This is a genomic window from Pontiella sulfatireligans (genome assembly GCF_900890705.1).
In the GTDB taxonomy this organism is placed as follows: domain Bacteria; phylum Verrucomicrobiota; class Kiritimatiellia; order Kiritimatiellales; family Pontiellaceae; genus Pontiella; species Pontiella sulfatireligans.
The window spans coordinates 978977-1036647 of record NZ_CAAHFH010000002.1 but is presented as its reverse complement, the minus strand read 5'-3'; the positions used below and the strand labels follow the sequence as shown (position 1 = coordinate 1036647).

Genomic DNA, 57671 nt, shown 5'->3' with positions numbered 1-57671 from the left:
GCCGACGAGGCCCCATTGGCCGTCCACCAACATCTGCTTATTGTGCATCCGTCGGTTGAGCTTCTTGAAAAACAGGCCCATCTGAAGCGTGCGCCGGATCGCCCCTTTGCGCACCCGTCCGGGGTTGAACCGCCGCAGCTGGATGTTGTCTTGGCGGGCCACCAGCGCCGTGCCCATGTCCGACCAGTCCTTGGGCAGGTCGTCCACCAGCAGGCGGATCTGCACGCCGCGTTTGGCGGCCGCGAGCAGGTGGCTGAGCATCAGGCGGCCGCTTTCGTCGTTCGACCAAATGAACACCTGCAGGTCGATGCTGGTTTTTGCATGGTCGATCAGCGCGAGCCTCCAGCGCAGCGCCTCGGAGTTTTGGGGGATCATCATGAAGGCCGACTCGCCATCCGCAGCCTTCGCCATAACCGTCTGGCTATGCTCGATGAGCATTCCCGCCTTGGCCGGCTGAAGGCTGTGGCTGACAGGCTTGTGCGGGTTCTTCGGAATGGTCGAACAGGCGGTAAGCCCCATAGCAATCGACGATAATAATGCGATGCGCATTCCCTGCGCGCTGCGGATCAATCCAGCCATACCCTTCTCCTTGCTAAAACCTGATTTCGTACAGTCAAAAAGATAAAGACTGAAGTTTAGCGCCTGTTCTGCGCATTGTCGAACCTCATTCCCCGCAGGTTGGCGTTGCGGAAATCCCACGCTGCCGATTAGGGGTCAATACATTCGCCAAATGCTTTGCTGTTGCGTTGTAGAACGTGCTTCTCCAGAAGAGAGCGCGTTAAGAGGCCAAACCGAAAGCGCGTTTATTTGCATAAAGAACTAAGCCGTCCCGCGGCCTTTTAAAAAATGCAGGGAGGGGGCCAAAACCTCGCCTTGGCGCAAGACGAGCCCGGCAGCAGATTCCGCGATCGCAGCTGTACCTCCAGCGTTTGGAAATGATGAAAAAAGCGTCTTGATCCCTTTTTTTTTGAACTGGAATGAGCGCATTTTAATTGAGGGCCTTTTAAAGGCAGGCATGAGTGAATCCAATATCGCGAAGGAGCTGGGGAGGGATCGACGCACCATCAACCGGGAAGTCGAACGCGGACTCGTTGAGCATCTCAACAGCGACCGGCGGAGGTCGCTGATCGGCAACAGGCCGGGCACTGGGAGATCGATCCGGTGGTCGGCGGGAAAGGAACAGGAAGCGCCGCCCTGCTCACGCTCGTCGAGCGTAAGAGCCGGAAGCTGATCATCCGCAAGATCAAAGACAAGACCCAGGCTGCGGTGAGTCGGGCCATCAATGGCATAGAACGCTCCATGGGCAAGGAGGCGTTCAATGTCGTGTTCAAGTCCATTACGGCAGACAACGGCAGCGAGTTCCTTGATTACGCGGCATTGGAGGCATCTGTATTCGGGAGTTCGGCCAGAACCCATCTCTATTATGCGCATCCCTATTCGTCTTGGGAGCGGGGCAGCAACGAGAATGCCAACCGGATGATTCGCCGATTCATCCCCAAGGGAAGCGATATAACCAAATACACCCGCACCGCCATTCAGGAAATCGAGAACTGAATCAATCGATATCCCCGAAAGATACTGAATTTTAAAACCGCAGAAGAGTTGTTCATTCAGGAGATCGCGGCATGAGACGCCCCCGGCTCGGGAAAGTTGGGCATTTTAATTTACAGTCTACTTCCAAAGGGTTGGGCTTGCGGAATGCCTGTTTGGCTCGTATCGTTTCATTCTATCTACACTTATACCGTATATATGGCTAGCTTGCTGTTGTTTTTGAGTGTGAAAAAGGAGTCTCTATGAAATGGATTTGGCTTGTTTTGCTGATGGTTGTGTTGCAGTTCTCCGTGGCCTGCCAAACTTCCGATCAGCGAATCTGTGATCAATACAGCAGTTCTTATGAAAACCAGACCCTTGACGGGTCTTTGTTCCCGTTGCCTATGCCGTTCAACCGCTGGGTGGATCCTGCGGGCGAGCAGCTCTATTACGGCGACCCGAAACGGGAAAACCATGCCCTTGACTGCGCCCTTTCCCCTGACGGAAAATGGCTTGCCGTCGAAGGGCGTTATGCGCTGGTGATTGTTTCGCCGGAGGAAAATAAAATTGTCTTTAATTTGCCGTTAAAGCACTCCATCGGGAAAGAAAATCCCATGGGCACCTTTTCGGGCATTCAGTGGCGGCAACAGGGTGACCGGTATGAGATGTACTGGAGCGTTGCGACGTCGTCAAGGAAGTCTTATGTGGTCCAGGCGGGCTGGAACGGCCGCAAGGCCTGGATTGAAAAGACCTTCGAATTTGCCGCAAAACCGCCGGCGAAGACTGCGCTGCCCAATGAGGTGTGGGTGGCGGAAGAGGGCGGAACGCCGGTGCTCTACGTGGTGTTGAACGGAAATAACACCGTGGAGAAACGCGATATTGCCAGCGGAAAAACCATCTGGTCCAGTCCGACGGGCGTGGCTCCATACGGCATTGCCGCCGCCAACGGAAAATTGTACGTGAGCAACTGGGCCGGATCGGTTCCCGATAAAAGCGACCCCAACGTCGCCGGCGTCCCGTGGGGCAGCGCCAAAGTGGATGCGGAAACCGGCGCTACCCGGGAGGGCACGGTGTCGGTGCTGGATCCGGAAACCGGGAATCTGCAAAAGGAAATCACGGTTGGGCTGCATCCCAACGACATCGTCGCGTCACCGGACGGACGTTTCGTTTACGTAGCCAATGCCAATAGTGATACGGTTTCCGTCATCGACACGAAAACGGACGCGGTTTCGGAAACCATTCCGATTCGGCTGGCCCTGGATAGAAATGCCTATTTCGGGGATTCGCCCAACGGGTTGGGCCTGTCCGGCAACGGCCAGACGCTCTATGTCGCCGCCGGTATGGACAATGCCGTAGCGGTTGTCCATCTGGGCGCGCAGGCCTGCTCCTCGTTGTCTTCCGGGCCAAGCCGAGTGGTCGGGTTCATACCGACCGGAGCTTATCCCGGAGGGGTTTGTGTCTACAAGGACCGTCGGCTGTTTGTCCCCAATATTGAGGCCGAGGGCGCCCGTATCCCGTCCGTATCGAAAGACGGGAAAACGGTATCCTACAACAGCCATCAGATGAAGGCTTCGATCTCCGCCATTCCTGTGCCGGACCAATCGCAACTGGCGGGTTATACCAAGCAGGTGGAGGAGCTCAACCAGATATTTCGTCTGGCCCTGGCCGAAAAGCTGCCGCGCACGGATGCCGCCCCGGTGCCGGTTCCCGCCCGCATTGGCGAGCCGTCCGTCTTCAAGCATGTGGTGTATGTCATCAAAGAAAATCGGACCTACGACCAGATCCTGGGCGATGTCGAGGCCGGCGACGGAGATCCCGACCTGTGTGTTTTCGGCAAAGCGGTAACGCCCAATTCCCATAAGCTCGTGGAGGAATTTGTTTTGCTGGACAACTTCTACGTGGCGGGAAAATGTTCGGCCGAGGGGCATCAGTGGACCGATTCGGCGATCGTGACCGATTATATCGAAAAAAACGTGCGCGCCTGGTTCCGGAGCTATCCGCATGTTCAGACCGATGCGCTGGTTTATGCGCCCACCGGCTTTATCTGGGATAACGCCCTGCGCCACGGAAAGAGTGTCCGGATTTATGGCGAGGCCTGCACGCCGAAGTTTGATAAAAAGTTGAAGTGGAAGCCGATCTATAACGCCTTCCAGCGTGGTGAAAAATTGGTATTTGAAAACCATTCAACCATTGCCACCGTGCGCGGGATTCTGAGCCCGAACTATCCGGGCTATGACAGCCACAACATTCCCGATGTCCTGCGCGCCAGTGCGTTCATTGATGAGTTAAACGGCTACGAAAAAATGGAAGGAGACCAATGGCCGCAACTGGTTATCCTGGCTCTGCCGAATGATCATACCGGCGGGACACGCCCGACGTTGCCCACCCCGCGGGCCATGGTGGCCGACAATGATCTTGCGCTGGGCCAAATCGTCGAGGCCATCAGCAAAAGCAAGTTCTGGGACAGCACCGCTATTTTTGTCACTGAAGACGATTCGCAAGCCGGTTGGGATCATGTTTCCGCCTATCGGACGGTCGGAATGGTTATCAGCCCGTATTCGCGCCTGAAGCAGACCAATCATGTCAACTGCAACCAACTCTCGATGATCTGCACCATGGAGCGCATGCTGGGGCTGCCGCCGATGAATATTCAGGATGCCACGGCGCGGCCGATGTTTGAGTGTTTTTCCAACACGGCCGATCGGACGCATTATGCTGCGGTTCCCAACGAGATTCCGCTGGACGAGATGAACAAGAATCTGGCTCAGCTGACCGGGAAGGCCCTGCATTACGCAAAAAAGAGTCTGGAGCCCCAGTTTGATGGAATTGATTCCGGCAATGATGAGCTATTCAACCGCATCCTCTGGTTCGCCCTTGCCGATAAAAAACCGTATCCGGCTCAATTCTGCGGCAAAGATGACGACGATTGAGGCGTGAGTGCTCTCTGAATGAGGCGATCGGGCCGTTTTCCCCGATAGATCAAACCCGCCTGATGCGCCATTATCTCGAACAATGAAGAGGCCGTCTAAATAGAACTCTGCGCAAACCTTGAGTTCCTTGTCAGATTGTTTCCCGAGGACAGCAAGGAGATGTTGCTTCATGTGCGCTCTCACTCGATCGGTGAACTCGGCAACGATATCTGGGGGAGTGCTGGGTGGAGAGGTTGCCGGTGCTGTCGCTGCTTGGCGGATCTCCTTGAACCTCCCAGGGGTCATTCCAGGGGTCCGATATTTTAATATTCCCGGGCTGAATCCATTTGCGTAATCTGCGGTTGTCTTCTATCCGTTCGCATTCTGTATGGCGGATTGTCCAGCGGAACCCGCATTGGATTTGCGGGCTGCATGGCCGCTCCCCGGAAACAGGGCGTAAACAAAAAAAGGCCCGATCCGAAGATCGGGCCTTACATTGGTGGAGGATAACGGGATCGAACCGATGACCTCGTGCATGCCATGCACGCGCTCTCCCAGCTGAGCTAATCCCCCGCAAAGGTCGGAATTTATAGTCGTTCGCTTGTCGGGATGTCAACCTCGACTTTTGAGTTTTTATCGTCTGTTGGAAGTCAGGGGTAGAGGCGGTAGAGGTTTCCTTCGTAGGAAACCTCGACGTAGGTGCCGGTGATTCTTTCGATCATGATGCCAGGATCGAGTTCGGCGCCCTCCGTGATGAAGATTCCGTTAATGATGGCGGCTTTTTGTTCCGAGCCTTGCCCAAAGCCTTCCAGCCGGTATTTCTTGGCGAGTTCGGCGAGGGTTGACGGGGGCTTTTCTGCCTCGCTGGGATTCACTTTTTGTTCGGCCAGGCGCTTTTTAAGATCGTCCAGCACGCTTTGCGGGCCGACATATTCCCGGCCTTTAAAGCTGTCGGAGAGAATTTCGCCGGCGGGGTTGAGCAGAACGAGGCGCGGAATGCCGTCGCCGCTGTAGGTGCTGGTTAGTTGTTTGGCGCCTCGGGAGCGGAAGCTCATGGCCGGCCAGGGCATTCCCGTTTCCTTTATATAGTCGAACATGGCCGCTTGGCTGCGGTCGTTGCTGACCAAAAGGGTTTGGAAGAGGCGTCCACCTCCGTTAGTCCTGTAGAAATCGACCAAGCGCGGGGTGAACGCCTGGCAGGGCGGACACCAGTGGGCGGAAAAGTAAAGCAGCAGGTAGTCGGTCTCGAGCAGGCGATCCGCCTTGACGGGGTTGCCCGCGGCGTCTACCGCGGCGTCGCGAAGCGTTTCTGCGAACGGGGCGGCCTTTTTGGATGCGTCGCAACCGCTGAGCAGCGCCAGCGCCGTCAAGCTAAGGATGGTTATGCCCGTTTTCATTAAGGCTGGCCTGCTTCCCGCGTGGTGTTTATTTCGCTTTGAATGTTTTCCGGACGGATCAGGTGTTCCGTCCCATCGGCCAGGATGGAGGCAAAGGTGGGTTCGATCCGCTTCACCACGGCGCCTCCGCTGAGCACGGCGCCGGGTCGCACCACCTCGTTGTTGATGATGGCTATGCGGTTGGTTCCGCGAGTGCCGATGCCCGTGATTGAATAGGTTTGCGCTTTCCGCGAGATTTTCAGTACGGAGGGCAGCTTTTTGGGGACTGCAGCTCCGTTCAGCGTTTGTATGGGCTGCGGGGAAGGTGGGGGGGCGGCTGGACGGACGGGGTCTTTGCCGCATCCACTGAGCATCATCAATGTTGCTGCGCACGGAATTGCCATCCAGTTTTTCATATGCAAACCTCCTATTCATCCGTTTCCTAAATGCCAGAAGCTTATACTAAGGCGGGGCGGAGTTGAACCCGAAAGCGGCGGGGGATTTGCGCATCTGCTTCCCCGGCGTGGAAACCGGTGCAGAAACGCGGTTTTTTTTAGAATTCTTTGGGGTTGACACTCTGGGGGCGATTCCGTAGTTTCCGCCTCTTGATTTTTTGAAGTGAAAGCCCTGTGGGGGCATAGAGGTAATTTATGGAAGCATATGCGGTAATAGAAACCGGTGGAAAGCAGTACCGCGTTCAGCAAGGCGACGTTCTTGATGTAGAACTGCTTATGAAAGACAGTGGCGACAACGTTGAGTTCACTGCTCTGGCTGTTTCGAACGGCACCGAGTTGTCGATCGGCGCCCCGTTAGTGGACGGCGCCAAGGTAACGGCATCCGTCGTTGAAAACTTTCGTGGCGAGAAGATTTATTCCTTTAAGAAGAAGCGTCGCAAAGGATATCGTCGTAAAATCGGTCATCGCCAAGGCTTGACCAAAATCAAAGTAGAAGCAATTAGCGCATAATTTTGCGGGAGGTTCGTCATGGCTCATAAAAAAGGACAAGGTTCATCCAGCAACGGTCGCGACAGTAATGCACAACGTCGCGGCGTCAAGCGCTTCGGTGGCCAGAAAGTAACTGCCGGCAGCATTTTGGTTCGTCAAGTGGGAACGCGTTTCCACCCCGGCGTCAACGTGGGCTGCGGTCGCGACTACACATTGTTTGCCCTGAAAGACGGTGTCGTTGAATTCGACAAGCGTCAGCGCAAGGTTCACATTCGTGAAGAAGCTGCGGCATAACTTCGGTTAAGCCAAGCTTGCAAAGGCGGGTTTAAACCCGCCTTTTCTTTTGCCCGCACGTCTTCTTGCAACTTAACGCGTAAAACCCGACACTGCAGCCTATGAAACACGTCGTATTCAAAGACCGCATCAAACTCTATGCCCGCGCCGGCAACGGCGGCAACGGCTGCGTTTCGTTCCGCCGCGAAAAGTTTATCCCCCGGGGCGGGCCCGACGGCGGCGACGGCGGCCATGGCGGCTCCGTGATTCTGCGGTGCGACGTGAATGAAGATTCCCTGCTCCCGCTCTATTATCAGCCGCATCAGAAGGCCAAGAATGCGCAACAGGGGATGGGCGCGAACTGCCACGGCAGGAATTCCGACGATTGCATCGTCAAGGTTGCCCCCGGAACTGTGGTTACGGAGGTCGAGACGGGGGAGTTTGTCGGCGAATTGCTTACGGACGGCGAAGAGCTGGTTGTGTGCAAGGGCGGGCACGGCGGATTGGGCAACACGCGTTTCAAGAGCTCGACCAACCAGACGCCGCGCCAGTCCAGCGAAGGCACTTTGGGCGAAGACAAGGTTTTCTGGCTCGAACTCAAGCTGATGGCCGATGTTGGCTTGGTCGGCTATCCCAATGCGGGAAAATCGACGTTGCTCGGCTGTCTGACCCATGCGCACCCCAAAATTGCGCCCTATCCCTTTACGACCATCAACCCCATTGTGGGAACGATGGAATACGCCAATTTCAGCCGCCTCAAGATTGCCGATATTCCCGGCCTGATCGATGGCGCCCACGAAGGCGTCGGCCTCGGCCACCAGTTCCTGCGTCACATTGAACGCTCGCGCTTCATCATTTTTGTCCTCGATATGGCCGGAACCGACGAACGCAGCCCGACCGACGACTTTCTGCACCTGAAGGAAGAGCTCCGGCTGCATATGGAAGAGCTTTCCTGCACCCCCTATCTCGTGGTGGCCAACAAAATGGACTCGCCCGACGCGGCGGAAAACCTCCGAGAGTTCAAAAAGCGCACCGACGAGGCCATTTATGAAATCTCGGCCGAGCTCGGCGAAGGTCTTGAGCCGGTGAAAGAGCATCTCTACAAGCATTTCTTCGAAACCCGCAAGGTGGCCGAGGAAACCGCGTTGGAGAATGCGGGCGATTGATCTTGGTGCGGTTCGGCTTGTTGAACTTTATTCGGGCTGTAATTTACCGGTAGTCGTCGGACTGCAGCTTGTCGAGATAGTCGTTCGGTTTAATGTTTTCGGGCAGGGAATAGCCCGGCGCTTCGTTCGACATCACCTTCGAGAGCTTTTCGCGCTTCAACCAAAACTGCGGCTGCTGCTCGGCGAGGGCAATGTTCTTGATATGCTTGGCGATGCGCTGGAAGTTGGAGAAGTAGTCGTTGAAGATTAGCCCGGCGATCGGCGTGACGCCTTTCTCTTCCATCCTCTGGAAGTGCGCATTTCTTGCGGCAATCGAAGCCTCGTTGTATTCCTCGCGCAGCTGGATCACTTCTTTGGCGATTTCCTGAAAGTTGGCGGTTTCGGGATCGAGCGATTCCACTACTTTATCGAGCAGCTTGGCGACGGCGCGATGTACGGACAGCCAATTCTCGACGGCTTCGGAACCAAAGCGCGCGGCGGCAATGCCGCGCTGGCGCTTGGCGATCGAGTTCAGGTTGGCAATGTGGTCGCCGACGCGTTCGAGGTCGGACATGCACCGGTCGATGTGCTCAATCAGAATGGATTGCCGTTTCGAAAGATAGTGGCCGGTGAGCTGGGTTAGATAGCTGCGCATGGCCACCTTGATGACGTTGACGCTTTGCTCGTTCACCACAATGCGTTGCATGCGCTTATGATCGTGCTTAATGAATTCTTCGGCGGCGAGGTGCAGGCTGTGGGCGCAGATGCGGGTGGTGCGCTGCAACTCGCGCAGGCAGGCATAGATTGCTTGTTCGGGGCGGTCGAGCAACCGGTCGTTCAGGAAGGTGGGTTCGGGCTGTTCCGTGCGCGACGGGAGCAGTTTTTCTACGAGTCTTCCAAGCAACGGAACAAAGGGGAGCAGCAGGAGGGCGCTGATGGTCATTTTGATGGTGTCGGCATTGGCTGCCTGCCGGATCAGATCGCCGGAGGTGAGCGGCGCATATTTGTAGAACAGCGGTGCGGCGGCAATGGCCAGCGAGGTGCTGACGAGGTTGAAGACCAAGTGCAGCAGGGCGGCGCGCCGGGCATCGACCGTCGTCCCAATGCTGCCGAGCAGGCCGGTCACGCAGGTGCCGACGTTTGCGCCGATAATGATGGGGTAGATGCCTTCAAATTCAGTAATGGCGCCGGCGGAAATCATCGCGAAGCCCATGCCGATGACGGCGCCGCTGCTTTGGATCACGCCGGTGATCAGCGCCGCCGCCACGGTTCCTGTAATCAGTCCGGTCGTGGTGCTTCCGTTAATGTGCGCCAGCCAAGGTTCGAACACCTCGCGGTGCGGTTTGATGGAATCGCCCATGATGACCATCCCGAGAAAGAGCAGACCGAAGCCGAGCACGGCCTGGCCGCCATACTTAAACTTCCGGTTTTTGGAAACCATGTGCAGCATGAGGCCGACGAAGATGGCCGGCAGGCAATACTCGCTTAGCTTGAACGAAATCAACTGCACCGAAAGCGTGGTGCCGATGTTTGCGCCGAGTGTGGGGGCAATGGACTGCATAAATGTCATGAGTCCGGCATTGATGAAGCCGATGAAAAGCACGATCGATGCACTGCTTTGAATGAGCCCCCCGATCACTGTGCCCAGCCCGAGTCCGGCCAGCCGGTTGCGCGTTGCTTTGCCCAGCAGCGTCCGCATGCCGTCGCCCATGGCGGCCGAAAGCCCGGCGCTCATGGTGCGCATGCCGAAGATAAACAAGGCGAGCCCGCCCAGCAGGCCGAAGACTAGTTTCATAATGCTTGATTCATCCATAACGGAATCATAGACGGGCACTGGGATAAGTCAATGATGCGGAAAAAATGGACACCGGGGGCGGGGTCGGATAAAACATACGCAATTATGACTTTTTTTGGAGATGATGTGATGGAAGAAGTGAAGCTAACCCAATACAGCCACGGCGCCGGCTGCGGCTGCAAGATTTCGCCAGAGCTGTTGGAATCGATTTTGGAAACGTCGCGCCCGGCGCTGCCGCACCCGAACCTGCTCGTCGGCAACAGCAGCAAGGACGATGCGGCGGCGTTCGATCTGGGCAATGGAACCTCCGTGCTCAGCACGACGGATTTCTTTATGCCGATCGTCGATGACCCTTTCACCTTCGGGCGCATCGCGGCAACGAATGCATTGAGCGATATCTACGCCATGGGAGGCAAGCCGCTAATGGCCATCTCCATCTTTGGCTGGCCGATTAAAAAGCTCTCGGCCGAGGTGGGCCGGCAGGTGATCGACGGCGGGCGCGCGGCGTGCGACGACGCGGGCATTCCGCTGGCCGGCGGCCATTCAATCGATTCGCCCGAGCCAATCTTTGGATTGGCCGTAACCGGCATCGTCGACAACGTGAATCTGAAGCAAAACAACACCGCTGAAGCCGGGTGCGAAATGTTTCTCACCAAGCCGCTCGGCATCGGCATTCTGAGTACGGCGCAGAAGAAGGGCGTGATCGAGCCGGGACACATTGACCCCGCGGTCGAAAGCATGTGCGCGCTCAATAAGATTGGCGCGGAGATCGCCCAGCTCGAAGGCGTGGTGGCCATGACTGACGTCACCGGCTTTGGCCTGCTCGGCCACCTCGGCGAAATCTGCGCCGGCAGCGGCATCTCGGCTACCGTGCAGTTCGACCGGGTGAAGCAGCTTCCAAACGTCAGTAAGTATTTGGCGCTTGGCTGCCTCCCCGGCGGTTCGTTCAATAATTTTAAGAGCTACGGTCACACGGTCGGCGACCTGACCGACGAGCAGCGCGGCATCCTGTGCGATCCGCAAACCTCCGGAGGTCTGCTCTGCATGGTGAAGCCCGCAGGTGTCGATGCATTCCTGAAGTTAACCGCGTCCGCCGGACTTGTACTCGAATCCATCGGCCAAACCCGCGAGCAGGGCGATAAGCTGATCGACGTCGTGTAGGCAAAATGATTATGAGCAGAATGATTAAAAACAATCAGCACCGTAATCATTTTGCTCTAAATCATTTTGCAAAACTGCAGAGAAAGGGAATTAGCTGATGGGCAAGACCACAAAAGATTTCCGTCGCATCGTCGTTGAGGATATTCCCTTGATCGACGTGCGCGCACCGGTCGAGTTTGCTGCGGGTGCGTTTCCCAATGCGGTCAACCTGCCGCTGATGAACGACGAGGAGCGCCGGCTCGTCGGCATATGCTACAAGCAAAAGGGGCAGGCTTCGGCGATTGAGCTGGGGCATGAACTGGTCTGCGGGCCAATCAAAGCATCGCGCATCGCCGCTTGGAAATCCTTTATGGAGGAACACCCCTCTGCACTGATTTATTGCTTCCGTGGCGGTATGCGTTCGCAGCTCAGTCAGCAGTGGGCGGAAGAAGCGGTTGGGGGGCGGGATATCCAAAGGTTGGAAGGCGGCTGCAAGGCGTTTCGAAATTACTTGATCGGCCATCTCGATCCCGCACACCTCAACAGCAAGCCGATCGTGCTGGGCGGCCGCACCGGTTCAGGAAAAACGCTGCTGCTCCAACAATTGGGAAACGTCGTCGATCTTGAAGCTATCGCGAATCACCGCGGCTCCTCGTTCGGTCGTTTCATCAACCCGCAACCGACGCAGATTGATTTTGAAAACGGGTTGGCCTGGGCGTTGATCCAGCACGAGGCGGCCGGCCATCGCCACATGGTGGTGGAGGACGAAGGCCGGCATGTCGGCCAATGCTATCTCCCGGATCCGCTGGTTGAGCATTTCAACGCGGCGGATGTCGTCTTGCTGGAAACGCCGCTGACGGAGCGCGTGCAGATTACCTTCGATGAATATGTAACGTCCGCACAAGCGCTCTTTTCGCAGGCCTATGGCGAAGATGGACTTTTGCAATGGCTGGAAGACATTCGCGGCAGCGTACAACGCATCCGGAAGCGTCTCGGCGGCGAACGGCTCAAGCGCGTCAACCAGTTGCTGCAGGATGCCTATGACCATCAACTCGCCACCGGCGAAGCCGACGCTCACAAGAACTGGGCTGAACTGTTGCTGGTCGAATACTACGACCCGATGTATGACTACCAACTTGAACAGAAACGAAAGAAAATTGTTTTCCAAGGCAACGCCGAAGAGGTGTTTCATTTCATCACCACCCTTGGCTGATGGGATTTTTACCACGGAGGCACGGAGACTCGGAGAACAGCAATTTTTAAACTCAGTGTCTCCGTGCCTCCGTGGTAAAGAATGTTTTACTGCAGTTGAGCCGTATATGAATTGGAGAGTACAAAATGAAAAAGACGATATTGATTACGAGCGAATTTTTGGGGCAGGGCGATGACGAGCTGGGTGCGGTGCTGATGGGCTCGTTCCTTCGCAAGCTCTGCACAGCGGAAACCCGGCCGAAGGAAATCATTTTCTACAATTCCGCCGTCAAGCTGCTGGCCGAAGGCTCGGCCGTCCTCGATGCGATTGAAATGCTCACGAAAAAAGGCGTCGGCATCACGGCGTGCGGCACCTGCGTGAACCACTTTGGCTTGGCCGACAAGATGGAGCCGGTCAACATGGGCGACATGGCCGGCATCATCAATGAGCTTATGTCCTCCAAGCACGTTGTTACGGTTTAAAAGTTTGTAGTTCCGCTGGTGTGTTGAAAGTTGGAAATAACGAAATAATAGGACCGACACCGGCAATGAAAATGTCGACGGGAATCCAAGGATTGGAAATAGTTTGAAGGATGAAAGGGATCAGTTTCGGGTGTTCATTAAACAGGGGGTTCTTCAGGTCAACCCCTTTGCTGCTTGGCTGCATCGATACAAAACCCTATTCGAACCCTCTATGGGCAGTCTGGTGGTGATAATGTCCGGCGAGAGCGACATTAGATACGCACACCAGTCCTCCTTGCTCCGCTTAACGCCATCGATGGGGAAAACACAGCACGGGACAACGGCGAAATCTTTGCCGTGTTCGAGCGCTTCACGAACAACATGTTCGGTTGCTTCGTCAGGGTGAAGACCCACGATAAGGTCGAAAGGGCGCAGATCCACTTCCTGCACCCTCTTCACGATTCTCGGGATCTCGATGAGCCGGCCTTGTTTCACCGACTCCTTCCGCAGCTCCCGATGCATCCAAGTCGGCAGACGCGCCTTCCGGTCGTCAATAACCGTGGCGTCGTATCCAAGATCTCGGAGGTGGTACGACACATTCCCGCTACCCCCCGCGACATCTGCCACGGTGCGGACATGCGGATACATCTTGTGGATGAAGCATGCAAATGCTCGGAAGCGCCTTCTGTCATTTACGCCCATGGTTTGTTGCCCCTAAATCGCGAAGAGTCACCGACCGCTGCATTCGTTGGGTATGCTCGGCTACTCGTTATTTAATTAGTCAATACCGTTAGAAAGATAGCTGAAGCGCAGGTTGAAATCAACGCAGCGTTTCGGGACGAAATATTCCTAGTGCTCTGAAAATATTAAATATTTGGATGGTCGACCCTTGGTTTGGTGTAGCTTCGCTTTACCGCCCGAAGGGTGGAAAGCGGAACCCCGCCACCGAGGCACGTGTTGCCGCTTCGCGCCAGCCTCACTACGTGTCCTTCGCTCGTTCAGGTGAGGCGCGGCTACACCCCAACCGCTTTGCCGACAATATAGACGCGAGCTTGTTTCTGTTTGGCGCAACCACTAGCCGCGTTGCGTTCGGACAGCGAGGTCGCTGTCCCTCCTCCAGAAGACCAGTCCTGTTATGCTCGATGGATTCACGAAGAAAGCACAACCAGGTGTGGGTATAAGCGCGCACGGAATGGCTCCGACGAAGCGTCGCCCTCCACTAAAAAAACAAGAAGTCCCACAAAAGAAGAGGTTTGTAGTCCCGCCTTTAGGCGGGACTACAAACGTTTTTCCTGCAACCAGCAATAGAGAACCGGCACCACGAGCATGGTGACGACCTCGATGAGCATGCCGCCAAAGCTGGGGATCGCCATAGGGACCATGATGTCGGAGCCACGTCCGGTGGAGGTGAGCACCGGAATGAGGGCGAGGATGGTGGTGGCGGTGGTCATGAGGCAGGGGCGCACACGGCGCGTGCCGGCTTCAATGACGAGGGCGTGGACTTCGGCTTTGGTCTTCGGGGTTTTGTTGCGGAAGAGCTGGGTGAGGTAGGTGCCCATCACGACGCCGTCGTCGGTGGCGATGCCGAACAGGGCGAGGAACCCGACCCAGACCGCGACGCTCATGTTGATGGTGTGCACTTGGAAGAGGCCCCGCATCTCAACGCCGAACAGGCTGAAGTCGAGGAACCACGGCTGGCCGTAGAGCCAGATCAAGATGAAGCCTCCCGACCACGCAATGAAGACGCCGGTGAAAATCAGCAACGTGGTGGTCGTGGATTTAAACTCGAAGTAGATCAGCATGAAGATGGCAAAGAGCGCAATCGGCATCACCATCGAGAGCGTCTTGGTGGCGCGCTGCTGGTTTTCGTAGCTGCCGGCAAAACGGTAGCTGACGCCGCGTGGCAGGCTGAACTCGCCGCTGTCGATTTTGGATTGCAGATAGGTCTGCGCCTGCTCAACCACATCGACCTCGGCAAAGCCGTCTTTTTTATCGAACACGACATAGCCCACGAGGAAGGTGTCTTCGCTTTTAATGTTTTGCGGTCCGCGGACATAGTTGATTTCGGCCAGTTCGGTGATGGGAATCTGCTGTCCGCCTGCACCGGGAATCAGGATGTGGCCGAGCGCCTCAATGTTGTCGCGCAGCTCGCGCTGATAACGTACGCGGACGGGGAAGCGTTCGCGGCCTTCGACGGTGCCGGTAACCTTCCGGCCGCCGATGGCGATTTCCACAACGTCCTGGAACTTGCGGATGGGAATGCCGTAGCGGGCGAGCGCTTCGCGGTCGGGCACAATTTCGAGGTAGGGTTTGCCGACGATGCGGTCGGCAATCACGGCGGACGGTTCAACTGAAGGCACCTCTTTGAGGTATTGTTCGATCTGCAGACCAACGCGTTCGATGGTGTCGAGGTCGGGGCCCTGCACCTTGACGCCCATGGGGGCGCGCATGCCGCTTTGCAGCATTACGATGCGCGCGGCGATCGGCTGAAGTTTCGGCGCAGAGGTGGTGCCTGGGATTTTTGCGGCGGCGGTAATTTCTTTCCAGATGTCGTCGGGCGACTGGATGTGGTCGCGCCACTGGCGGTAGGGGCGGCCTCGCTTGTCTTCAATCAGGAAGTCGTCTTCATCCCGCACAAACTCACCCTTTTTGTGTTGGTAGTTTATGCGCCGTCCGTCTTTGTCCGATTTGTATTCAGGGATGTAGTTGATGACGGTTTCGATCATAGAGATCGGTGCAGGGTCGAGCGGCGTTTCGGCGCGGCCGAGCTTACCGACCACCGATTCGATTTCGGGAATGGACTGGATGGCCATATCCTGTTTTTCCAGAATGTCGATGGCCTCGCCGATCGAGGCGTGCGTCATGGTGGTCGGCATGAACAGGAACGACCCTTCGTCGAGCGCGGGCATGAATTCCTTGCCGAAGCCGGGGAAGGTGTGGGCGATTTTCTGGACGGGCGCGGTCTGCTTAATTATATCCGGCAGCCAGCCGAAGGTTTTATTGAACCCGAGCCAGCTGGTCATTCCAAGAATCAGCAGCGTGAGCGGAATTGTGAGGAAGGCGGCTTTGTGCTTGAGGCACCACGCGAGCAGCCGTGGATAGAAATGCTGGAAGACCTTGAAGAAGCCGAGCAGGCCGCCGATGAGCAGCGCCACAAAGAGCAGGTTGCGGATGACGCCTCTTTCCGGGCCGAGCGGTTCCCATTCGATGGTCAGCCAATAGCCCACCAGGAGAACCGTGAGGATGATGGGCAGATATTTTTTTAGGGTAGGGACGGCTCGCCGAGCTGTCCGCGGCGCTTTCGTCGAAAGCGCCCTACCTTTGCCAAAGAACGCATGCGCGAGGACGGGCAGCACGGTAAGGGCGAGGATGATCGAGGCGAGCAGCGCAAAGGTTTTCGTGAAGGCGAGCGGTTTGAACAGCTTGCCTTCCGCACCGATCATGGTGAAGACCGGCAGGAAGCTGACGATGGTGGTCAGTACGGCCGTGAGCACGGCGCTGCCGACTTCCGATGCGGCGCGGTGTACGACTTCGAGCCGGGGTTCGTCCGGGTCGGCCGAATCGAGGTGCTTGAGTATGTTTTCGCAGATGACGATGCCCATATCGACAATGGTGCCGATGGCGATCACGATGCCGGAGAGGGCGACGATGTTGGCCTGCACGTTGAACAGCTTCATGCCCACAAAGCAGAGCAGCACGGCAAGCGGCAGCATGGAGCTGATGACCAGCCCGCTGCGCAGGTGCATCACCATGATCAGCACGACGATGATCGTGATCAGGATTTCCTGGCCGATGGCTTCGTTGAGCGTCCCGAGCGTTTCGTAGATCAACCCGGTGCGGTCGTAGAACGGGACGACCGTAACCTGGCTGACGGTGCCGTCGGCCAACGTTTTTTTGGGGAGCGCATCCGCCGTTTCGGCAATCTTGTCTTTAACGTTGGAGATGACGCGGAGCGGGTTGTCGCCGTAGCGGGCCACGACCACGCCACCGACCGCGGGGGCGCCGCCTTTGTCGAGCGCGCCGCGCCGCGTGGCCGGGCCGAGGGTGACGCCGGCGACGTGTCTGACGAGCACCGGCACGTTGTCGGCACCGATTTTGATTACGCTGTTTTCGATATCGGCAATCGATTCAATGAACCCGATGCCGCGGATGAAATATTCAACCCGGTTGACCTCGATGCTCTTGGCGCCGACATCAATGTTGGCGCCCTTTACCGCGCCATAGACTTCGTCGACATTCACGCCGAAGGCGCGCATGGCATCGGGGTCGACGTCGATCTGGTATTCACGGACATAGCCGCCAATGGAGGCAACTTCAGAGACGCCGTCGGCGGAGAGCAACCAGTAGCGGGCATACCAGTCCTGCACGGTGCGCAGCTCTTCGAGATCCCATCCGCCGGTGGGATTGCCGTCGGGGTCGAGGCCTTCGAGCGTGTACCAATACACCTGGCCGAGCGCGGTGGCGTCGGGGCCGAGCGTGGGTTGCACCCCTTCCGGCAGCGTGCCGGCTGAAAGGCTGTTGAGTTTTTCCAGTACGCGGGTGCGCGACCAGTAGAACTCGACGTCCTCCTTAAAGATGATGTAGATGGAGGAGAAGCCGAACATCGAGTAGGAGCGGATCGTTTTGACGCCGGGGATGCCGAGCAGCTGAACGGTGAGCGGATAGCCGATCTGGTCTTCGACATCCTGTGGCGAACGCCCCATCCATTCGGTAAAGACAATCTGCTGGTTTTCTCCAATGTCTGGAATCGCATCGACGGAAACCGGGTAGCGCTGGAGCTCGCCGACTTTCCAATCGAACGGGGCGACCAGAACGCCGGCGAAGATGACGGCCATGGTGAAGAGTACGACGACCAGCCGGTTTTCCAGGCAGAAGCGGATCAGCCGCCCGACGAGAGAACGCTGCTCTGGGGTTTGTTCGGGGATCATGATTGCTCCTCCGGAAGAATGGGCAGAATAATTTTGTGGCAGAATAATTTCCTTCCAACCTGCAATAAAAAATTATTCTGCCACAAAATTATTCTGCCTAAGCTATGTGGAAGAGGTTTCATTCAGATGGTTCCTCGAGTTTTTCTGGTTCGATGCCCTCGGCTTTCATTTGCATTAGATATTTTTCGGGGTCGGCTTTGAATTCGGAGTCGCACCCGGCGCAGCAGAAATAAATGCGCATGCCGTTGTGGTCGGCGAAGACTTCTTTATTGATTTCGCCGCCCATGACGGGGCAGTGGGTTTGTGGTTTGGGCTCGGTGCTGTCCGCTGCTTGCTCAGAGGGCATCGACATCATACTGGGCTTGGCGTGGATCTGCAGTTCGGCATCGAGCTTGAAGGCGCCACGGGTGACAACGCGCTCGCCTTCTTCGAGTCCGTCGGCGACCACATAAAAATTGCCGAGGCGGACGCCGAGTTCGACTTCCCGTCCCTCATAGGTCGGTTTTTCCTGATCAGGAATTTCAATATAGACGACGGCGCGTTTCCCGGTCTTCAATGCTGCCGTTGCCGGGATGACGAGTGGCGCATTTTGCGGGTTATCCGTCACGTAGCCAAGAGACTCAGCGGTAACCAGCGGCATGCCACAGACATCGCAGGGGCCGGGGCCGTCCTTGATCACTTCCGGGTGCATCGGGCTGATCCATTTCCCGGCCAGCCCAGGGTCCATGACGCGGCCGCCTTCGGCCACTTTCGGACGGGCGACGGCGCGGACAAACATGCCCGGCTTGAGCGCAAGGGTCGGGTTGTCGACGATCACGCGCACCTTGGCCGTGCGGGTGGCGGAGTTGATGACCGGATCGATGAAGGAAATCGTGCCTGCGAAGGATTGCCCCGGATAGGCTTCGGTGGTGAAGTCGACCTGCCCGCCGTAGCGGAGCCAGTTGAGGTCGCTTTCGTAGGCGTCGAGCTGGATCCAGATGGTGGAAAGATCCGCGATGGTGTAGATCTGGGTGCCGGTCTGGACATACTGGCCTTCCTTGGCGTTCTTGTGGATGACAATGCCGCCTGCGGGGGAATAGATCGTCATGTGGTCGGCGGGCGTTCCGCTTTGTTCAATCCCGGCAATCTGTTCGGCAGTGAGACCCCAGAGACGCAGTTTTTCGCGGGAGGCTTCAATGAGTGAGGGGTTATGTTTTACAGCCTGCAACAGTTCCTCCTGCGCAGTAAGGAGGTCCGGGCTGTAGAGCTCGGCGAGGTGGTCGCCTTTCTTTACGGGTATGCCGGTGTAGTCGACAAAGAGTCGGTCGATGCGGCCGGGCACCCAGGCGGAAATATAGGTTACGCGGGTCTCATCATAATCCACTTTGCCGACCATGCGGACTTCGGCCGACATAAACTGGCGGGCGACTTCAGACGTTTCGATCTCCAACAGTTTTGCGGCATAGGGGCTGACGCTGATCTCGCGCTCGCCGCCCTCGTCGCCGCCGGATTCAAGCGGGATGAGATCCATCAGGCAGACCGGGCATTTTCCTGCCTTTGGAAGTTTGATCTGCGGATGCATCGAGCAGGTCCATGTGGCGGTTTGGGGTTTGGGGTTTGTGGTTTGCTGTTTGGAGTTTGAGGTTTGAGGAGTGAAGCAGCCGCGCAGAACGAAGCCGATAACCAGGGTGGCGATGATGAGCAGGATGGATTTAATGCGTTTCATGGTTCATTCCTTTTTAACACTCGCTCGTAAACTCGCTTAAGACACGGGGGCCACGAAGTTTCTTATGGTGTGTCGCTCTTCGTGTTCTTTGTGTCTTGGTGTTTATTTTTTTCGGTGAGGAAATCGGTGCCGGTGAGCTGGCTGAGCTCGGCGCGGGCGATGAGGTGGTCGGCGAGGGCGCGTTCGTGGGCGAGGTCGAATTCGAGCAGCATGCGCTCGGCATCGATGAGGTTGATGAATTCCATCTGGCCGGCCTCATAGGCTTTGCGGTTTACTTCCAGCGACTGCTCGGCCTTGGGAATGAGGCTTTCCTTGTAGAGGTTGATCTTGCGGTCGGCGTCGCGCAGTTTGAAGAGGATTTGGCGGATGTCGGCGTCGAGGGTTTGCTCGCGGTTTTCGAGGCTGAACTGGGCGGCGGTTTTCTTGTAGGCGGCGGATGCGATGCGCGCCCGGTTTTTGCCGAACCAGATGGGTAGGTTGATGCCGATGGTGCCAATGACGGGATCTTTTCCGCTATCGGTTACGGCTGTGGAGGCGTTGCCTGTTTCAATAAACTGCACACCGAGGGTGAAGTCGGGCAGGCGTTCCCGCCTGGCAAGCCGGATCTGGTGTCCGCTTTGCTCGACGCTGTGCGCGAGTTCGGCGAGTTCCGGGCTGGTGCGGGCAAGTTCGCGGCGCAGCGTTTCGGGATCCGCCTCGACCGCCCGGTAGGGCAGCGAGGCAGGCCAGGACAGCGGGGCCGTGGCGGGGCGGTTGAGCGTGGCGTTGAGCTGCGCTTTCTGCGGTTGATGCAGGTCGTTGAGGGAGAGCAGGCGGTCTTCGAGCCGGCCGAGTTCGACTTGCGCCTGCAGGACGGGCGCCATGGGCGCGCCGGCCTTGTAGCGCGTACGGGCGACTTTTTCCAAATCCTGAATGAGGCGGATGCGGTCTTCGGTGATTTCCGTACTTCGCTTGAGGTAGTGCAGCTCGGCGTAGGATGTGGCGATGGAGAGATTGAGATTCAGCTTTGCGCGGCGGTAGCGGTCGCCAGCCCCGGCGGCGTGGGTGGATGCGACTGCTTTCTTCGATGAGAGCTTGCCAAAACCCGGAAAGGTTTGGCTGAGGCCGAAGCGTTGGTTTTGCGACCCCGTGCGGGTTTCGACCGATTCAAAATAGTGGCCGTAGGTCAGCGTTGGATCGGGCAGACCTTTCTGCACGGCAATGTTTTGCTCCGCGCCCTTCCACTGGTTAAAGACAGCCAGGAGTTGCGGGTTGTTTTCCGCGCCGTGGTCCAGCGCCGCCTGCAGGGTCAGGTTCGTGGCAAACGGATCGGAAAAAACTAGCGTAGAGAATAAAACACTAAGGCACAAAGAACACCAAGTTAATCCGGGCATTGGATTTACTGCCTTTGTGACCTTCGTGCCTTTGTGTTTAAAAATAGGTTTCATGTTTGGCTCCTGCGGAGGGGAGGCCTTGCGTCCTCCCGTTTCTGACTAGTGCTTGTGTCCTGCGTGCTCGTCCTTCTTCGGAGCCTTTTCGAATACCACCCCTTGGTCTTCGAGTCGTTTGATATACTTGTCTGGATTGGCTTTGACCTGATTGATGCAACCCGAGCAGCAGACGTAGACTCGCTTGCCCTTAACGTCGATATACTTGTCTTTGTCGATAGGCTGACTCCTCATCACGGGACAGATGGTCTGCTTTTTTGATTCGGATTTCTTTTCTTCTGCGATGGCGCCGAGACTGAGGGCCAGCGTGGCGGTGATGAGGGCTGCGGTTAGGTTTCTTCTGCTCATGGTTTTGTTCCTTTCTATTTTCCCATCCGTTTGATGACGGTCATGATTTCTTCGATCTTTTCGTCGATGCCGGCTTCGTTGTGCTCTTCGAGGGAAGCGGCGACGCAGTGCTTGAGGTGTTTTTCGAGAATAATCTTGCTGACGGATTGCAGCGCCGAGCGGGCGGCCTGGATCTGGGTGATGATGTCGATGCAGTATTCGCCGTCGCCGATCATGCGTTTCACGCCCTTGATCTGGCCCTCGATGCGGGAAAGCCGCGCGGTGTTTTCCGAGTGGGTGGCGGTGTGTCCTTTCATATTCAAGCTCCGTGATTCAATGGGGTAGATACCCCTCGGGGGTATATCGTTCAAACAAAACATGACAAAAACGGTCGTGATATAGGTGATAAAAATATGCGTAGTTCAGGAGATCCGTCTGGAATGGTTTTGCGAAAAGACCGCCTGAAGGCGGGATTACGAACCTTTTACAAATCTAATCCGGCCTTTTCCTTTTCATTAATGGATTTGTATCGGGAGGGGATAACGGGTAAAAAGGCGGATTCTGTTTATAGGCGGGGAATCCGCCAGTTTTCAGTTAATCGTTAATAGTTAATCGAAACATGCCCACTTTGCTGGATGCCTGTTAACGAATAACCATTAACCAATAACTAAATAACGGAGTTATTTAATGCGAATACTTACGGGCATACAGCCCTCGGGCAAGCTGCACATCGGCAACTATTTTGGCGCGATGAAGCCGGCGATCGAACTGCAGGAGCAGGGCGATGCATATATTTTTATCGCGAACTACCACGCCATGACCACGGTGCAGGACCCGGCCTCGCTGCGGACGATGACCACCGATGTGGCGCTGGACTTCCTCGCCTGCGGGCTTGATCCAGAAAAAACCGCGCTATACCGTCAGAGCGACATGCCGGAAGTGCACGAGCTGGCCTGGCTGCTTTCGACGATCTGCCCGATGGGGCTGCTGGAGCGCTGCCATTCCTACAAGGACAAGACGGCCAAGGGCATTGCCGCGATGCACGGCCTGTTTGCGTATCCGGTATTGATGGCGGCCGATATTCTGGCCGTGCAGTCGAACGTGGTGCCGGTCGGCAAGGATCAGAAGCAGCATGTGGAAGTGACGCGCGACTTGGCGATCCGTTTCAATAATGCTTTTGGCGAGGTGTTCACGGTTCCGGAGCCTTTCATCCGCGAAAACGTGGCGGTGGTGCCGGGCATCGACGGGCAGAAAATGTCGAAGTCGTACGACAACACGATTGAAATTTTCATGGAAGGAAAGCCGCTGAAAAAGCGGGTGATGAAGGTGGTGACCGACAGCAAGGAGCTGGAAGATCCGAAGGATCCGGAAACCTGCAACGTCTTCGCGCTCTGCAAGCTGCTTTCGACGGAAGAAGAGCAGGCCGCGCTGGCGGAGCGCTACCGCGCCGGAGGCATGGGCTATGGCCACGCCAAGACTGAGCTGCTCGAAAAGATTAATGAGCACTTTGCCCCGATGCGCGAAAAGCGCCGCGTACTGGTTGAAAACATGGATTATGTTGAGGGCGTATTGAAAAAGGGTGCCGAGAAAGCTTCGGTGCTCGCCCGGGAAACACTTCAGAAAGCGCGCCAAGCCGTAGGGCTTGAATAGGTATATTCCTGCTAACGGATTTAACAGGACTATGGATAACAAGACTATTTTGATTTGCCGGACGAGGAAATCGGCTTGTTATCAATGGTCTTGTGAACCTGAATTAAATATGAGGGAAAGTGTCTAGCCAAATGGAACTAATTAAAGACGACTACAAGGTCTCGCTCGAAGTGTTCGAGGGGCCGCTCGACCTGCTTTTGTATCTGATCAAAAAGGATGAAGTGGATATCTACGACATCCCGATCGGGCGCATTACCGACCAGTACATGGAATACCTCGGTCTCATGAAGGTGCTCGATCTGAACATTGCGGGCGACTTTATTGTGATGTCGGCCACGCTGATGTTGATCAAGAGCCGCATGCTGCTGCCGGTGGACGAACGCAAGGATCAGGAGGAAGAGGAAGAAGAGGATCCGCGCTGGGATTTGGTGCGCCAGCTGGTGGAGTACAAAAAATTCAAGGATGCCGCCGACCACCTCGAAGACCTCGAAGTCCACATGGAAAACGTGTTTAGCCGCGAAAGCGAGCACGTCGAGCTTGGGGCTGCGCCGGATATCGACATGCGCGATGCGAGCATCTTCGATCTCATTGCCTCGTTGAACGAGGCGCTGGGCCGCGTGCAGGAGGAAAGCCTTCAGGAAATCTTCGCGGAACAATATACCGTTGGCCAAAAGGTGACTTACATCGTTGAAAACCTGAAGATTGCGAAACGATTGAGCATCACCGATCTTTTCACCGGAATGCAGTCGCGCCAGGAAATCGTCTGCACGTTCCTTGCGGTGCTTGAACTCATCAAGCTCAACCGTATTGCAGCCGTGCAGGACGACCACTTCGGCGCCATTATGGTGGAGCCGCGCGAGCCGGAGGAGCCTCTGGCCGAGGAGCCCGAAGAGGATCTGGCGTTCGACGGGGAGCTGCTTTAAATGCGAATTTTCTACCACGGAGGCACTGAGACACTGAGGAAAAGGGGATGTGAAGCTCCGCGCCTCCGTGTCGGTTGGTCGCTCTTCGCTTCCAAATGTGGTGAAAACTTTAGTTGTTGAGTTACGGAGATAGGCATGAGCGAAAGCACGGTAGACGTACTCCCAGAATTGAAGCAGATTGTCGGCGCATTGCTGTTTGCGGCCAAGGAGCCGCTGACGATTAAGCGTATGCGAAAAGCGATGATCGAGACCGGAAACGGTTTCGGCGGCCCCTACGAGCAATATGCCAAGGCGACCGACCAGCAGATTGGAGGCGCCCTTGAGCAGTTGCAGGAAGATTTGGAGAAAGCAAAGGCGGGCTTGAGTGTTGCGCTGGTGGCCGGCGCATTCCGGCTGCAGAACGATGCCGCCTGCGGACCGTTTGTCCGCGCCTTGCTGGAAAAGAACCAGACGATGCGCCTCTCCAAACCGGCGCTCGAAACGCTGGCGATCGTGGCCTACCGACAGCCGTGCCTCCGTTCGGAAATTGAAGAGGTGCGCGGGGTTTCGGTGGATGCCGTCCTGCGCAAGCTGATCGATATGCAACTCGTGCGCGTGGTGCGCCGAAGCGAGCTTCCGGGGCGCCCTTGGCTCTTCGGGACCACCCAAAAGTTTTTGGAGCATTTCGGCATCAACACCATCGACGATCTGCCGGGCAGCCAGGAGCTCAAGCGCGCCATGCCGGTGGAGGAAAAGAAAAAGAAGGAAACCACCGATGATTTGCCAAACATGGAAGAGAAGCTTAAAGCTGAAGTTTCCGTCGTTGAAGAGGACCGTTCCGACGACTCCATGGCCGCGCTCGACGAAGAAATACAAAAGGAAGAAACCTGAAGCTTGAAACGGGAAACCTGAATCCCAATGCGGGGGTTATGGAAGTTTTCAGGTCTTAAGTTTCAAAGGGGAACACTATGAATCTCGACCATTTGAGAGTGCAAATCGATTCGCTCGACAGCGAAATCGTCCGGTTGCTGAACGAGCGCATCAACGTGGTGCTGGAAATCGGCGAGGAAAAGAAAAAAGCCGGGGCAGAAGTCTACGTTCCGTCCCGCGAACGCGCCGTCTTCGATAAGATTAGATCGCTGAACAGCGGGCCGCTTCCGGATGAAGCGGCACACGCGATCTACCGCGAAATCATGTCGGCGGCGCTCGCGCTCGAAACCGAAATGAAGATTGCCTATCTTGGCCCCGAAGCCACCTTTACGCACCAGGCGGCGCGCAACAAGTTTGGCGTGAGTGTGGATTATATTGCCACCAGCACCATCGGCGAAGTGTTCGACTGCGTGCAGAACCGCTCCGCCGACTATGGCGTGGTGCCCGTCGAAAACTCGACCGAGGGCGCCGTGACGCATACCTTCGACCAGTTCGCCACCACCCCGCTTAAGATCTGTGCCGAAGCCTATCTGCCGATTTCGCTGACGCTTCTTTCGGATCAGCCGAGCAATGAGGTCAATCTGATTTTCAGCAAGCAGGAAGTGTTCGGGCAATGCCGCAGCTGGCTGACGGCCAATATGCCCAACGTGAAGCTGTCTCCGGTGGAGAGCACCACCAAGGCGGTGAAGCTGGCGCTCGAAACACCAGGAGCCGCGGCGATTGCCAGCGTGATGGCGTCGGATATGTATGACGTCGATGTGCTTGCTGAAAATATTCAGGATATGCAGGGCAACACCACCCGCTTTCTGATTATCGGACAGGAGTACAGTGCACCTACGGGCTGCGACAAGACCTCCATCGTGTTTGGTGTAAAGCACAAGGTGGGCGCGCTCTACGATGCGCTCTCCGTTTTCAAGACCGACAACATCAACATGACCAAGATCGAGTCGCGCCCCAGCCGCAACAAGGCATGGGAATACTATTTCTTCGTCGATATCGACGGCCACGTCGAACAGCCCGAGGTCAAGCGCGCCCTCGACGAACTGCAGGAGCACTGCACCCTCATGACCATCCTCGGCTCCTACCCGAAGGCGGAAATATAAAAGGTTTGTAGTCCCGCCTTTAGGCGGTAATCGGTTGTTGTATAAGGATCAACTTCCCTTTTAGGGGAGGGTTTGGTAAACAGCGTCCAAGGATAACGGAGATAGTTTAATGAGTGTGTTGAAAGATTCTGTAGTCAACATGGTTAAAGATATGCCGGACGATTCCACGCTGGACGACATCATGGCTGAACTCTATTTCAAGACCCAGGTCGATGCCGGGCTAAAAGAGTTGGATGGGGGCAAGGGCATTCCGCACGAAGAGGTCGAAAAGCGGATGGGGAAATGGCTAACCGCATAATCTGGTCGCCCCGTGCGGCATCGCACCTCGAGAGCGTTTGCGAGTTTATTGCAGAAGACTCTCCGGTCTATGCCTGTATTTTTGCCCAGAAGGTTGTTGCCCTCGTCAAATCAATTCCAGCCTTCCCCCAGACGGGCAGGATGGTGCCCGAATACAATAATCCGCATTTAAGGGAGAGGATCTACGGCGACTATCGGATCATTTATCGCATTCAGGCAAAGCACATCGAAATCGTTGCCCTGTGCCACGGCGCCCGTCAGTTAGAACGAGTCTTGCCCAAATCTGGCGAATGACCATCTTCGGCTTCTGCCCGAAGGCAGAAATCTAGGCGCCGTTATTAGAATCGAATCTTATTAGGAGTTGACTCCGGCCAGCGGTTGGAATTATGTTCTGAACCGTTATGAAGAACGAACTCAACAATTTGTTGCTAGGCTTGCTACTCGCTGGGAATGATCCTGTGGAGGCGGTTTGCCTATAGTTTGTTGATTCAACAGATTTCGAAAAACCTCCGCAGGGCAGCCCGCGGAGGTTTTTTTGTGTTTAGCCACGGATCAACACGGAAGAACTCAGATTGAAATCCGTGTGAATCGGTGTTTGTCTGCGGCTAGAAATAATATGAATGGAATGGAACAGGAAGCCGGGGTTGTTTAGATTATACCCTATTTTAGGAGAGAAAAATGAGTGTGCCCAAATATGTAATTCCGAAGATGATCAATCTCCCCGACCGCCAATGGCCGTCGAAGAGCCTCACTGTATCGCCGCAATGGTGTTCGGTGGATATGCGCGACGGCAACCAAGCGCTGCCAGACCCGATGGATCCGGATCAGAAACTGGAATATTTTAAGATGCTCTGCGACATCGGTTTCAAGCACATTGAGGTTGGCTTCCCGTCGGCCAGCCAGGATGAGTTTGACTTTTTCCGCAAGCTGATCGAAGAAGACCTCATTCCCGACGATGTATTCATTATGGGGCTCACGCAGTCGCGCCCGCACCTCATCGCCCGCACGCTCGAAGCCTTCAAGGGCTGCAAGCGCGGCATTGTGCACGCCTACATCGCACCTTCCGATCTCCACATGAAGCAGGTCTTCGGCATGGAGCGCCCGCAGCTCATCGAAACCGCAGTGGCTTCCACGAAGCAGATCCGCGAGCTCGCTGACGCGATGCCGGAGTCGGACGTCCGCTACGAATTTTCGCCGGAAGAATTTACCGACACCGACGTCGATTTTTCGCTCGAGCTTTGCGAAGCGGTATTCGAAGCGTGGGGCAAGGGTACGCCCGAAAAGCCTGTGATCATGAATCTCCCGGCGACGGTTGAGCGCCGCCCGCCGAATCACTATGCAGATATGATTGAATATTTCTGCCGCAACTTTTCGAAGCGCGACTGCATTACGGTTTCGCTCCACTCGCACAACGACCAAGGCATGGCCGTGGCCGCCACCGAGCTTGCGCTTATGGCCGGCGCCGACCGCGTTGAAGGCACGCTGTTCGGGCATGGCGAGCGCACGGGCAATGTTGACCTCGTCACCTGCGTCAACAACCTCTTTTCGCGCGGCATCGATACGGGAATTGATTTTTCCGATCTTGCGCATGTGGCGCAGACGGTTGAGCGTTTGACCGGCATGCCGATCTACTATCGCCAGCCGTATTCGGGAAGCTATGCGTTCACGGCATTTTCCGGGTCGCACCAGGATGCCATCAACAAGGGCGTGCACAAGCTTTCCGAAGCGCCCGACCGCTTTGGCATGGGCTGGAAGGTGCCGTATCTTCATATTGATCCGGCCGACCTCGGGCGCAAGTTCGAGCGGCTCATCCGCATCAATTCGCAGTCCGGAAAGGGCGGGATTGCGTGGGTGCTCGAGCAGGACTTCGGGATCACCATTCCAAAAGCGATGCAGCCGGAGCTCAGCAAATATGTGCAGGGCTACAGCGAGTCGGTTGGCCGTGAAATCAGCGCCGATGAAGTGTATTCGGTTTTCCAGAACGAGTTTGTTGCGCCGAATGGGCCATACGAATTGGTGGGCTACTGGCCACGCCCGGACGATCAGGATCCGACGTTCATCCATGGTGAAGTGAAGGTGAAGATTAATGGCGAAGAAAAGACCGTCAAGGCCGATGGCAACGGCCCGATCTCCGCTTTTGTGAATGCCATGCGAAGCGTGGTTGATTTGGATTTTAAGGTTCATGACTATGATGAAGAAGCCATTGGTGAAGGTGCGGATGCAAAGGCTATGGCCTATGTGCCGTTGGAAGTTCAGGATACCGGAGTGATCTATGGCGTTGGTTCTGATTCCAATATCAACCAGGCTGCGGTTAAAGCGATCATTGCCGGCTTGAACCGCATTGCGAAGACCTAATCGTCCTCGCCCTTCGTTCTCGATGCTCGTCCTCGATCTGCACGCCGAGGACGAGGGACGAGGATTGTCGAGGACGAGTACGAGTAGAGATGGAGAAAGAACATGGCACAGTTCGATCACGAGAAACTCGACGTCTATCAGCTCGAAGTGGAGTTTGTGGCTTGGGCAACTGACCTCATGGTTGAAGTTAAAAAAGCGTCGAGTGTATCTGTGCGTGAGCCGTGCGGCCATTTGGATCGAGCGAGCCTATCGATTATGTTCAATACAGCCGAGGGCAATGGAAAGAGGCAGATGCGTGGCCGTGCAAAGTTTTTTGACGATGCCCGCGGTTCGGCCACCGAGTGAGCCGCCTGCCTCGATGCATTGGTTGCAAAAAAGGCCTGCTCGAAAGAGCGGATTGTTGAAGGAAAAGGCCTACTTGTCCGTATTGTTTCAATGCTGTCGAAGTTGGTTGAGCGATTTAATAAGGTTGGTCAGGTCCGCATAGACGGACCAGAATACATCGTGGATGGAGAATAACAAATCGTCCTCGCCCATCGTTCTCATGTGTCGTCCTCGATCTTTTGTTCCGAGGACGAGGAACGAGGGTTGTCGAGGACGAGGATGATTGATTGGAGACAGAGTTATGCAATTAAGTGGACATACAAAACCGTTTGCCGTGCTGGGGCACCCGATTGGGCATACGCTGTCGCCGGTGATGCATAATGCATCGATGCAGGAGCTGGAGTTTGATGGAATCTATCTGGCGCTGGATGTGCATCCGGACCGTCTGATGGAAGTGCTGCCGTCGATGGCGCTGATGGGCTTTGCGGGCGTGAACCTGACGGTGCCGCACAAGGAAGTCGCTTTCCGGGGATTGGAAAAGCTCGACGCGAGCGCCAAACTGTTCGGCGCGGCCAATACGATTGAATTCACGGACGGCGGCATGGTCGGCCATAACACCGACGGCTACGGATTCTTAAAAGCATTGGAAGAAGCATTTGGCAAAAGTGTTGAGGGCGATTCCATCTTTGTGCTGGGTTGCGGCGGAGCAGGGCGGGCTACCGCGCTGCAGGCGGCAACCGAGGGGGCGAAGTCGCTCGTTTTGGCCGATATTGATGCGGAACGGGTGCAAAAGCTAAATGATGAAATAATAGGACTGACCCCTAATGTGGAGATTGTTCAGGCCTTAGACAAAGCAACGCAGGTTGAGCTGTGCCGGGGATGCGATTTGGTTGTTCAGGCCTCGCCGGTGGGCATGAGGAAGGATGATCCTTCGCTGCTCCCTCCTGAAGCTTTTCGTGCAGGGCAGCGCGCCTTCGACCTGATTTACATGTATCCCGAAACTGCTTTCCTGACCACTGCGCGCGAAGCTGGCACAGATATTGCAAATGGTCTAGGCATGCTTTTGCATCAGGGTGCCCGCGCCTTCGGAATCTGGACCGGCGCCGAGCCGTCAGTTCCGGCGATGCGGAAAGCGTTGGAAGATGCGGTATATGGGGAGTGAAACGTGACGATTGAGACGTGATTTCCTTTGTTCACGGTGTTGTGTTGCGGAAAACTCACGGCTCACGGCTCACGGCTCACGGCTCACGAATAAGGATTGGATAGCATGACATTTATAGATTGGTACTTCACATTTGTGGTGTTCTTGTTCGGGGCTTGCTGGGGCAGTTTTCTGAACGTTTGCATCTATCGCATTCCGGCTGAACTCTCTGTCGTGAAGCCGCGGTCGCGCTGTCCGAAGTGCATGACCAATCTTGCGTGGAAGGACAATATTCCAATCTTTGGATGGATTTTCCTGGGCGGGAAGTGCCGTTATTGCAAAGCGCCCATTTCCGCGCGCTACCCCTCCATTGAGTTGCTTACGGCCATTCTGTTTGCGCTGATATGGTTGCGCTTCCCTTACGATTTGGTGCTCGTGCCCTACCTGTTGCTAACGTTTGGGCTGATCTTGGGAAGCATGGTGGATGTTGATGAAATGTGGCTTCCCGACCGCGTTACGATTGGAGGCATGATTGTCGGACCTATCTTTAGCTTCCTGCTTCCCGCCATGCACGGCGTGGAGGGGCATGTTGCCGGATTGGTCGAATCGTTGATCGGTTTGGCCGTCGGATTTGGTTCGCTTTGGTCGGTGGCTCTGATTGGTCGCCTTGTGCTGAAAAAAGATGCAATGGGTTTTGGCGACGTCAAGCTGATGGGTGCACTCGGCGCCTTTCTCGGCTGGGAGTCGATCATCTTCATCGTTTTCGTTTCATCGCTGGTCGGCGCCATTGTCGGCGTTTCCTTCATTGCTTTCGGCAAGAAGGAATGGCAGAGCAAAATTCCTTTCGGTCCCTACATTGCGCTGGCCGCCATCTTCTGGATGCTGGGCGGGTCCAGCCTGTGGGAAGCGTATGCGGCTTGGGCGAGCGGTGGAGCTTATTAAGCGTTATTGCGAATAGAATTCTACTGCGAGCCGTGCTATCCATGCTTCCAATTTCTGGAGGTCGTCATGCATGGACTGAGTCGTAGAAACTTTGTTGTTCCAATGATTGGAGGCGCAGCGGCTGTTGTAACTTGCAGGGCTTCGGTTCCTGTTGCGCCTCCGCAAATCAAACTCGGCAGCACCGGAATCAGCATGTCCCGCATGGGATTCGGGACGGGGGTGAAATCCGGCCGTAAAAAATCAGCGATGACCCGGCAGGGCTTTGAAAAATTCACAGGTCTGTTTCGCCACTGCTACGACCGCGGCATCAACTTTTTCGATCTGGCCGATTGGTACGGCTCCCATCCCTATTGCCGGGAGGCGTTACGCCACATTCCCCGCGAACAGGTGGCCATTATGACTAAACTGTGGTGGCGCACCGATAGCAACAATCCCGGCGAGCTTTCCTTGGAGCACCGCCGGCGCTCGGCGGAGGCGGCGGTTGAGCGTTTCCGATATGAGCTCCAGACGGACTATCTCGACATCGTGTTGCTGCACTGCCTTGTGAAACAGGATTGGGTTGAGGAAATGAAGCCCTACATGGATGTGCTGTCGGAGGCCAAGGCAAAAGGGCAGATCAAAGCGGTGGGCGTTTCGTGCCACGATTTTGGAGCGATGCAGACTGCGGCGGAGCTTCCATGGGTGGATGTCATGCTTGCACGCCTCAATCCCTTCGGCGTGAAGTGCGATTCGAGCCCGGAAGAGGTCTTGGCCTTGCTGCAAAAGGCCAAGGCCAACGGCAAAGCGATCATCGGCATGAAAATCTATGGGGAAGGGCAGCTGGTTGACAAGCGCGACGAGTGTATGAAATACGCTCAGACCTGCGGTGCATTCGATGCCATGACCATCGGTGCGGTTTCGCCGGAGCAGGTGGATGAGAATTTGGCGTTGATGGCCAAGTATCCAGCAGTGCGGTTGTAGGCGGATTCCGATCCGCCACCTACGACGTGCAGGGGCGCCGGGGCACAGAATTCGCCCCCACAAAAAAAGCTCCCCGATTGAGGGAGCTTTTGCATTTCTCAATAACTGAGAAATTCTATTTACGGCCGCGACGGCTGTTCGCCAAGCGTTTTTTCTTTTCGCTCGGTTTCTCGTAGCAGCGCTTGGAGCGCATGGTTTTGAGGATGCCTTCCTTGTCCAGCGCCTTCTTTAGGCGACGCAGGGCGCGGTCGACGCTTTCTCCTCGACGTACTTTCACTTCACAGGTTTCTTGTGCCATATCTAAATTCACCTCCCCCAATCGTTTGGGGTCAAAAACAAGTGCGAGAAGCTAGGGGAGCGGATAGGTGAAGTCAAATAGAATATCCAGCGTTCTTTGGGCGCGCGGGCTCTTTTGTAGACATTGGAAGTTTGCAATCGCCCGGGTTCTTCGCCACGATGCGCGAACTATGAAAAAAGAGATCAATCTAAGCGGGGGCATCGATTTGGATGCCGTAGTCGACAATTCGGAAAAACGCATCGACGGGCGAAAGGCCGACGAGTTGCGCTCCGTTAAATTTACAAAGAACTTCATCTCTTCGGCCAAAGGGTCGGTGTTGGTGGAAATGGGCAATACGCGTGTCATCTGCACGGCGAGTGTGGAAGAAAACGTGCCGGGCTGGATGCGTTTTCAGAAAGTGCCCGGCGGATGGGTGACGGCGGAGTACAGCATGCTGCCCGGCGCCACGCAGGACCGCACCCAGCGCGAGGCCACGAAAGGCAAGATTGGCGGTCGCACAATGGAAATCCAGCGTCTCATCGGGCGTTCGTTGCGCGCGGTGGTTGATTTGAAGAAACTCGGCCGGCGCCAGATCTATCTCGACTGCGATGTGATCCAGGCCGACGGCGGCACCCGCACGGCTTCCATTACAGGCGCATACGTTGCGCTTAAGCTCGCCGTCGATCGGTTGATGAAAGACGGTCTGGTCAAGCACGATCCGGTGATTGAAGCTTTGGCGGCCATCAGCGTGGGCATTCATAAAAAGGTTTCGATTCTCGACCTTTGCTATCTCGAAGACTCCGCTGCCGAGGTGGATGCCAACTTTGTGATGACCGAGTCCGGCAAAATCATTGAAGTACAGGGCACTGCCGAGGGTGCGCCGTTCAGCAAGGCCGAACTCATGGAAATGCTGGAGCTTGCCGAGAAGGGCATCGGCGAGCTGGTCGAAATGCAGAAGGCCGTGCTGGGCTAAATAAAAAGGCGGCCTTGCGGCCGCCTCTTTCTAAGCACAGAACTATTCTTACCCAATGGCGTCGTGGCCGGTTTCGTCGGTGCGGATACGGATGCAGTCGTCCATCGGCATGACGAAGATTTTTCCGTCGCCAATGTTGCCGCTCTTGGCGCCTTTGACGATGGCCTTGACGGTTTCATCCACAAACTCCTCGTTGACCGCGATTTCGATACGGACTTTTTCGAGCAGGCTGACGGAGCGGACTTGGCCGCGGTAGTGCTCGGTGAAGCCCATCTGCGTGCCGCAGCCGCGTACGCGGCTGACGGTCATTTTGTGAACCTCGGCATGAAAGAGCGACTCTTTCACGTCGTCGAGTTTTTCAGGTTGGATTACAGCAATAATCATTTTCATAACAAAAGTTCCTTTTGTGAGCGTGTTAGATTTTAAGTGGTTAAGTTTTAGGGCTCTTAACACCTAAAACCTAAATCTTAAAACTCCCTTACATGGCCTCTTCAGGGTTGGCTTCAATCATATGCACAGACAGGTCGGAGCCGCGCAGCTCTTCGTGCGCGCTGAGCCGGATTCCGACCGTAACTTTCATCAATCCGTAAACCAGTGTACTGGCCGCTAGGCAGAGCACAATTACAACCAGCGTAACAATCAGCTGCGAGAAGAAGGAGACGCCGCCCATGCCTCCGAGCGCCTTCTGTCCGAAAATACCGGCGGCAATGCCTCCCCAGGCGCCGCAGATGCCATGCAGCGGCCACACGCCGAGTACGTCGTCGATCCTCCATTTTTCGGTTTCGTTCTCGAACATGAAAACAAAGATGCCGCCGGCAAAGGCGCCGACGACCGCCGCGCAGACGGGGTGGTAGAGGTCGGAGCCGGCGCAGACGGCCACGAGTCCGGCCAGCGCGCCGTTGTGCACGAAGCCGGCGTCGTTTTTCGAAATCGCCATGGCGGCGATGGTGCCGCCGACCATGGCCATCAACGAGTTGATCGCGACCAGCCCCGAAACATTGCTCAGGTTGCCGGCGCTCATCACATTGAAGCCGAACCAGCCGACAATCAAGATCCAGCTGCCGAGTGCCAGGAAGGGAATGGAGCTTACCTTAATGGAGTTGGTTTCATAGCGCTTCAAGCGCGGGCCGAGCAGCATGATGGCCGGAAGCGCCAGCCAGCCACCGGTGGCGTGAACAACAACGGAGCCGGCAAAGTCATGGAACGGCGCTCCAAACGTATTTGCCATCCAGCCATCGGCGCCGCCGAGGCAGTTGCTGAATTGTCCCCAGGTCGTGCCTTCGATCAGCGGATAGACCAGGCCGACAAAGATGGCGCCCGCCACCGAGTTGGTCCAAAACTTGGCGCGTTCCGCAACGCCGCCGGAAATGATGGCGGGAATACAGGCGGCAAAGCCGAGCAGCAGGAAAAACTTTACATACTCAAAGCCGTGGTCGGCCGCCAGTTCCTCGACGGGCACCAAAAGCGAAACGCCCCGGGCGAGCGGATAGCCGATCAAAAAATAGACGATGGTGGAAAATCCCCATTCGCAGATAATTTTGTTGAGTGCGTTGACCTGGTTCTTTCGCCGGACGGATCCGACCTCCAAAAAAGCAAAGCCCCCGTGCATGGCCAGAATCATTACTGCGCCTAGCAGAATGAAAAGGGTGTTCGATGAACTGGCTAATTCCCCCGCGGCGTCCCCGTCCGCAGCCATTGCTGTTCCGGACAGGCCCAAACCCGCCAGGAAAGTGACCATTGCGGCCACTTTCTTTGTTTTTGGCATTTCTCTCGCTCCTGTTGGTGTTGCATCCTCGGTTCCGCTCTCCAACGGAACCGGCAAAAACTGATCATTGACGCACAAGGCGTGCCATTAGGAGGAGGTGAGTTGCAAGTGTTGTGGGGAGAGTTGGTTGCGGAAAAGAAGCTGTGTTTTTGTTGATCGGTTTTGTCCGACAGATCTGACAGATTTGTTTTGCGTGAAACAAAATTGTTGCTGTTTGGCCGCAAAAGGGCGGCGTCAAGGTCGCCTTTTTTGTGCTTGCGAAGTTGGGCTTAAATCGCTTCGCCACCCCGCTCGCCGGTGCGGATGCGGATGCATTCTTCGAGCGGGGTGATGAAGATTTTCCCATCGCCAACCTTGCCTTCCGGACCATGGCGCGCGGCTTTGAGGATGGCGTCGATGGTGATGTCGATAAACTCCTCGTTGACGCCGATCTTGAGTTCAACTTTGGGAATCAGGTTTGGAACCACCACTTGGCCCCGGTAGATTTCGGTGTTTTCCTGGCGCCCATGTCCATCGACGCGGGTTACAGTGATGCGGCCGGTTTCGGCCGCGGTCAGTGCTTCGCGCACTTCGTCGAGTTTGTCTTCCTGAATAATTGCGGTAATCAATTTCATATCAAATTCTCCGTAGTTACGAATGACGCATTACGAGTTAAGGTTAACCATGCCGTAGCCGCGCTCGGAGTGGAGGCTGTGGTCTATGCCGGCTTTTTCTTCGTCTTCGCTCATGCGGAAACCGAAGAGCTTATCGACGATCACGATCAGGATGAAGGTCATGACGCCGGAGTAGGTCAAGCTGACCAGGCAGCCTTCCGTCTGAACCCATAGCTGATGCATCACGCTCACGTCGATGGTGCCGGGGCGCAGCACGAAGGTCAGGCCGATGGCGCCCCAGAGGGCGGCAACGCCGTGGATGCCGAACACGTCGAGCGTATCGTCGTAGCCGAACCAACCGACCCAAAGGAGACCGGCGCCCATAAGCGTCATGACGAGGTTGTTCGGGTGCATGGCGGTCTTCGGATAGCCGCGGCGCGGGCCGAGGTGGAAGGCGGCCACGAGCGCGGCCGCTCCGGCGGAAATGTGAATGACGGTGCCGCCGGCAAAGTCGATGGCGCCTTTTTGGAAGAGGAAGTCGTCTTCGGCCCAGACCCAGTGGCAGAGCGGGTTGTAGATGATCAGGCTCCAGAGCGCGATGAAGATGCAGTAGCCGCGGAACTTGATGCGCTCGGCGAAGGCGCCGGCGATCAGTGCCGGGGTGATGATCGCAAACTTGCCCTGGAACATGGCAAAGACATATTCTGGGATGCCGGCATCCATGATGGATTCGTCAATGCCCTTGAGCATGAAACAGTCCCAGTTCCAGCCAAACTATCCGCCAAGGACATTCGAGCCAAAGCTCATGGAATAGCCGCAGATCATCCAGAGCACACCCACCACGGCCATGGCCGCGAAGCTGTGCATCACATGGTGCCGAGCACGTTCTTGGTGCGGACGAGGCCGCCGTAGAACATGGCCAGTCCGGGAACCATCAGTAGAACCAGACCGGTTGAGGTTAGCATCCACGCCGTCGTGCCGGTATCGACTTCGGGGGATCCGTCGCCCGCGAATACGGTGCCCGCAGAGCACAGCAACGCGATAAAGACAGCCATGACGGCCGCCAGTTTTGATTTTAGCATTCTCTCTCTCCTGTTTGCTGCATCCCCGGTTCCAATAATTGGAACCAACAAAAAATATTGAATATCCTAATGCACGAGGTGTACATTGGTGAAATATTGTGTGCAAGTTATTGCAGACCATATAATAGTAATAATTTGGGGAAGAATAGGTGATCGAGTGCGTCCGACAAATCGGACAGATCTGTTGGATTGATTCCAAAAATGTTATTTTTTTTTGTTTCGGATGAGCTGGGCGATCACGGCGCATTCAAGGCCGAAAGGGAGGTAGCCGGCATAACCGAGGATCGGCATCTCAAAAAGGTGGAAGCGGTCAACATACGGCACGGAATATATCCACTTGGCCAGGCTGTGCCAGTTCCACATCTCCCAGAAAAAACCGCAGATGAGCGCCGCAAGGCAGAATCGGTAGATCCGCCGCCAGTCGCCGGTTTCGATTTCTGGGAAAAAGGAGGGGCGGTTGGCGATGGTTTGGAGCGCCATCAGCAGCAGGAGCGGTGCGACCCAGAGCAACGGGAAAAGCTGGTCGGGATAGCGCCCAATGAAGAGTAGGCCGGAGGCTGAAACCAAAAGCGTGATCGTGGCTGCGAGCTTGGGTTTGGGAAAATGGATAGGAATGAAATATTTGAGGCCGGCGGTATTCCGCGGATTGGAAGCAATCCATTCTTCGGTGGAGAGCACCGCGGGAAGGACCGTTGAGAAGGAAAGAGTGGCTGCGATGAAGTATTGCGCCGGGGCGAATTCCGTTCCGCAGGTGTACCACCAATTTTGCACGAACCGGTTGAGGTATTCAAAAAACCACCAGAAGGCGGCGCTGAGCGGAAAGAGCAACAGGAGGAATTTGGTGTTGTGGGTTAGCAGGCTCCGGCCGGTTCGGTGCCGGGTCATTGCATTGATCGCAACAATGTAGCAAAGCCACTGGGGTGTGAAGCTGTAGAGCTGGAATGGTTCGAACCAAGTCTGCCGCATCCAAGCCAGACTCCAAAAGAGGAGGCCGAGGCCAATGGAAAGGCCACCCCACCAAGGAAAGCGTTTTGGGTTGTTGTTCCTGCAGATAGCCGATCGGTTGGTTGCGCATATACGAATTAGAAACGGAAGCATCACAATTGTTATAACAACGGCGAGGCCGATGAATACGGGCCACGAAAATGCGGCGTGTTCGGCATAGCGTGTACGGGGCGGGAATTCTAGCAGATAAAGAGCAGGGTCGTGACCTGCAACCCAGATCCCCGCCAGCGGCAGCCCGGTGAGAAGCAATGCGAGCAATCCGATCTCTTTCGCGTTTTTCATCGTAAGCATTATACCTTTGCATCATAGGATTGGCAATTTAACGAAAATGGGGAGAGATAGGGTGGAATAGGCCCTTAATAAGCTGTTTTGCGTCTTTTGCACCTGTTATGGAGAAGGGCTCTTTGGTCAGTCCCTTTCAGGATGCCGGAATTCAACAGAATAAAAGGCATGTACTGGATCTGATAACGAGGGCTTGGCGTGTTGTTTTCGCATGGGGCATGATTACTGCTTGATACAGGGTCGGATTCTTGTTTTTTAGGACGTTCTGGTTGAATTTTGACGGAGCAGGGAGGAGAAACAGGTTTTTTTTCTTAGGAGTTGTATTTTGCATAGAGATTCATGAGCATGCTTAACATGCTTTTGTTTTTTTTAAGGTAAATTTTTCCCGTGGTGCTTACTAATGGTGGCTGATTATGATTTCGACAAGTGAAACCCCTTCTGGTGCTGAGTCGCATTCGGGGCATCAGCGCTCAACGCAACCCAACGTTTCCGGGGGTGGAAGCGGCTTGAACCCAATCAAGTTGTTGCGCATGGTGTTGCGCAGGTGGTATCTGCCGGGGGCGTTGGCTTTCGTTGGCTTGGGGGTTGGTGTTTATCTGGCCATGACCGCTGTGCGAATTTACAAGGCTGAAGCGGAAATTGAAATGAGCGTCAGCCGGCCCCAGATCATCAAAAGCGATGTTGTGTTTGATGATGGCGGCGAGTCCCGCGATATTGACGTTGTGTTCAACACGCGCTTTGCAAAGTTCCGTTCTCCTGCGATGGAGGAGCTGGTCACGGAGGAATATTTCAAACGCTATTCGAATGATGAGTATATTACGTGCCCGTCGTGGGTGGGTTTGGAGGAGCTGGCGTATTGGGTGCGTCAGGTATACTGGTGGAAGGATGGACAAGCCAATATTGTACATATTTCTTTTGAATGCCCTGATGCGGAGTTTGCCGCGCAACTTGTGAATGTGATGATTGATTGCGCCAGTAAGTTGATGGTGCAAGAGAATAAAGCGCGTTCAGACGGGGCGGTTCAGTGGCTGGTGGACCAAGCCGAAGAGCAAAGGTCCGATTTGGAAGAACTCGAGCAGCAATTGGCAGATTTGCGTCAGGATTTACAGATGGACTCTTTGCTGCAAAGGCGTGAGGTATTGAGTCAAATGCTTGGAACGCTTACGCAGGAAAAGGCTCAGATTGAAAACCGGTTAGCGTCAAAAAACACGAATTGGGAGTATGTTACCAGCTGGAAGGATGGCAACAATGCTCTGGAAACATTGCCAGCGGGGCTTCCCAAAGAAGAACGGTTGGTTGAATTGATCGATGCGTGGCGTGCGGCGAGTGATGAGTTGGATCAACTGGCGACGCGGTATTCTGAAATTCACCCTCGGTATCAGCAGGCGGCGACAACCAAGGCTCGCACTCTTGCTCGGCTTGAACAGTTCGTTGACGTATCTGCTCAGGCGGTTGAAAACGAAATCCAGCTGTTGGAGAAACAGATTGAGCAAATGTCTGTACGTATAGCTTCAATGGAGACGGAACTGCTGGAGTTGGAAATGACCTTGGCGGCGGGCGAGCGGAAGGTGCAGAAGTTCGAGCGGAAACGTGATGCCGCAGAGGTGTCGTACCTTTCGGTTTTAGAGCGTACCGAAAGCACCCGCCTGGCGGCAGAGCAAGATACGGCGTTTGTCAAAATACTCCGCGCGGCGGAAATTCCGATTATCCCTGTCGCGCCGGACAAAAAGAAAATTGTCATAACATGTATATTTGTCGCTTTGCTGTTCGGCGCTGGTTTAGCTGTTTTGATCGAGTTCTTAATGGATCGGATTACATCCGTAAATGATCTCAAGGAATACAATTTAAACATACTCGGCGCGCTTCCCAGCGACAAGCTGGTGAAGTCGAGGGCTGAATTGGCGACGGCCAGTATTCGTGACAAGTTTGGCCCGATGGTGGAGGTGTTTGCCGGGATCAACGGCATCATGCTGTCGGAAGCATTCAAGAGCCGTTCAAAAGTGGTTGTAGTATGCAGCGTTTCCCCCGGAGAGGGGAAGACGGTTTCGGCCTGCAATTTGGCCACCAGCTCTGCCCGCAACGGAGCAAAAACCCTGTTGATCGATGGAGACCTGCGGCGTCCGCGGATCGCCGAGGTTTTTGCTGTTGATGAAAAGCACCCTTCCTTGTTTGAGTGGTTCTTCAATAGCGATACAGGACTGGATCACGCACATCTTATTTCGAGCAATGTCATCGAGGATCTGGATTTGATTACCAGCCGTCCGCTGAAGGAGTCTAACCCTGCAACGATACTGGGGCGGAAGGAGTTGGTAGCTTTGATCAATTGGGCTCGTTTGCACTATGATCGTGTTATTATCGACTCTCCTCCATTGGGGCCGGTAGGCGATGGGATGATTCTGGCCAGCCATGCAGATTCGGTGATCCTGGTGTCAAGGATTGGTAAAACGAGCCGCCGGAAACTGAAGCTGGTTCTCAGCCGTTTAATCAAAGTCGATGTATATATATTAGGCTGCATTGCAAATGATGTGCCCTATTCTCTGGCTGGAAAGTTTGGCGGGGCGGAAGGGTATGGGTATGGACAGGGGTATAAATCCTATACGAGCGACTGAGTAGAAAAGCAGTATGCGCCGTATATCTGCGTCTGACCGCCCTCTGGGCTCTCTTCAGCGAAAGTGCTTTGTCTGCTGGCGGGCGGGCCGGCTAAGCAGCAGAACTGAAAACGGATGCTTTTAGTCAGGACGTGACAGGCCACTGAGACAGTGGAGTTATTCCGCAAGCAGTTTTTCCAATGTGGCGAGAATTTCGGGGACGTCGTCTAGGGAGACATCGGAGAGCCAGATCTTCGGGGGATAAATCATGAGGTTGGGGCCGGCGTCGCATACACCGAGGCAGCTCGACTCCGAAATGCGAACCCTCGGCTTCCATCCGCGTTTTTTGACTTCATCCTTCAAAAGCGATGTAAGTTCGGGGTTGGCGCCGTCGCCGCATGATTTGCGTTTGTTGCCGCGGGATTTGGTGCAGATGAACAGGTGGCATGCATAGGGGGCTTCGTGTGTCTTCATTCCAGTTGCTCCGAAATCATTGTAAATGCGAGGATGATTATCATCAAGGGTGAGAATTGAAAGATAAATGGAGCCGGTTTCGCCTCCTTCGCCCGAGCCGTTGTTGTTTTATAAAGAATGCATGAGGAGAGCTGGATTATTGACGTTGAGGGGCGGACAAGATAGGTTGCACATAGCAGGCACGCGAAATGTTGCCGGACGAATGGTGTATCAGCCGGAGAAATAATGCATGTTTGGTATTTCAGGCCATGTGGAAATAAAAATGAATCCGCCGGCGGAAGGGGTGGAGGAGTTTATTTTTTGTGTCTACGATGAAAAACAAAAATTGCGTCACCACTTTCATTCCAGCGGCATCTCAGAACCTTCTTCTGATGTTTTAAATTTCTGAACGATCCAGACAATGCCTTTGAGGGAGGCGTGCTGCGTGAAGCGGTTGCGGACCCGCCAGTCCGCCTCGGTGGCTCTGTCCTACGGGGCTGGCCGACGGAAATACCTCTATGTGCTTCCCTATGAGTGCAAACGCGGGAAATGGCGGTTCGCCTGCGTGCAGGCAGCCACGCCTCCCCCCGATCCCGATGCGGCGGAATCGCTGTGCGCCTGCGCAATGGCGGACGATCGGGTTTGTCTGGTTCTGACGGATGCCTCGCATGCCATCCGGTCGGTCAGCTCCCGGGTGCCCGGGGCGTTTGGCTATACCTCGGAAAGCTTGGTCGGCATGAACCTGTCCGATGTTTTCAGCGAGGCCGATATGAGTGTGATTACTCACTGCTCGCCTGATACGAATGAATCGATTCAAAGCATCATTTTTCAATGTTTGGACGGCTCCCGGCGCGATGTGGAGATTAAAAAGTTTTCGGCGCCCGACCACTTCTTGCTCTACGGCATTTTCGACAATTCGCCTCCGAAGTTTAATGAAGAGCTCGCCGAGGCCGGTACGCGCGAGCGGCGGCGCATCGGCCAGGATCTGCACGATTCGATCGGCCAGTTGATGACGGGCATCAGCTTGCTGAGCCGTTCGCTGGCCAACAACTTCAAGCGGGAATGCAACCCCGGGGCGGCGGATGCCATGCAGGTTTCCGATCTGGCAGCAACCAGATCCGCCGGATTTCACGCGGTCTGATGCCGTCGGAGATTGTCCAGTACGGTTTGCACGAATCCTTAATTGAGCTGGCGGAAAGCACCACCGAGAGCTGCGGCGTAAAGTGCGTGGTTCAGATGGATGGATCCGTTTCCATGTCGGACGCGGGTGTGGAAACCCATCTGTACCGGATTGCGCAGGAGGCGGTGAACAATGCCATTCGCCATGCCCGGGCGAGTTATATTGAGATTGCTGTATCTTCAGAAAACGGCATGTTGCAACTGATGGTTGCGGATGACGGCACATGGAAGGAACCGGCGGAAAACTTGCGCGGCATCGGGCTTTGAACCATGGAATATTGGACGGACAGCCTGACCAATAGTTTCACCGAGTTGCCCCCTGTGGTCAATTATCCGCAAAACAGCTACACAGACTCCCTCCACAATGCTGAAACCGCCGGCTTCTATAAAGTAGAAGTCGAGTTGCTGCCGTAGGCTCGCCGGAACCCTCGTTGCGACGGGAGCATTTTCGAAAAAAAGTGTAGCCGCGATCCGTGATCGCGGAATCGTTATGGAGTTTTAAATATTCCTATGGCCACCGGAAGTCTCTAACCGAGAATATGACAGGATAATTGAATGACAGGATCATTCATTCCAGAAGAGAAAATCGTCCTGTCATTCAATCGTCTTGTCCAATCATCCACCAGAGAGCGGTTATGGTTTTTCTTCAGAGGCTCTAAAATCCCCGATATAAACCGGCTGTTTCGGGGTTCTGGCGCGGGATGTGCTTCATTGTCCCCATGCATTCGCTGGAAACAGAACTGAGGAAGGTAGATAAGGCCGAGTCGGCAGTCTTAGGATTGGCGGCGGCGGTTTCCATCCTCTGTGTCTTGTTTCTCGTCGGCGCACTTATAAACGGGTTTTGAACAGATGATTGGGAACGAATAGCGACCAATCTTCGCAAAGCGCGCAAAGGGAGCTCGTGCGGAACTTTTTGACGGGATGGACAGGATTTGCCTTCCACTGAAATCCGCTTTATTAACGAGCCGTACGCTCCGATCACTAAAATCCCCTGCACCTCAATATCTAGTGTCGTATCAAAGATTTCAGCCCTTCTTCGCGCAATACATTAAGCATAGGTGAGCGCATGGCTTCCAAGCGGGAGAGGGAACAGGGTTGCTTCGTTTCCCAGAACCATTAACATGTGGATTCTTTTTAACGCTTGGAATCGGATGGGGAATGGTTTGAATCAACGGACGGCCAGATGGGTTTTGGCAGGGTGCGCGGTCGTGTGGCTGGCGGGCTGTTCGAGCATCCCCGAGCGCAAGCTGGAAAACGCCTTCCGCTATCAGCGGCTCAAGCGCAACGACCTCGAGAAAGCAAACCCCGTTCAGTCGGAATACCAAGTGCTCGCTTCCAAGGCCTGGAAAAACCAGGAGCAGGGCGGCTCGGTTCAATATGTTTCGCTGCTCGAGACCGGCGACGACGCGCTGCTCGCGCGCATCCACCTGATCCGTGCCGCGCGCAAGACGCTCGACATTCAGACCTTCATCTGGAAAGACGATCCCTCCAGCCGCTTCGTGTTCGACGAGCTGGTGCAGGCGGCCGAGCGCGGCGTGCTGGTGCGCATTCTGATTGACGGGCTCAACATGCCGGCCGGGCCGAAGCGGCTTGCGCGCATGGCGCGGGCCCACCGCAACCTCGAAATCTGCCTCTACAAGCCGCTCTCGGAATATGCCAAGCAGGGCCGGTTCGGGCTATGGGACAACCTGATCTTCAAGGCGCGCCGCATGAACCGCCGCATGCACAACAAGCTGCTGCTTGTCGATGGCCGCATCGGCATTGCCGGCGGCCGCAACTATGAGGGCAAATATTTCGACCGCAGCGAAACCTTCCTCTTCCGCGATCGCGATATTGTCGTGGCCGGGCCGGCGGTGCTGGACATGCAGGATTCGTTCGAGGTGTTCTGGCAGGACAAAAATGCGGTTTTTCTGACGCAACTCAAGGATGTGCGCGCCGCGTTTGATCAACTCACCAACGGCGACGAGCCGTTTTTCGCTCCGGAGCACCGCGCTTCATTTGAGGAGATCGACCGGCTCGCCTCGGAGCCAGCGCTGTCCACGATCCGGAAAACGCTGAAGATTTACGAAGTCAACGATGTCTGGTTTGTCTACGACACCCCGCGTAAATTTGACCGGAACTCGCGCATGGATTTCGACGACTGGTTCGAGGATTTGCTGGAAATGACGAAAGAGAGCGTGGTCTATCAAACGCCTTATCTGATCTACAACCGCGAAGTGCGCCGGGCGTTCAACCGCCTGCACAAAAAGCACCCGGAGCTGCGCATCATTGCTTCGAGCAATAGCTTGGCGGCGGCTGACCATATCCTCGTCTATGCGCTCTCCTTCAAGCACCGCAAGGAGCTCTACAAAAAATCGGGGATCGACATCTACGAAGCCAAGCCCTATCCGGCCGACCGCGAGCGCTATGTGCCCAACTATCTCGCGCTGGCCCGCAGTGCGGCGCCGGCGGACGGGGAGGCTCCTCCCGATGCGTCCGGGCCGCTTGCGCACGAGGGACCGCGGCTCTGCATCCATGCCAAGTCGTTCGTCATCGATGGCGAGTTTGCCTTGATCGGTTCCCACAACTTTGATCCGCGCTCCGTCAAGCTCAACACCGAGTGCGGCGTGTTTGTGGCTGATCCCGACTTTGCCCTTGAGCTGGAGGCGCGCATTCTCAATGCGTGTGCGCCGGCCAACGCCTGGACCGTCAGCAAGGCGCCCCATGTGCCGGTGATCTCTTATTTCAGCGGCTTTATTGGCGGCATCTCCACGGCGCTGCCGTTTCTCGATGTGTGGCCCTACCGCTACACCACCAACTATGAATTAAAGGAAGGCGCCGCGCTGCTGTCGCCGCGCGACCCCGCCTTCCAGGAAAACTACAACGACGTGGGCTACTTCCCCGAAGTGCCCAGCTCGGTCACCGTCATCAATACGCGCCTGATCAAGGCGTTCGGCGGATGGGCCCGGCCGTTGATGTAGGCGATGGGAGAACGCATGGCTTTAAAATTCTATTGGAAACCCAAGCGGCTGCTGCGCGACCTGCTGGTGCTCGCGTTGCTTGCGGGCTTGATTCTGTTTGTTGCCGCCTATCTCGGCACGCGGGCGCTGCACGACATTTCGGAGAAGTATATTCACAATGCAACCGAACGCGCCGCCGGCGACTATCAAGCCATGAAAAGCGAGGCGGAATTATCGCTCGGCATGGTGCGCGACTGGGGCGTTTCAGGCCTGGTCGATTTGGCGGACCCGGTAAAAACAAAGGAACTGCTGGTTCCTCTTTTTAAGAACGATCCGTGGCTGTCCGGCATCTCGGTGGCCGATATGCAAGGACGGCATCTGTTCCTGCTGTCCGATGGAACGGTGCCTTATGAAGCCAAGGAGACGCCTTACAATCCCTCTGAGCGCCTTTGGTTCACCGCGGCAGCCCATGCTGAGGAAAGCCAATGGACGGAAGTTTACCGCTTCATTACGTTGGAAGAGCTGGGCATAACGGCATCGGTGGCTTGGCCAGATAAAAACGGCAAACGGCAGACCGTCGCTGCCTTCGACATCCTGCTGGAAGACCTCTTGGATGCCATCAACCAGCTGGCCCCTACGGCATCGGGCCGCGCAATTACCTTTCTGCCCGACGGCCGGTTGTATGTCCCCGACACCGAATCAGAAAACGCAGCATTTAAATCTGTGGAGCTCATCAAAGACGGGCTGGCAAAGCGCGGGCTGGAAATTTGGGCGACCGGCGCCCGGCGTGAAGTGGCCAAAATGCAATTTGAGGGTAAAGCCTGGTGGTGCGGCTTTGCGCCTCTCGCTGCATCGAAGAATCAGATGTGGGTGGGGGTCTTTGTGCCGGAGGCCGATATTTTGGGCGGTACCGCCCCGCGCCGCAGGCTCCTGTTCGGCATCGGCGCCGCTGCCGTTCTGGCTATGATGGCGCTGTATGTTTTCTTTGTTTGGCGCAACGGCAGCCGGGAACTGCAGCTCGGCGACGAGGTGGAGGCCGAGCAGATCCGCGCCATTATTGAACGCGGCGAAAACCGCTATGTTGAATTTAAGTCGACCATGCGCATGAACCTGCACTCGAAGAAGCCCGGCAAGGAAATCGAGCTGGCGTGGCTCAAAGGCGTTTGCGCCTTTCTCAACACCGACGGAGGCATGCTGCTGCTCGGTGTGACCGACGCCGGCGAAATTACCGGACTTGAGCAGGACGTTTTTGAAAACGAAGACAAGTGCCGGCTGCACTTCAAGAATTTGATTGCCAACCATATCGGCGCCGAAACGTCCGAATACGTCCGTTTCATCATGGTTCCCATGGAAGGAAAAACCGTGGGGGTGGTGCGCTGCTCCCAAGCCGCCGATCCGGTCTTCCTCCGGGACGGCAACAAAGAGGCGTTCTACATCCGCAACGGCCCCGCCTCCGACGAGCTGCCTGTCAGCAAAGCCCTCAAATACATCAAGCACCGGAAGTGAAACCTGAAAAGTGAAACGTGAAATTATTTGATGCACACAACCATATCCAAGACGAGCGCCTATTCATCAAGCTTGAATCTGTGATGGAGCGTGCGCGCGCCTCCGGTGTAACGGCCATGGGCGTGAAGGGCTGCTGCGAAGCCGATTGGCCCCGCGTTGTCCAAATCTGGAAAGGAAGTAGACAGAATAATTTAGGACAAAATGATTCCCTTCCGACGGACTGTAAAAATGATTCTGTCCATAATTTTTCTGTAAAAATATATCCCGCATTCGGGGTGCACCCGTGGTTTATCAAAGACCGCTCGCCGGAATGTTTCCAAACTCTGGAAAATTTGCTGAAGCAATATCCGCAAGCCAGCGTGGGTGAGATCGGGATCGACCATGCCATCGAAGACCGCGATGACGAACAGCAGGAAGCCGTTTTCCTGGCGCAGCTCAAAGTGGCCCGACGGTTGGAGCGTCCCGTCAGCATCCACTGCCGGCGCGCGTGGGGGCGGCTGATCGAACTCCTCGACCAATTTGGCGAACTGCCGCGCGGGATGCTGATCCACTGTTTCGGAGGCTCGGCCGAGGTGGCAAAGGAGCTTCTCAAGCGTGGCGCCTATATTTCTTTTTCCGGCTCCATCACCCGGCCGAACGCCAAAAAGGCCGGCGCCGCCGTTCGCGCGGTTCCGGACGACCGCATCCTCATCGAAACCGACGCGCCCGACATTTTGCCGTACGGCCTCAATGCAGAGTTGAACGAGCCCGCGAACCTCCGTTTTGTGCTGAGCAAGGCCGCTGAACTGCGCGGGGTGCCGGAATCCGAACTCACCCTCTTGGCTTTTAACAACGCTCATCGCTTTTTTAACTGGCTTTAACGCGCATTTTGCAGGCGCAGGCGGCCGATTTGTCGTCTCGGGGCGTTTCTGGCCTTTACGGCTCATTTTCGCACCTTAAGCCTTTGCTTTGAATTGGCGGTTTCTGCTACAGTATGCCGATTAATTCCACTGAAAGGAAAAGGACAGCTATGTCTGAAGAACAAAACGATCTGAATGCTGAAGAAGCAACGAAAAACCGCGCCGCCGAAAACCCCGATGCTGACGGCTACGGTGCGGACCATATTTCCGTTCTGGAAGGCATGGATGCCGTCCGGAAACGCCCGGCCATGTATATCGGTGACACCGGTTCCCGAGGCTACCACCATTGTGTATACGAAGTGGTCGACAACTCCATCGACGAAGCGCTTGCGGGGTACTGCTCCAACGTCGAAGTCTGCATCAATGAAAACGGTTCGCTGAGCGTGGTCGACGACGGGCGCGGCATTCCGGTTGATATGCACAAGACCGAAGGCAAGCCGGCGGTTACCGTTGTTCTGACGGTGCTCCACGCGGGCGGCAAATTCGACTCCGACACCTATAAGGTGTCGGGCGGCCTCCACGGGGTGGGCGTTTCCTGTGTGAACGCGCTCTCGGCATGGCTCGAAGTGGAGGTGAAGCGCAACGGCCAGATCTATCACCAGCGCTTTGAGCGCGGCGTGGAAGTCACCGAGCTCGTTACGATCGGCAAGACCACTGAAACCGGCACGAAGGTCACCTTCATGCCGGACATGACCATCTTCACGCACGAAACCGGTTTCCAGTGGGATATTCTTGCTTCCCGTCTGCGCGAGCTGGCCTTCCTGAACCGCGGCGCGAAGATTACGCTGAGGGAAGAGTCCACCGGACGTGATGAGATTTTCAAGTATGACGGCGGCATCAAGGAATTCGTCCATCATCTCAACCGCAACAAGTCGCCGATGCACCCCGACGTGATTTATTTCGAGCGCGAAAAAGAGGGCGTAGTCGTTGAAATCGCGATGCAGTATTCCGACGCCTACAACGAAACCATCTTCTCCTTCGCCAACAACATCAACACGATCGAGGGCGGCACGCACCTTTCCGGTTTCCGCTCGGCGCTGACCCGTACGGTGAATGCCTACGCCAAGAACAACAAGCTCATCAAGGATGAGAAAGACGGCATGGGCGGCGACGATATCCGCGAAGGCATCACGGCCGTTCTCAGCGTTAAGATCCCCGACCCGCAGTTCGAAGGGCAAACCAAGACCAAGCTGGGCAACGGCGACGTGGAGGGGATTGTGCAGCAGGTCGTCAACGACGAGCTCGGAACTTACTTCGAGGAAAACCCGAACGTCGCCCGTACGATCATCGAAAAGGCCGTTGTGGCTTCCCGCGCCCGCACCGCCGCCCGCAAGGCGCGCGACCTGGCCCGGCGCAAGGGCGCCCTCGAAAGCGCTGGACTGCCCGGCAAGCTCGCCGACTGCTCCAGCCGCGATCCGGCCCGCACCGAACTCTTCATTGTGGAAGGGGACTCTGCCGGCGGTTCGGCAAAGCAGGGGCGTGAACGCGAGTATCAGGCCATTCTCCCGGTAAAGGGTAAAGTGATCAATGTGCAGAAGGCCCGCCTCGACAAGGTGCTGGCCAACGATGAAATCCGCACGATGATTACCGCCATCGGAACCGGAATCGGGCTGGACGATTTCAACCTCGAAAAGGCGCGCTACCATAAAATCATTATCATGACCGACGCCGACGTCGACGGAGCGCACATTCGTACGTTGCTGCTGACGTTCTTCTACCGCCAGATGCCGCAGCTCGTTGAAAGCGGCTATATCTACATTGCCCAGCCGCCCCTATATAAGGTGACGCGCCGCAAGCGCGAGGAATATGTGGAGTCCGATGCCCATCTGACGCAGATTCTGCTCGATCTCGGGGCCGACGGCATGCGCCTTGAAAAGCTCGACGGCGAACCGTTGCTCGACACTAAGGGGCTGCGCGAGCTGCTCGAAAGCGTGGTTGAGATCGAAGGCATTGCCGACAAGCTTCGGCGCCGCGGCATTTCGCTGAAGGATTATATTGCGCGGCGCGATCCCGAAACGGGGACGTTCCCGCTCTACTGCGCCTACATGAACAAGCTCGGCGAAGATCTCGACATCCGTTTCGCGCTCGATGAGCTTAGCCTCAAGGCGCTGTTCGCAGAAGTCGAAGAAGCACTGGCAGCTACGGCCGCGGCTGAAGCGGTGGACGTCGTTGAAGAAGTCGTGGAAGAGGAGGTTGCCGTTGAGGGCGAAGAGCCTGCCGAAGAAGCTTCCGAAGAGGACTCCGAAGAAGTTGTGGCCGAAGCGCCTCGGGCTCCGGTGGTGCGCTACAAGGAACTCTTCTTTTCCCGCAAGCTGAAGGAAGTGGTTGAAAAGCTCGAAGAAGGCGGTTTTGCCTTCGACCAGTTGCTGGGCACCGATGAGCCGCAGTTCAACCTCGACGACAAAGGCTCGAAGACCGCCGTGAGCTCGCTGATGGAGATTGCTCAGTCCGTTCGACTAGCCGGACGCAAGGGAATGACCATTCAGCGCTATAAGGGTTTGGGTGAAATGAATCCGCAGCAGCTGTGGGAAACCACGCTCGATCCGGAAGTTCGCCGTCTGACCAAAGTGGTGCTCGAAGACGGCGTCAAAGCCGACGAAATGTTCACCATCCTGATGGGCGACGAAGTTGAACCCCGCCGTGAATTCATTCAGGAAAACGCCCTGAACGTCACCAACCTCGATATCTAAATTTTTCGGAAGGCTGCGAAAATGAAAGTGGAACTAGTTAAAGACAAAGACGGATACACTGCAAAAATAGCCGGACGCAAAAATTTGTTTGGGTTTGGTTTAACGAAAATCGAAGCACTTGAAGAACTGGCCGGGGTGGTTGAGCTGGAGCTCGATTCCCCGAAGGAAATAAGCCAGATCGAAAAGAAAATTGCCGAGCATATTCACAAGCTGGAAGACGCCGACTAGACCGAGCCTGAAACGGATTTAAAAAACACGAAAGCCCTATTATGGAAAACACGAACGAACGTATCGACCTGATTAATATTGAAGACGAGATGCAGCGTGCATACATCGACTACTCGATGTCGGTGATTGTTGGCCGCGCCTTGCCAGATGTGCGCGACGGCATGAAGCCGGGTAACCGCCGCATTCTCTACGCCATGAAGGAACGTGGCTGGACGCACAGCAAAGCTTATGTGAAGTGCGCCAAGGTTGTCGGTGAAGTGATCGGCAACTACCATCCGCACGGCGACACCGCGGTGTACGACACCATGGTCCGCATGGCCCAGGACTTCGCGATGCGCGGCATGCTCATCGACGGCCAGGGCAACTTCGGCTCGATCGACGGCGACCGCGCGGCGGCTTATCGTTATACCGAGTGCCGTCTCCGCCCGCTGGCTGAAGAAATGCTGGCCGATATCGACAAAGAAACCGTCGATATGCGCCCGAACTTCGACGAATCGCTGATGGAGCCTACCGTGCTTCCCGCACGTGTTCCCAACCTGCTCGTGAACGGCTCAACCGGTATCGCGGTCGGTATGGCCACCAATATTCCGCCGCACAACCTTGGCGAAGTGATCGACGGCACCATCTTGTTGATCGACAATCCCGAAGCCACCATTGATGAGTTGCACGAACTGATCAAGGGGCCGGACTTTCCTACAGGCGGTACGGTCTACGGCCTCAACGCGGTGCGCGATTTTTACACCACCGGGCGCGGCAAGATCAAAGTTCGCGGCAAGGCTACGATTGAAGAAGATGATAACGGCAAGGCCCGCATCATCATTACCGAGATTCCGTACGCGCTGAACAAGACGCTGTTGATCACCAAAATGGTGCACCTCGTCCGCGACAAAAAGCTTGAAGGCATTTCCGACATTCGTGACGAGTCCGGCAAGGAAGGCATACGCCTCGTCATCGAGCTCAAGCGCAATGCGGTGCCGAACGTGCTGCTGAACAATATTTTCAAGCACACGCAGATGGAATCGACCTTCGGCGGAATTATGCTGGCCATCGACAAAGGCAAGCCACGCGTCTTGAACCTGAAGGAAACCCTCCAGTGTTTCGTTGATCACCGCTTTGAAGTGATTACCCGCCGCACCGAGTTTGACCTGAAAAAGGCGAAGGCTCGCGCACATATCCTCGAAGGCTACCTGCTCGCCATGGACAACATGGATGAGGTGGTTCGCATCATTCGCGATTCTAAAAACCGTGAAGAAGCGCAGGAACGCCTGATGACCAAGTTCGGTTTCAGCGAAATCCAAGCCAAGGCCATTCTTGAAATGCGCCTCTATCAGCTGACCGGTCTGGAGCGCGACAAGGTCGAAGCTGAATATGCCGAGCTGATGGAGCTCATCACTTATCTCGAAGACCTGCTGGCGCATCCGGAAAAAATCTTTTCCGTCATCAAGGAAGACCTTGAGCAGATCCGCGCGAAGTATGGCGAACATCGCCGTACCGATCTTTCGATCGATGAAGGCGAGATCGATATCGAAGACCTTATCGCCGACGAACCGTGCGTGATTACGCTCTCGAGCACCGGCTACATCAAGCGCGTCCCGACCGACACCTACCGTCAGCAGCGCCGCGGCGGCAAGGGCGTGATGGGCATGAACACCAAGGACGAGGACTTCGTGGAGCATATCTTCTCGGCCTCGACCCACGACTATCTGCTCTGCTTCACCGAGGCCGGGCGCATGTACTGGCTCAAGGCCTACTATGTGCCGGAAGGCACACGCCAAAGCCGCGGCCGTTCGCTGGCCAACGTGCTCCAGATGGCGCAGGACGAAAAGCTCGCCGCCATCCTTTGCGTTCGCGAGCTCGACGATCATGCGCACAACCTGATCATGGCGACCCGAAAGGGCATCATTAAGAAAACCGTTTTGGCGGCTTATAAGAACGTTCGTGTTGCTGGCGTGAAAGCCATCAACATTGATGAAGACGACGAGCTGATCGGTGTACGGCTGTCCAACGGCGAAGACCAGATCATCCTGAGCATGAAAAACGGCAAGGCGATCCGCTTCAAGGAAACCGATGCCCGTCCGCTCGGCCGCGTGTCCCGCGGCGTGAAAGGCGTGACCCTCACCGGCGACGACGAAGTGGTCACCATCGAGATCGTCGACACGGAGTCGACCATGATGGCCATCACCGAAAACGGTTACGGTAAACGCACGAGCTTCGATGAATACCGCACGCAGACCCGTGGCGGTAAAGGCATCATCAGCATTCAGACCACCGACCGCAACGGCAAGGTGGTTAGTGCCCATGCCGTCACCGAAGAGCATCGCCTGATGCTCATCTCCGAAGGCGGACAGATGATCTGTATCGGCGCCAGCGACCTGCGCGTCATTGGCCGCAACACCCAGGGCGTCCGTCTCTTCAACCTCAAGGAAGGCGACAAGTTAGTCGCCGCCGCCGTCCTCGATCCAGAGGAAGACGCTCCGGAAGTGGCCGAAGGCGAAGAAGTGCTGGCTGAAGGCGCCGAGGGCAAAGCCCCCGTTGCTGAAGCCGCGCCAGAAGAGGCATCTGAAACAGAAGAGCCCTCAGAAGACTAATGTAGACGCGTGCTTCCAGTCGCGTTGCGCTGAACTTTGCGTGCGCAACGAGGCTAGAAGCCTCATCTCCGTTCCGGAGCAATGAACTACGACGTAGTCACAGTTGAGCATGTTGACGGGCTCCGCCTAAAGCTGTCGTTTGCCGACGGAGCCTCGGGCGAGGTTGATTTTAAGCCGTTTATCGACAAAGGCGGCGTTTTCTCGGTTCTTCTTGATGTTGAGCAGTTCAAGCTGTATTCCATCGATCCTGATTGGAATACGATCACATGGAACGATGGCGAGCTGGATATCGCCCCCGAAACCCTCTACTTCGAAGCAACAGGCGCCTGGCCGAACAAGGAACAGATCCTTAACGTTGCCGAGACGCCTCCCGAATACGGTTCGTCCTCTTCCAAATAATGAACCCCACTCTTCAGCGCATTGGAATCATCCTGCTGGTGAGCGGGGTGTTGGCGGTGGTGGCGAACTCGGTTCATCCTCGAAAAATTCCATGGGTGCAGGATTGGTCCCGACATGTGGAGGCGAAGGCGACGAAGCAAAAGATCAAGGTGATCCCGCTTTCTGTCGCGCTCGAAAAGTTCCAAACCTTGGAAAGCATTTTCATCGATGCGCGCTCGGCCGAGGAATTTGAACAAGGCCACATCCCCCGTGCCGCTTCTATTCCTTTCGAATCCTTAGACGAGTATTTTCCAATCCTCGGCGGGTTGATTGATTCTGGCCGGGAGCTCATCCTCTATTGCAAAACCCGCGAGTGTGATGATGCGCTGATGCTGGCCATAGAACTTCAGAAGATGGGGGCGAGCAACCTTGTGCTCTATGTCGACGGCTTCGAGTTGTGGGAAAAGCATGGCGGGGAGGTCGAACGATGACCCGCGATCAGAAAATCTATCGGCTCGCGTATTGGATTGCCTCGTTCATCATTGCGGTCATCTTGCTTTCGGGCTACCACAAGATAATTTATCCGGCTGACTTCGCTCTGTCAGTCTACCGCTTTCATTTGCTGCCCGACGCGCTGGTTAATGCGGCGTCGCTCTATTTCTCGTGGCTGGAAATCGGCTGCGGGATCTGCCTGCTGCTTATTCCAAAGTACCGCGTGGCGGCGCTGTGGGTTGCGTTGGTCTTGCTGATGTTCTTCACCGGCGGCATTGCCATCAACCTTTTGCGCGGCTCGGCTTTCAGTTGCGGCTGCTTCAGCCGCTCGCCCTTGGCGAGGCCGATGGACTGGCTGAGCGTAGCACGCAATATCGGCCTGATCTTGTTGGCTGCAATGGCGTTGCTGGGTTCCCAAAAAACGCGGTAAACGCCGCCTCCTCGCATTTCCCTAACCATTCGCTTGCGTTTACCGAACGCAATGCGAACGGCTTTCACAGCTTCTTCTAATCATTTCCAAACACGATTTCCCTCAAATGGGTTGCGTCAAAGGGAACAAATCCGCTGGGTCGGAACTGATAAACCAAAACGAACCCACCCGCTTTAACGATTCAGTTGATTTGAAGAGAAACCAGACCGGATAAAATGAAAAGACCGGTGGTTCTCTCCCTGAGACGCCATATGAAATAAATCCAATATTGCGGGTGACCGCAATCGCTTTAGGGAAAACACAAAGGAGAACGACATGAAGAAGCAGTTTATTATTGCGACCGCGTTGGCTGCAGGTTTTGCAGCGCAAGCAGCGAACATCCATATTGCCACGGACATCACGGTCAGTACGGTTTGGACGTCCAACAATGTTTACACACTTGATACCGTAATTTTTGTTGATAACGGTGCGACCCTGACGATCGAGCCTGGCACGGTTATCCGCGGTTTTGAGCCGGGCGGAACGAGCGCAAGACCGGGGGCGCTGGTGATTGCCCGCGGATCCAAGATCCGTGCAAAAGGAACGGCCGAAGCTCCGATCGTGATGACGGATGAGTCGGATGACAATGTTGGTGGAGCGACCGGCACGGGACCTTATTTCCAGCAGAACAACGGCATGGCGGAGCACTGGGGCGGTTTGATCGTTCTGGGCAACAGCTATATTGCCACCGATGTCGGCGATCCCGGAACTCCGTCTCCGGATGGGTCTTTGGAACTGCAGATTGAAGGCATCGAAGATTTCGGTGACGTATCCAAATATGGAGGCGGCGACGATGATGACGATAGCGGCGAAATCAGCTACGTCTCCATTCGCTACGGCGGTTACGTGATTGGATCGGACAACGAAATCAATGGGTTGACGCTAGGCGCGGTCGGCCGTGAAACCAAAATCGACCACGTTGAAGTTTTCCAGAACAAGGATGACGGGGTTGAGTTTTTTGGATCGACGGTAGACACCAAATACATGCTGGTGTGGAGCGTGGGCGACGATGGCTTTGACTGGGATCAGGGCTTCCGCGGCAAAGGCCAATTCTGGATGAACGTCCAGGGCCCGCTCGCTGAAACGGACGACAAGTCCGACAAAGGTTCGGAAATGGACGGTGGCGACGGCGACTCCAGCCAGCCGAGCTCTTGCCCGACCATTTATAACGCCACCTATATCGGCCTTGCCAACACGGCGGACACCAAGAACACGGCGCTGCACTTCCGCGATGGAACCGCCGGCCGTTACTACAACAGCGTATTCATGGACTTTGGCGGCGCACCGATGCTGATCGAAAAAGATCCGTCCAGCACCGACGGTTCCGGCTACAAGACGACGCTCGACTATGTCAACGATGCCTATTACACGCATTCGACCGGCGGAAAGATGCTTGAGCTCAAGGGCAACGTGTTTTTCAACATTGGCACCGGCACCGACATTCCGGACAATGCGGCTGAAGGCCAGACCTATGGCGCTTCCAGCGGCGATTCCAGCAAAGAGCATTACGGAACAGCTGATGGATTCAATCCGTTCGCCTCTAACAACACCTATGCGGCTTCTTCGCCGATTGCCTCCCTTTTCCGCAGTCCGATCGCAACGACGATTGGCGGGAAAGATTACAATTCGGTGTTTTTCTTGAATCCGTCTGCCGCCAACGATGCGGCTTCGGTATCGATGAACGTTCCGGTGGACGGATTCTTTGCCAAGGCCAACTATGCCGGCGCATTTGGTTCCTACAACTGGGCCGCCAACTGGACGACCGCCGACCGCCTAGGATACTTCGTGGGCATCTCGGACACCGTTCCGGCTCCGGTTCTGAATGGGTTTGCTGGCTACAGCATCGAATTCGAAACGGTTCTCGGCGTCACCTACTATGTTCAGGAAGCGACTCTTCCCGGCCCATGGACCAATGTTGGCATTGTTGAAGGCACAGGCGGCTACGTGACCTTCACCACCGAAATGCTGGACGACAGCAAGGTCTACCAGGTCGTCGTGATGTAGCAACGGCGCGTTCCGCGCTCAAAGGACACTGATAACGGGCGTTGCCCGTTATCAGCTTTTTTATTAGCTAAACCCGAAATAAAAAATCTATGAAATCCAAGAAGACCCCTCTTTTCATGCTTCCTCTGCTCTGCGTGCAGTTGTTGGCGGCTTCCCCATCCGGCACGCAGGTGGCATCCAACACGACCGCTCTGGAATATGGCTGGTCTTTCGCCTGCTGCATCAAGACCGATGCCAAGGACAAGGCCAAGTGCCAGGAAAAAATAGCGGTGGCCTATCTCTCGGACGGCCTCCCCGCAGAGGCCCATGATTTGGCGCAGCAAATCGAAGGGTGGCGGCGCGGGGTGCTGCATGCTGACCTCGCGGCATATTATGCGGAACATGGAAACGATGTTGAAGCCCTCAAAAGCCTCGCGAGGGCCAAGCTTGATTTGCGAACGGAATCCGAGTGGCGCAAGGAACGGATTGAGCAGCATATTGAACTGGCCCAAGCCTATATGGGCATGCTGCCGGATGCGGAAGCGACGGGCGGCAAACCCAATGAATGGCTCCAAATTTATGCGGAGCTTTCCTCCGCCAATCCTGAAAGCTGGTCGAACTCGCTGGCGCCGCTGCTGTCGATGAATCTTGAAGTTCCTGCTGAGGAGTGGGAGTTCAATATCTGGTCGACGCAGCAGTATCTGTCGCTCAGCCAGCACACCGCACTGGACCAGGATGCACGGCGGCTCGTGCTGAAGAAAGCCTATGAAAGCGCGGGGTTGGTTCCTGGGTGGAAGAGTTTTGATTTTAAGCTTCAGGTGATCCGTGCGCTTGCGCCTGCCGGCGAAAAAACCAATGCCGGCGAATGGCTGGATGCCGTTGCTGCTCAGCTCATGGGATTAAGGCTCCCCGACTTTGTCAAGGTTCCCTTGTTGATTCAGGCGGCGGAAGCAGCAACGGCCTGTGGCCGCAGCGATGCCTTTCAGGATGTTGCTGGTATGGCCGAGGAGCTGATTGAGACGCTCCAAGCCATTGAGCAGCCGGCGGCGTTGGCTCAGTTGGCCAAAGCTTACGCAAATGCCGGAATGAAGCCCAAGTCTATTGAGGGGTATGACCGTGCGTTGGAGATTGCATCCGCGCTGGAAAATCCGCGGCCGCGTGCGATGGCTTATGTTGACATTTGTTTGGCTTTTGACGGTACAGAGGGCATTGCTCTTGGTTCGTTCTCGGATCGCCTCGACACGGGATTGAAGGGATTTAACCCATGAGGAAGCATGTTGTTTTATTCATTCTGACGTTTGCTTGCCTCTCGGTGTTTGGGCAGCAAGGCGGGATTCGGGGCATGGTGATGGATGCCGATTTCGAGGTGCCGCTGTCCGGCGTGAAGGTACATGTCTCTGAAACAGAGCAAGAGGTGGAGACGGATGAAGCCGGCAACTATTATTTGGAGGCGGTTGCTCCGGGGGCCTATACCATAATGTTCAGCAAGTCGGGCTATTCCCGATTTATAAGGAGCGAAGTCGTTGTGGTTGAAGCGCAGCTGACG

General features: G+C 55.7%; 54 protein-coding genes, 1 tRNA gene and 1 pseudogene (2 of these 56 running past the window's edge). 38 read left to right on the top strand and 18 right to left on the bottom strand.

Translation table 11 applies throughout. The features are described 5' to 3' along the window. Window positions 1-579, bottom strand: the beginning of a protein-coding gene (locus SCARR_RS17345; RefSeq protein WP_136062921.1) for a phospholipase D family protein. 987 nt of this gene lie to the left of the window's left edge; the window shows 579 of its 1566 coding nt (coding positions 1-579); the start codon lies at window positions 577-579; its stop codon lies off the left edge, out of view. A gap of 436 nt (window positions 580-1015) precedes the next feature. Here SCARR_RS17345 and SCARR_RS29570 point away from each other — a divergent pair, with 436 nt between their 5' ends. The 3 genes from SCARR_RS29570 to SCARR_RS17330 all read left to right on the top strand — a co-directional run bounded on the left by SCARR_RS29570 (window position 1016) and on the right by SCARR_RS17330 (window position 4460). Continuing rightward, the gene (locus SCARR_RS29570) at window positions 1016-1231 is read left to right on the top strand and encodes a hypothetical protein (protein WP_456238414.1); all 216 of its coding nucleotides are present in this window, start codon (window positions 1016-1018) and stop codon (window positions 1229-1231) included. Then, the gene (locus SCARR_RS17335; protein ID WP_136062920.1) at window positions 1162-1554 is read left to right on the top strand and encodes an IS30 family transposase; all 393 of its coding nucleotides are present in this window, start codon (window positions 1162-1164) and stop codon (window positions 1552-1554) included. The genes SCARR_RS29570 and SCARR_RS17335 overlap by 70 nt, the downstream gene beginning before the upstream one ends. A 239-nt stretch (window positions 1555-1793) precedes the next feature. After that, window positions 1794-4460 (top strand): bifunctional YncE family protein/alkaline phosphatase family protein, encoded by a 2667-nt coding sequence (locus SCARR_RS17330; RefSeq protein ID WP_222846355.1) that lies wholly within the window; start codon window positions 1794-1796, stop codon window positions 4458-4460. Window positions 4461-4936: 476 nt separating this feature from the next. Here SCARR_RS17330 and SCARR_RS17325 read toward each other — a convergent pair. The 3 genes from SCARR_RS17325 to SCARR_RS28260 all read right to left on the bottom strand — a co-directional run bounded on the left by SCARR_RS17325 (window position 4937) and on the right by SCARR_RS28260 (window position 6231). Then, window positions 4937-5012, bottom strand: a tRNA-Ala gene (locus tag SCARR_RS17325). A gap of 77 nt (window positions 5013-5089) precedes the next feature. Then, complete coding sequence (locus SCARR_RS28265; protein ID WP_168433396.1) at window positions 5090-5836, bottom strand: thioredoxin-like domain-containing protein; 747 nt, start codon at window positions 5834-5836, stop codon at window positions 5090-5092. Continuing rightward, window positions 5836-6231, bottom strand: a complete 396-nt coding sequence (locus tag SCARR_RS28260) for a hypothetical protein (RefSeq protein ID WP_168433395.1) — start codon at window positions 6229-6231, stop codon at window positions 5836-5838. The genes SCARR_RS28265 and SCARR_RS28260 overlap by 1 nt, the downstream gene beginning before the upstream one ends. A gap of 234 nt (window positions 6232-6465) precedes the next feature. Here SCARR_RS28260 and rplU point away from each other — a divergent pair, with 234 nt between their 5' ends. The 3 genes from rplU to obgE all read left to right on the top strand — a co-directional run bounded on the left by rplU (window position 6466) and on the right by obgE (window position 8198). Further along, window positions 6466-6780, top strand: a complete 315-nt coding sequence (gene rplU, locus SCARR_RS17315; protein WP_136062918.1) for a 50S ribosomal protein L21 — start codon at window positions 6466-6468, stop codon at window positions 6778-6780. Window positions 6781-6798: 18 nt separating this feature from the next. Further along, complete coding sequence (gene rpmA, locus SCARR_RS17310) at window positions 6799-7053, top strand: 50S ribosomal protein L27 (RefSeq protein WP_136062917.1); 255 nt, start codon at window positions 6799-6801, stop codon at window positions 7051-7053. A gap of 101 nt (window positions 7054-7154) precedes the next feature. Further along, window positions 7155-8198 carry a GTPase ObgE gene (gene obgE, locus SCARR_RS17305; RefSeq protein WP_136062916.1) on the top strand — a complete coding sequence of 348 codons (1044 nt, stop codon included), beginning with the start codon at window positions 7155-7157 and terminating at the stop codon, window positions 8196-8198. Window positions 8199-8241: 43 nt separating this feature from the next. On the opposite strand, the gene SCARR_RS17300 is transcribed toward obgE, so the two are convergent. Beyond that, window positions 8242-9972: a Na/Pi cotransporter family protein gene (locus SCARR_RS17300; protein WP_168433394.1), complete on the bottom strand. Its 1731-nt coding sequence runs from the start codon at window positions 9970-9972 to the stop codon at window positions 8242-8244. 129 nt (window positions 9973-10101) lie between these two features. On the opposite strand from SCARR_RS17300, the gene selD reads away from it, so the two are divergent. The 3 genes from selD (at window position 10102) to yedF (ending at window position 12786) form a co-directional block, all read left to right on the top strand. Continuing rightward, the gene (gene selD / locus SCARR_RS17295) at window positions 10102-11133 is read left to right on the top strand and encodes a selenide, water dikinase SelD (RefSeq protein ID WP_187356387.1); all 1032 of its coding nucleotides are present in this window, start codon (window positions 10102-10104) and stop codon (window positions 11131-11133) included. A 97-nt stretch (window positions 11134-11230) separates the two neighbouring features. Continuing rightward, window positions 11231-12325 carry a tRNA 2-selenouridine(34) synthase MnmH gene (gene mnmH, locus SCARR_RS17290; RefSeq protein ID WP_136062914.1) on the top strand — a complete coding sequence of 365 codons (1095 nt, stop codon included), beginning with the start codon at window positions 11231-11233 and terminating at the stop codon, window positions 12323-12325. A 125-nt stretch (window positions 12326-12450) separates the two neighbouring features. Further along, window positions 12451-12786 (top strand): sulfurtransferase-like selenium metabolism protein YedF, encoded by a 336-nt coding sequence (gene yedF, locus SCARR_RS17285; RefSeq protein WP_136062913.1) that lies wholly within the window; start codon window positions 12451-12453, stop codon window positions 12784-12786. 153 nt (window positions 12787-12939) lie between these two features. Here the strand turns inward: yedF and SCARR_RS17280 are convergent, their stop codons facing one another. The 6 genes from SCARR_RS17280 to SCARR_RS17255 all read right to left on the bottom strand — a co-directional run bounded on the left by SCARR_RS17280 (window position 12940) and on the right by SCARR_RS17255 (window position 21469). Next, window positions 12940-13467 carry a methyltransferase domain-containing protein gene (locus SCARR_RS17280; RefSeq protein ID WP_136062912.1) on the bottom strand — a complete coding sequence of 176 codons (528 nt, stop codon included), beginning with the start codon at window positions 13465-13467 and terminating at the stop codon, window positions 12940-12942. A gap of 575 nt (window positions 13468-14042) precedes the next feature. After that, a complete protein-coding gene (locus SCARR_RS17275) occupies window positions 14043-17693 on the bottom strand; it encodes an efflux RND transporter permease subunit (protein WP_187356381.1) in 3651 nt (1216 codons plus the stop codon). A 118-nt stretch (window positions 17694-17811) separates the two neighbouring features. Continuing rightward, window positions 17812-19398 carry an efflux RND transporter periplasmic adaptor subunit gene (locus SCARR_RS17270; protein WP_187356380.1) on the bottom strand — a complete coding sequence of 529 codons (1587 nt, stop codon included), beginning with the start codon at window positions 19396-19398 and terminating at the stop codon, window positions 17812-17814. 62 nt (window positions 19399-19460) lie between these two features. Further along, on the bottom strand, window positions 19461-20825 hold the full coding sequence (locus SCARR_RS17265; protein ID WP_136062910.1) for a TolC family protein: 1365 nt from the start codon (window positions 20823-20825) through the stop codon (window positions 19461-19463). A 45-nt stretch (window positions 20826-20870) separates the two neighbouring features. Then, complete coding sequence (locus SCARR_RS17260; RefSeq protein WP_136062909.1) at window positions 20871-21173, bottom strand: hypothetical protein; 303 nt, start codon at window positions 21171-21173, stop codon at window positions 20871-20873. 14 nt (window positions 21174-21187) lie between these two features. Continuing rightward, window positions 21188-21469, bottom strand: a complete 282-nt coding sequence (locus SCARR_RS17255) for a metal-sensitive transcriptional regulator (RefSeq protein WP_136062908.1) — start codon at window positions 21467-21469, stop codon at window positions 21188-21190. A 370-nt stretch (window positions 21470-21839) separates the two neighbouring features. Here SCARR_RS17255 and trpS point away from each other — a divergent pair, with 370 nt between their 5' ends. The 11 genes from trpS to SCARR_RS17200 all read left to right on the top strand — a co-directional run bounded on the left by trpS (window position 21840) and on the right by SCARR_RS17200 (window position 31756). Continuing rightward, complete coding sequence (gene trpS / locus SCARR_RS17250) at window positions 21840-22802, top strand: tryptophan--tRNA ligase (protein ID WP_136062907.1); 963 nt, start codon at window positions 21840-21842, stop codon at window positions 22800-22802. Window positions 22803-22933: 131 nt separating this feature from the next. Further along, window positions 22934-23725 carry a segregation and condensation protein A gene (locus SCARR_RS17245; protein WP_222846353.1) on the top strand — a complete coding sequence of 264 codons (792 nt, stop codon included), beginning with the start codon at window positions 22934-22936 and terminating at the stop codon, window positions 23723-23725. A gap of 135 nt (window positions 23726-23860) precedes the next feature. Beyond that, window positions 23861-24595 carry an SMC-Scp complex subunit ScpB gene (scpB, locus tag SCARR_RS17240; protein WP_136062906.1) on the top strand — a complete coding sequence of 245 codons (735 nt, stop codon included), beginning with the start codon at window positions 23861-23863 and terminating at the stop codon, window positions 24593-24595. Between the two features lie 77 nt (window positions 24596-24672). Next, a complete protein-coding gene (gene pheA, locus SCARR_RS17235; RefSeq protein ID WP_136062905.1) occupies window positions 24673-25737 on the top strand; it encodes a prephenate dehydratase in 1065 nt (354 codons plus the stop codon). 109 nt (window positions 25738-25846) lie between these two features. Continuing rightward, a complete protein-coding gene (locus SCARR_RS17230) occupies window positions 25847-26035 on the top strand; it encodes a hypothetical protein (protein WP_136062904.1) in 189 nt (62 codons plus the stop codon). Next, window positions 26020-26328, top strand: coding sequence for a type II toxin-antitoxin system RelE/ParE family toxin (locus SCARR_RS17225; protein WP_136062903.1), 309 nt, complete (start codon window positions 26020-26022; stop codon window positions 26326-26328). Before SCARR_RS17230 ends, SCARR_RS17225 begins: the two co-directional genes overlap by 16 nt. Before the next feature lie 384 nt (window positions 26329-26712). Next, on the top strand, window positions 26713-28389 hold the full coding sequence (locus tag SCARR_RS17220; protein ID WP_136062902.1) for a 2-isopropylmalate synthase: 1677 nt from the start codon (window positions 26713-26715) through the stop codon (window positions 28387-28389). A 102-nt stretch (window positions 28390-28491) separates the two neighbouring features. Beyond that, window positions 28492-28734 (top strand): four helix bundle protein, encoded by a 243-nt coding sequence (locus SCARR_RS28650; RefSeq protein ID WP_222846352.1) that lies wholly within the window; start codon window positions 28492-28494, stop codon window positions 28732-28734. Window positions 28735-29014: 280 nt separating this feature from the next. After that, window positions 29015-29875: a shikimate dehydrogenase gene (gene aroE / locus SCARR_RS17210; protein ID WP_136062901.1), complete on the top strand. Its 861-nt coding sequence runs from the start codon at window positions 29015-29017 to the stop codon at window positions 29873-29875. A gap of 105 nt (window positions 29876-29980) precedes the next feature. Further along, the gene (locus SCARR_RS17205) at window positions 29981-30796 is read left to right on the top strand and encodes a prepilin peptidase (protein WP_136062900.1); all 816 of its coding nucleotides are present in this window, start codon (window positions 29981-29983) and stop codon (window positions 30794-30796) included. A gap of 66 nt (window positions 30797-30862) precedes the next feature. Continuing rightward, window positions 30863-31756 carry an aldo/keto reductase gene (locus SCARR_RS17200; protein WP_136062899.1) on the top strand — a complete coding sequence of 298 codons (894 nt, stop codon included), beginning with the start codon at window positions 30863-30865 and terminating at the stop codon, window positions 31754-31756. A 115-nt stretch (window positions 31757-31871) separates the two neighbouring features. Here SCARR_RS17200 and rpsU read toward each other — a convergent pair whose 3' ends face one another. Beyond that, entirely contained in the window at window positions 31872-32054 is a 183-nt protein-coding gene (gene rpsU / locus SCARR_RS17195) for a 30S ribosomal protein S21 (RefSeq protein ID WP_136062898.1), read from the bottom strand. Between the two features lie 169 nt (window positions 32055-32223). Between rpsU and rph the strand changes: the two genes are divergently transcribed. Beyond that, the gene (gene rph / locus SCARR_RS17190; protein WP_136062897.1) at window positions 32224-33006 is read left to right on the top strand and encodes a ribonuclease PH; all 783 of its coding nucleotides are present in this window, start codon (window positions 32224-32226) and stop codon (window positions 33004-33006) included. Between the two features lie 48 nt (window positions 33007-33054). On the opposite strand, the gene SCARR_RS17185 is transcribed toward rph, so the two are convergent. The 5 genes and pseudogenes from SCARR_RS17185 to SCARR_RS17165 form a co-directional block, all read right to left on the bottom strand. Continuing rightward, window positions 33055-33396 carry a P-II family nitrogen regulator gene (locus SCARR_RS17185; RefSeq protein ID WP_136062896.1) on the bottom strand — a complete coding sequence of 114 codons (342 nt, stop codon included), beginning with the start codon at window positions 33394-33396 and terminating at the stop codon, window positions 33055-33057. Window positions 33397-33484: 88 nt separating this feature from the next. After that, complete coding sequence (locus SCARR_RS17180) at window positions 33485-34702, bottom strand: ammonium transporter (protein WP_136064663.1); 1218 nt, start codon at window positions 34700-34702, stop codon at window positions 33485-33487. 338 nt (window positions 34703-35040) lie between these two features. Beyond that, on the bottom strand, window positions 35041-35385 hold the full coding sequence (locus SCARR_RS17175; RefSeq protein WP_136062895.1) for a P-II family nitrogen regulator: 345 nt from the start codon (window positions 35383-35385) through the stop codon (window positions 35041-35043). A 30-nt stretch (window positions 35386-35415) separates the two neighbouring features. Further along, window positions 35416-36419 (bottom strand): annotated as a pseudogene (locus SCARR_RS29130) (ammonium transporter). 231 nt (window positions 36420-36650) lie between these two features. Further along, entirely contained in the window at window positions 36651-37742 is a 1092-nt protein-coding gene (locus SCARR_RS17165; protein WP_136062894.1) for a hypothetical protein, read from the bottom strand. Between the two features lie 497 nt (window positions 37743-38239). Between SCARR_RS17165 and SCARR_RS17160 the strand changes: the two genes are divergently transcribed. Further along, window positions 38240-40342 carry a GumC family protein gene (locus SCARR_RS17160; protein WP_168433393.1) on the top strand — a complete coding sequence of 701 codons (2103 nt, stop codon included), beginning with the start codon at window positions 38240-38242 and terminating at the stop codon, window positions 40340-40342. 156 nt (window positions 40343-40498) lie between these two features. On the opposite strand, the gene SCARR_RS17155 is transcribed toward SCARR_RS17160, so the two are convergent. Continuing rightward, a complete protein-coding gene (locus tag SCARR_RS17155) occupies window positions 40499-40795 on the bottom strand; it encodes a (2Fe-2S) ferredoxin domain-containing protein (RefSeq protein WP_136062892.1) in 297 nt (98 codons plus the stop codon). A gap of 229 nt (window positions 40796-41024) precedes the next feature. Between SCARR_RS17155 and SCARR_RS28255 the strand changes: the two genes are divergently transcribed. From SCARR_RS28255 to SCARR_RS17085, 16 genes are all read left to right on the top strand, one after another. Beyond that, entirely contained in the window at window positions 41025-41183 is a 159-nt protein-coding gene (locus SCARR_RS28255) for a hypothetical protein (protein ID WP_168433392.1), read from the top strand. Window positions 41184-41219: 36 nt separating this feature from the next. Then, window positions 41220-41915, top strand: coding sequence for a histidine kinase dimerization/phosphoacceptor domain-containing protein (locus tag SCARR_RS17150; RefSeq protein ID WP_168433391.1), 696 nt, complete (start codon window positions 41220-41222; stop codon window positions 41913-41915). 26 nt (window positions 41916-41941) lie between these two features. Continuing rightward, the gene (locus SCARR_RS17145) at window positions 41942-42220 is read left to right on the top strand and encodes a sensor histidine kinase (protein WP_168433390.1); all 279 of its coding nucleotides are present in this window, start codon (window positions 41942-41944) and stop codon (window positions 42218-42220) included. A 3-nt stretch (window positions 42221-42223) separates the two neighbouring features. Beyond that, complete coding sequence (locus tag SCARR_RS28250) at window positions 42224-42367, top strand: hypothetical protein (RefSeq protein WP_168433389.1); 144 nt, start codon at window positions 42224-42226, stop codon at window positions 42365-42367. A gap of 749 nt (window positions 42368-43116) precedes the next feature. Then, a complete protein-coding gene (locus tag SCARR_RS17140; RefSeq protein ID WP_168433388.1) occupies window positions 43117-44913 on the top strand; it encodes a phospholipase D-like domain-containing protein in 1797 nt (598 codons plus the stop codon). Between the two features lie 15 nt (window positions 44914-44928). Then, complete coding sequence (locus SCARR_RS17135) at window positions 44929-46398, top strand: RNA-binding domain-containing protein (protein WP_168433387.1); 1470 nt, start codon at window positions 44929-44931, stop codon at window positions 46396-46398. A 17-nt stretch (window positions 46399-46415) separates the two neighbouring features. After that, the gene (locus SCARR_RS17130; RefSeq protein WP_136062887.1) at window positions 46416-47258 is read left to right on the top strand and encodes a TatD family hydrolase; all 843 of its coding nucleotides are present in this window, start codon (window positions 46416-46418) and stop codon (window positions 47256-47258) included. A 149-nt stretch (window positions 47259-47407) separates the two neighbouring features. Further along, the gene (gyrB, locus tag SCARR_RS17125; protein WP_136062886.1) at window positions 47408-49987 is read left to right on the top strand and encodes a DNA topoisomerase (ATP-hydrolyzing) subunit B; all 2580 of its coding nucleotides are present in this window, start codon (window positions 47408-47410) and stop codon (window positions 49985-49987) included. Between the two features lie 21 nt (window positions 49988-50008). After that, window positions 50009-50215, top strand: coding sequence for a hypothetical protein (locus tag SCARR_RS17120; protein ID WP_136062885.1), 207 nt, complete (start codon window positions 50009-50011; stop codon window positions 50213-50215). Between the two features lie 41 nt (window positions 50216-50256). After that, complete coding sequence (gyrA, locus tag SCARR_RS17115) at window positions 50257-52803, top strand: DNA gyrase subunit A (protein WP_136062884.1); 2547 nt, start codon at window positions 50257-50259, stop codon at window positions 52801-52803. An 81-nt stretch (window positions 52804-52884) separates the two neighbouring features. After that, on the top strand, window positions 52885-53202 hold the full coding sequence (locus SCARR_RS17110; RefSeq protein WP_136062883.1) for a DUF2442 domain-containing protein: 318 nt from the start codon (window positions 52885-52887) through the stop codon (window positions 53200-53202). Then, window positions 53202-53672: a rhodanese-like domain-containing protein gene (locus SCARR_RS17105; RefSeq protein ID WP_136062882.1), complete on the top strand. Its 471-nt coding sequence runs from the start codon at window positions 53202-53204 to the stop codon at window positions 53670-53672. Before SCARR_RS17110 ends, SCARR_RS17105 begins: the two co-directional genes overlap by 1 nt. Then, entirely contained in the window at window positions 53669-54103 is a 435-nt protein-coding gene (locus SCARR_RS17100) for a MauE/DoxX family redox-associated membrane protein (RefSeq protein ID WP_136062881.1), read from the top strand. Before SCARR_RS17105 ends, SCARR_RS17100 begins: the two co-directional genes overlap by 4 nt. A 315-nt stretch (window positions 54104-54418) precedes the next feature. After that, window positions 54419-56146, top strand: coding sequence for a hypothetical protein (locus SCARR_RS17095; protein ID WP_136062880.1), 1728 nt, complete (start codon window positions 54419-54421; stop codon window positions 56144-56146). Window positions 56147-56235: 89 nt separating this feature from the next. Beyond that, window positions 56236-57393, top strand: a complete 1158-nt coding sequence (locus tag SCARR_RS17090; protein WP_136062879.1) for a hypothetical protein — start codon at window positions 56236-56238, stop codon at window positions 57391-57393. Beyond that, window positions 57390-57671 carry the 5' end (the start) of a TonB-dependent receptor gene (locus SCARR_RS17085; protein WP_136062878.1) on the top strand. Its footprint extends 2934 nt past the window's final position, so the window shows 282 of its 3216 coding nt (coding positions 1-282); it begins with the start codon at window positions 57390-57392; its stop codon lies beyond the right edge, outside the window. The genes SCARR_RS17090 and SCARR_RS17085 overlap by 4 nt, the downstream gene beginning before the upstream one ends.

Coding starts and splice junctions, on each gene's coding strand:
- SCARR_RS17165 (WP_136062894.1), bottom strand. CDS start 37,742: ATGCTTACGATGAAAAACGCGAAAGAGATCGGATTGCTCGCATTGCTT.
- SCARR_RS17180 (WP_136064663.1), bottom strand. CDS start 34,702: ATGGCTGCGGACGGGGACGCCGCGGGGGAATTAGCCAGTTCATCGAAC.
- rpmA (WP_136062917.1), top strand. CDS start 6,799: ATGGCTCATAAAAAAGGACAAGGTTCATCCAGCAACGGTCGCGACAGT.
- scpB (WP_136062906.1), top strand. CDS start 23,861: ATGAGCGAAAGCACGGTAGACGTACTCCCAGAATTGAAGCAGATTGTC.
- mnmH (WP_136062914.1), top strand. CDS start 11,231: ATGGGCAAGACCACAAAAGATTTCCGTCGCATCGTCGTTGAGGATATT.
- aroE (WP_136062901.1), top strand. CDS start 29,015: ATGCAATTAAGTGGACATACAAAACCGTTTGCCGTGCTGGGGCACCCG.
- gyrB (WP_136062886.1), top strand. CDS start 47,408: ATGTCTGAAGAACAAAACGATCTGAATGCTGAAGAAGCAACGAAAAAC.
- SCARR_RS28250 (WP_168433389.1), top strand. CDS start 42,224: ATGGAATATTGGACGGACAGCCTGACCAATAGTTTCACCGAGTTGCCC.
- SCARR_RS17095 (WP_136062880.1), top strand. CDS start 54,419: ATGAAGAAGCAGTTTATTATTGCGACCGCGTTGGCTGCAGGTTTTGCA.
- SCARR_RS17260 (WP_136062909.1), bottom strand. CDS start 21,173: ATGAGCAGAAGAAACCTAACCGCAGCCCTCATCACCGCCACGCTGGCC.
- selD (WP_187356387.1), top strand. CDS start 10,102: ATGGAAGAAGTGAAGCTAACCCAATACAGCCACGGCGCCGGCTGCGGC.
- SCARR_RS17270 (WP_187356380.1), bottom strand. CDS start 19,398: ATGAAACGCATTAAATCCATCCTGCTCATCATCGCCACCCTGGTTATC.
- SCARR_RS17300 (WP_168433394.1), bottom strand. CDS start 9,972: ATGAAACTAGTCTTCGGCCTGCTGGGCGGGCTCGCCTTGTTTATCTTC.
- SCARR_RS17185 (WP_136062896.1), bottom strand. CDS start 33,396: ATGAAAATGATTATTGCTGTAATCCAACCTGAAAAACTCGACGACGTG.
- SCARR_RS17175 (WP_136062895.1), bottom strand. CDS start 35,385: ATGAAATTGATTACCGCAATTATTCAGGAAGACAAACTCGACGAAGTG.
- rpsU (WP_136062898.1), bottom strand. CDS start 32,054: ATGGCACAAGAAACCTGTGAAGTGAAAGTACGTCGAGGAGAAAGCGTC.
- SCARR_RS17225 (WP_136062903.1), top strand. CDS start 26,020: ATGGCTAACCGCATAATCTGGTCGCCCCGTGCGGCATCGCACCTCGAG.
- SCARR_RS17105 (WP_136062882.1), top strand. CDS start 53,202: ATGAACCCCACTCTTCAGCGCATTGGAATCATCCTGCTGGTGAGCGGG.
- obgE (WP_136062916.1), top strand. CDS start 7,155: ATGAAACACGTCGTATTCAAAGACCGCATCAAACTCTATGCCCGCGCC.
- SCARR_RS17330 (WP_222846355.1), top strand. CDS start 1,794: ATGAAATGGATTTGGCTTGTTTTGCTGATGGTTGTGTTGCAGTTCTCC.
- pheA (WP_136062905.1), top strand. CDS start 24,673: ATGAATCTCGACCATTTGAGAGTGCAAATCGATTCGCTCGACAGCGAA.
- SCARR_RS28260 (WP_168433395.1), bottom strand. CDS start 6,231: ATGAAAAACTGGATGGCAATTCCGTGCGCAGCAACATTGATGATGCTC.
- SCARR_RS28650 (WP_222846352.1), top strand. CDS start 28,492: ATGGCACAGTTCGATCACGAGAAACTCGACGTCTATCAGCTCGAAGTG.
- SCARR_RS17090 (WP_136062879.1), top strand. CDS start 56,236: ATGAAATCCAAGAAGACCCCTCTTTTCATGCTTCCTCTGCTCTGCGTG.
- SCARR_RS17265 (WP_136062910.1), bottom strand. CDS start 20,825: ATGAAACCTATTTTTAAACACAAAGGCACGAAGGTCACAAAGGCAGTA.
- rph (WP_136062897.1), top strand. CDS start 32,224: ATGAAAAAAGAGATCAATCTAAGCGGGGGCATCGATTTGGATGCCGTA.
- yedF (WP_136062913.1), top strand. CDS start 12,451: ATGAAAAAGACGATATTGATTACGAGCGAATTTTTGGGGCAGGGCGAT.
- SCARR_RS17205 (WP_136062900.1), top strand. CDS start 29,981: ATGACATTTATAGATTGGTACTTCACATTTGTGGTGTTCTTGTTCGGG.
- SCARR_RS17220 (WP_136062902.1), top strand. CDS start 26,713: ATGAGTGTGCCCAAATATGTAATTCCGAAGATGATCAATCTCCCCGAC.
- rplU (WP_136062918.1), top strand. CDS start 6,466: ATGGAAGCATATGCGGTAATAGAAACCGGTGGAAAGCAGTACCGCGTT.
- SCARR_RS17120 (WP_136062885.1), top strand. CDS start 50,009: ATGAAAGTGGAACTAGTTAAAGACAAAGACGGATACACTGCAAAAATA.
- SCARR_RS17200 (WP_136062899.1), top strand. CDS start 30,863: ATGCATGGACTGAGTCGTAGAAACTTTGTTGTTCCAATGATTGGAGGC.
- gyrA (WP_136062884.1), top strand. CDS start 50,257: ATGGAAAACACGAACGAACGTATCGACCTGATTAATATTGAAGACGAG.
- SCARR_RS28255 (WP_168433392.1), top strand. CDS start 41,025: ATGTTTGGTATTTCAGGCCATGTGGAAATAAAAATGAATCCGCCGGCG.
- SCARR_RS17135 (WP_168433387.1), top strand. CDS start 44,929: ATGGCTTTAAAATTCTATTGGAAACCCAAGCGGCTGCTGCGCGACCTG.
- SCARR_RS17255 (WP_136062908.1), bottom strand. CDS start 21,469: ATGAAAGGACACACCGCCACCCACTCGGAAAACACCGCGCGGCTTTCC.
- SCARR_RS17155 (WP_136062892.1), bottom strand. CDS start 40,795: ATGAAGACACACGAAGCCCCCTATGCATGCCACCTGTTCATCTGCACC.
- SCARR_RS17245 (WP_222846353.1), top strand. CDS start 22,934: ATGGAACTAATTAAAGACGACTACAAGGTCTCGCTCGAAGTGTTCGAG.
- SCARR_RS28265 (WP_168433396.1), bottom strand. CDS start 5,836: ATGAAAACGGGCATAACCATCCTTAGCTTGACGGCGCTGGCGCTGCTC.
- SCARR_RS17275 (WP_187356381.1), bottom strand. CDS start 17,693: ATGATCCCCGAACAAACCCCAGAGCAGCGTTCTCTCGTCGGGCGGCTG.
- SCARR_RS17110 (WP_136062883.1), top strand. CDS start 52,885: ATGAACTACGACGTAGTCACAGTTGAGCATGTTGACGGGCTCCGCCTA.
- SCARR_RS17280 (WP_136062912.1), bottom strand. CDS start 13,467: ATGGGCGTAAATGACAGAAGGCGCTTCCGAGCATTTGCATGCTTCATC.
- trpS (WP_136062907.1), top strand. CDS start 21,840: ATGCGAATACTTACGGGCATACAGCCCTCGGGCAAGCTGCACATCGGC.
- SCARR_RS17100 (WP_136062881.1), top strand. CDS start 53,669: ATGACCCGCGATCAGAAAATCTATCGGCTCGCGTATTGGATTGCCTCG.
- SCARR_RS17230 (WP_136062904.1), top strand. CDS start 25,847: ATGAGTGTGTTGAAAGATTCTGTAGTCAACATGGTTAAAGATATGCCG.
- SCARR_RS29570 (WP_456238414.1), top strand. CDS start 1,016: ATGAGTGAATCCAATATCGCGAAGGAGCTGGGGAGGGATCGACGCACC.